Source organism: Paenibacillus sonchi (assembly GCF_016772475.1).
Classification (GTDB): domain Bacteria; phylum Bacillota; class Bacilli; order Paenibacillales; family Paenibacillaceae; genus Paenibacillus_AQ; species Paenibacillus_AQ sonchi.
In genome coordinates this window covers 7,259,458-7,317,128 of record NZ_CP068595.1, presented here as the reverse complement: position 1 = coordinate 7,317,128, position 57,671 = coordinate 7,259,458, and the positions used below count along the sequence as shown (strand labels likewise).

The 57,671-nt window shown below is 51.5% G+C and carries 41 protein-coding genes and 6 pseudogenes (2 of these 47 only partly in view); 41 read left to right on the top strand and 6 right to left on the bottom strand.

What is annotated here, in order from left to right:
- The 20 genes and pseudogenes from JI735_RS32870 to JI735_RS32770 all read left to right on the top strand — a co-directional run.
- On the top strand, positions 1 to 634 hold the 3' portion of the coding sequence (locus tag JI735_RS32870) for an RES family NAD+ phosphorylase (protein WP_157771264.1). 398 nt of this gene lie to the left of the window's left edge; the window shows 634 of its 1,032 coding nt (coding positions 399-1,032); its start codon lies off the left edge, out of view; the stop codon is at positions 632 to 634.
- A gap of 233 nt (positions 635 to 867) precedes the next feature.
- Positions 868 to 1,299: a cupin domain-containing protein gene (locus tag JI735_RS32865; protein WP_202676828.1), complete on the top strand. Its 432-nt coding sequence runs from the start codon at positions 868 to 870 to the stop codon at positions 1,297 to 1,299.
- Positions 1,284 to 2,827: pseudogene (locus JI735_RS38045) on the top strand (GH39 family glycosyl hydrolase). The gene JI735_RS32865 and the pseudogene JI735_RS38045 overlap by 16 nt, the downstream one beginning before the upstream one ends.
- Positions 2,824 to 3,312: a hypothetical protein gene (locus JI735_RS32850; RefSeq protein WP_202676825.1), complete on the top strand. Its 489-nt coding sequence runs from the start codon at positions 2,824 to 2,826 to the stop codon at positions 3,310 to 3,312. Before JI735_RS38045 ends, JI735_RS32850 begins: the two are co-directional and overlap by 4 nt.
- A gap of 194 nt (positions 3,313 to 3,506) precedes the next feature.
- The gene (locus JI735_RS32845) at positions 3,507 to 5,552 is read left to right on the top strand and encodes a beta-glucosidase (protein ID WP_039833146.1); all 2,046 of its coding nucleotides are present in this window, start codon (positions 3,507 to 3,509) and stop codon (positions 5,550 to 5,552) included.
- 38 nt (positions 5,553 to 5,590) lie between these two features.
- The gene (locus JI735_RS32840; RefSeq protein ID WP_039833147.1) at positions 5,591 to 6,949 is read left to right on the top strand and encodes a glycoside-pentoside-hexuronide (GPH):cation symporter; all 1,359 of its coding nucleotides are present in this window, start codon (positions 5,591 to 5,593) and stop codon (positions 6,947 to 6,949) included.
- 291 nt (positions 6,950 to 7,240) lie between these two features.
- Entirely contained in the window at positions 7,241 to 8,197 is a 957-nt protein-coding gene (locus JI735_RS32835; RefSeq protein ID WP_039833148.1) for a carbohydrate kinase family protein, read from the top strand.
- Positions 8,198 to 8,209: 12 nt separating this feature from the next.
- Positions 8,210 to 9,679, top strand: a complete 1,470-nt coding sequence (gene gtfA, locus JI735_RS32830) for a sucrose phosphorylase (RefSeq protein WP_039833149.1) — start codon at positions 8,210 to 8,212, stop codon at positions 9,677 to 9,679.
- Positions 9,680 to 9,705: 26 nt separating this feature from the next.
- A complete protein-coding gene (locus JI735_RS32825) occupies positions 9,706 to 10,512 on the top strand; it encodes an alpha/beta hydrolase (RefSeq protein WP_039833150.1) in 807 nt (268 codons plus the stop codon).
- Between the two features lie 108 nt (positions 10,513 to 10,620).
- On the top strand, positions 10,621 to 12,321 hold the full coding sequence (locus JI735_RS32820; protein ID WP_039833151.1) for a sensor histidine kinase: 1,701 nt from the start codon (positions 10,621 to 10,623) through the stop codon (positions 12,319 to 12,321).
- Positions 12,322 to 12,331: 10 nt separating this feature from the next.
- Positions 12,332 to 13,927, top strand: a complete 1,596-nt coding sequence (locus JI735_RS32815; RefSeq protein ID WP_039833152.1) for a helix-turn-helix domain-containing protein — start codon at positions 12,332 to 12,334, stop codon at positions 13,925 to 13,927.
- Between the two features lie 169 nt (positions 13,928 to 14,096).
- Positions 14,097 to 15,641, top strand: a complete 1,545-nt coding sequence (locus tag JI735_RS32810) for an ABC transporter substrate-binding protein (RefSeq protein ID WP_039833153.1) — start codon at positions 14,097 to 14,099, stop codon at positions 15,639 to 15,641.
- A 69-nt stretch (positions 15,642 to 15,710) separates the two neighbouring features.
- Positions 15,711 to 16,634, top strand: coding sequence for an ABC transporter permease (locus tag JI735_RS32805; protein WP_039833154.1), 924 nt, complete (start codon positions 15,711 to 15,713; stop codon positions 16,632 to 16,634).
- A gap of 12 nt (positions 16,635 to 16,646) precedes the next feature.
- A complete protein-coding gene (locus JI735_RS32800; RefSeq protein WP_039833155.1) occupies positions 16,647 to 17,540 on the top strand; it encodes a carbohydrate ABC transporter permease in 894 nt (297 codons plus the stop codon).
- Between the two features lie 27 nt (positions 17,541 to 17,567).
- Entirely contained in the window at positions 17,568 to 18,374 is an 807-nt protein-coding gene (locus JI735_RS32795) for a Nif3-like dinuclear metal center hexameric protein (protein WP_039833156.1), read from the top strand.
- Positions 18,375 to 19,530: 1,156 nt separating this feature from the next.
- The gene (locus tag JI735_RS32790) at positions 19,531 to 20,505 is read left to right on the top strand and encodes an ABC transporter permease (protein ID WP_039833157.1); all 975 of its coding nucleotides are present in this window, start codon (positions 19,531 to 19,533) and stop codon (positions 20,503 to 20,505) included.
- Between the two features lie 17 nt (positions 20,506 to 20,522).
- A pseudogene (locus tag JI735_RS32785) lies at positions 20,523 to 21,403 on the top strand (carbohydrate ABC transporter permease).
- 63 nt (positions 21,404 to 21,466) lie between these two features.
- Complete coding sequence (locus JI735_RS32780; RefSeq protein ID WP_039833159.1) at positions 21,467 to 23,080, top strand: type 2 periplasmic-binding domain-containing protein; 1,614 nt, start codon at positions 21,467 to 21,469, stop codon at positions 23,078 to 23,080.
- A 100-nt stretch (positions 23,081 to 23,180) separates the two neighbouring features.
- Positions 23,181 to 24,884 carry a sensor histidine kinase gene (locus tag JI735_RS32775; protein ID WP_233476177.1) on the top strand — a complete coding sequence of 568 codons (1,704 nt, stop codon included), beginning with the start codon at positions 23,181 to 23,183 and terminating at the stop codon, positions 24,882 to 24,884.
- 34 nt (positions 24,885 to 24,918) lie between these two features.
- Positions 24,919 to 25,671, top strand: coding sequence for a response regulator transcription factor (locus tag JI735_RS32770; protein ID WP_039833161.1), 753 nt, complete (start codon positions 24,919 to 24,921; stop codon positions 25,669 to 25,671).
- Between the two features lie 234 nt (positions 25,672 to 25,905).
- Here the strand turns inward: JI735_RS32770 and JI735_RS32765 are convergent, their stop codons facing one another.
- Positions 25,906 to 27,051, bottom strand: coding sequence for a family 8 glycosyl hydrolase (locus JI735_RS32765; protein ID WP_039833162.1), 1,146 nt, complete (start codon positions 27,049 to 27,051; stop codon positions 25,906 to 25,908).
- A gap of 243 nt (positions 27,052 to 27,294) precedes the next feature.
- Between JI735_RS32765 and JI735_RS32760 the strand changes: the two are divergent.
- Positions 27,295 to 28,721 (top strand): annotated as a pseudogene (locus JI735_RS32760) (family 43 glycosylhydrolase).
- A gap of 74 nt (positions 28,722 to 28,795) precedes the next feature.
- On the opposite strand, the gene JI735_RS32755 reads toward JI735_RS32760, so the two are convergent.
- Complete coding sequence (locus tag JI735_RS32755) at positions 28,796 to 29,689, bottom strand: AraC family transcriptional regulator (RefSeq protein WP_020432781.1); 894 nt, start codon at positions 29,687 to 29,689, stop codon at positions 28,796 to 28,798.
- Between the two features lie 119 nt (positions 29,690 to 29,808).
- On the opposite strand from JI735_RS32755, the gene JI735_RS32750 reads away from it, so the two are divergent.
- On the top strand, positions 29,809 to 32,235 hold the full coding sequence (locus tag JI735_RS32750) for a glycoside hydrolase family 31 protein (RefSeq protein ID WP_039833177.1): 2,427 nt from the start codon (positions 29,809 to 29,811) through the stop codon (positions 32,233 to 32,235).
- Positions 32,236 to 32,280: 45 nt separating this feature from the next.
- Here the strand turns inward: JI735_RS32750 and JI735_RS32745 are convergent, their stop codons facing one another.
- On the bottom strand, positions 32,281 to 32,610 hold the full coding sequence (locus tag JI735_RS32745; protein WP_202676824.1) for a helix-turn-helix domain-containing protein: 330 nt from the start codon (positions 32,608 to 32,610) through the stop codon (positions 32,281 to 32,283).
- 257 nt (positions 32,611 to 32,867) lie between these two features.
- A complete protein-coding gene (locus JI735_RS32740) occupies positions 32,868 to 33,149 on the bottom strand; it encodes a cupin domain-containing protein (protein ID WP_202676823.1) in 282 nt (93 codons plus the stop codon).
- Between the two features lie 131 nt (positions 33,150 to 33,280).
- Here JI735_RS32740 and JI735_RS37620 point away from each other — a divergent pair, with 131 nt between their 5' ends.
- The 16 genes and pseudogenes from JI735_RS37620 to JI735_RS32670 all read left to right on the top strand — a co-directional run bounded on the left by JI735_RS37620 (position 33,281) and on the right by JI735_RS32670 (position 51,974).
- Positions 33,281 to 33,802 carry an amidohydrolase family protein gene (locus JI735_RS37620; protein WP_325175560.1) on the top strand — a complete coding sequence of 174 codons (522 nt, stop codon included), beginning with the start codon at positions 33,281 to 33,283 and terminating at the stop codon, positions 33,800 to 33,802.
- Positions 33,760 to 34,116 (top strand): amidohydrolase family protein, encoded by a 357-nt coding sequence (locus JI735_RS37615; protein WP_325175647.1) that lies wholly within the window; start codon positions 33,760 to 33,762, stop codon positions 34,114 to 34,116. Before JI735_RS37620 ends, JI735_RS37615 begins: the two co-directional genes overlap by 43 nt.
- A 232-nt stretch (positions 34,117 to 34,348) precedes the next feature.
- The gene (locus tag JI735_RS32730) at positions 34,349 to 35,308 is read left to right on the top strand and encodes an aldo/keto reductase (protein ID WP_039833168.1); all 960 of its coding nucleotides are present in this window, start codon (positions 34,349 to 34,351) and stop codon (positions 35,306 to 35,308) included.
- On the top strand, positions 35,308 to 36,327 hold the full coding sequence (locus JI735_RS32725; RefSeq protein ID WP_039833169.1) for a zinc-binding alcohol dehydrogenase family protein: 1,020 nt from the start codon (positions 35,308 to 35,310) through the stop codon (positions 36,325 to 36,327). Before JI735_RS32730 ends, JI735_RS32725 begins: the two co-directional genes overlap by 1 nt.
- A gap of 21 nt (positions 36,328 to 36,348) precedes the next feature.
- Positions 36,349 to 38,291, top strand: a pseudogene (locus JI735_RS38040) (glycoside hydrolase family 95 protein); the annotation flags it as partial.
- A gap of 54 nt (positions 38,292 to 38,345) precedes the next feature.
- Positions 38,346 to 38,594 carry a glycoside hydrolase family 95-like protein gene (locus tag JI735_RS38035; RefSeq protein ID WP_411830147.1) on the top strand — a complete coding sequence of 83 codons (249 nt, stop codon included), beginning with the start codon at positions 38,346 to 38,348 and terminating at the stop codon, positions 38,592 to 38,594.
- A gap of 512 nt (positions 38,595 to 39,106) precedes the next feature.
- The gene (locus JI735_RS32715; RefSeq protein ID WP_039833171.1) at positions 39,107 to 40,789 is read left to right on the top strand and encodes a type 2 periplasmic-binding domain-containing protein; all 1,683 of its coding nucleotides are present in this window, start codon (positions 39,107 to 39,109) and stop codon (positions 40,787 to 40,789) included.
- Positions 40,790 to 40,900: 111 nt separating this feature from the next.
- Positions 40,901 to 41,887 carry an ABC transporter permease gene (locus tag JI735_RS32710; RefSeq protein WP_039833172.1) on the top strand — a complete coding sequence of 329 codons (987 nt, stop codon included), beginning with the start codon at positions 40,901 to 40,903 and terminating at the stop codon, positions 41,885 to 41,887.
- A gap of 14 nt (positions 41,888 to 41,901) precedes the next feature.
- A pseudogene (locus JI735_RS32705) lies at positions 41,902 to 42,812 on the top strand (carbohydrate ABC transporter permease).
- 80 nt (positions 42,813 to 42,892) lie between these two features.
- Positions 42,893 to 43,852, top strand: coding sequence for a response regulator (locus JI735_RS32700; RefSeq protein ID WP_202676822.1), 960 nt, complete (start codon positions 42,893 to 42,895; stop codon positions 43,850 to 43,852).
- Positions 43,828 to 44,472: a helix-turn-helix transcriptional regulator gene (locus JI735_RS32695; RefSeq protein WP_202677725.1), complete on the top strand. Its 645-nt coding sequence runs from the start codon at positions 43,828 to 43,830 to the stop codon at positions 44,470 to 44,472. The genes JI735_RS32700 and JI735_RS32695 overlap by 25 nt, the downstream gene beginning before the upstream one ends.
- A gap of 23 nt (positions 44,473 to 44,495) precedes the next feature.
- Positions 44,496 to 46,304 carry a sensor histidine kinase gene (locus JI735_RS32690; protein WP_039833175.1) on the top strand — a complete coding sequence of 603 codons (1,809 nt, stop codon included), beginning with the start codon at positions 44,496 to 44,498 and terminating at the stop codon, positions 46,302 to 46,304.
- Entirely contained in the window at positions 46,297 to 47,811 is a 1,515-nt protein-coding gene (locus JI735_RS32685) for a response regulator transcription factor (RefSeq protein ID WP_202676821.1), read from the top strand. Before JI735_RS32690 ends, JI735_RS32685 begins: the two co-directional genes overlap by 8 nt.
- 126 nt (positions 47,812 to 47,937) lie before the next feature.
- Entirely contained in the window at positions 47,938 to 48,954 is a 1,017-nt protein-coding gene (locus tag JI735_RS32680) for an endo-1,4-beta-xylanase (RefSeq protein WP_039833179.1), read from the top strand.
- 49 nt (positions 48,955 to 49,003) lie between these two features.
- The gene (locus tag JI735_RS32675; RefSeq protein WP_039833180.1) at positions 49,004 to 50,431 is read left to right on the top strand and encodes a glycoside hydrolase family 43 protein; all 1,428 of its coding nucleotides are present in this window, start codon (positions 49,004 to 49,006) and stop codon (positions 50,429 to 50,431) included.
- 28 nt (positions 50,432 to 50,459) lie between these two features.
- Complete coding sequence (locus JI735_RS32670; RefSeq protein WP_202676820.1) at positions 50,460 to 51,974, top strand: glycoside hydrolase family 43 protein; 1,515 nt, start codon at positions 50,460 to 50,462, stop codon at positions 51,972 to 51,974.
- Positions 51,975 to 52,067: 93 nt separating this feature from the next.
- Here the strand turns inward: JI735_RS32670 and JI735_RS36650 are convergent.
- Positions 52,068 to 52,250: pseudogene (locus tag JI735_RS36650) on the bottom strand (helix-turn-helix domain-containing protein); the annotation flags it as partial.
- Between the two features lie 761 nt (positions 52,251 to 53,011).
- Here JI735_RS36650 and JI735_RS32660 point away from each other — a divergent pair.
- The 3 genes from JI735_RS32660 (at position 53,012) to JI735_RS32650 (ending at position 56,727) form a co-directional block, all read left to right on the top strand.
- A complete protein-coding gene (locus JI735_RS32660) occupies positions 53,012 to 54,760 on the top strand; it encodes a family 43 glycosylhydrolase (RefSeq protein WP_233476174.1) in 1,749 nt (582 codons plus the stop codon).
- A 29-nt stretch (positions 54,761 to 54,789) separates the two neighbouring features.
- Entirely contained in the window at positions 54,790 to 55,776 is a 987-nt protein-coding gene (locus JI735_RS32655; protein WP_039833185.1) for a glycoside hydrolase family 43 protein, read from the top strand.
- 123 nt (positions 55,777 to 55,899) lie between these two features.
- Entirely contained in the window at positions 55,900 to 56,727 is an 828-nt protein-coding gene (locus JI735_RS32650) for an alpha/beta hydrolase (RefSeq protein WP_233476173.1), read from the top strand.
- A gap of 122 nt (positions 56,728 to 56,849) precedes the next feature.
- Here the strand turns inward: JI735_RS32650 and JI735_RS32645 are convergent, their stop codons facing one another.
- Positions 56,850 to 57,671, bottom strand: partial view of a type 2 periplasmic-binding domain-containing protein gene (locus JI735_RS32645; protein ID WP_051051514.1) — the 3' portion only. It continues 945 nt past the right edge of the window; 822 of the gene's 1,767 nt are visible here — the last part of the coding sequence; the start codon falls outside the window, past its right edge; it ends in the stop codon at positions 56,850 to 56,852.

The following is a 57,671-nucleotide window of genomic DNA, read 5'->3' as shown; positions in this document are numbered from 1 at the left end:
ACATCCTTTTGCACTTGAGGTGTTTCAAGAAATCACTAATATATCTCAAACAATTGATCCTGAGATTTTATCTGATGCAGTATACAGAGCCCGAATATTCAATAATGAAATTGTTTATACTGCAGCTGACTTTTTTACTCCTCCTAAAGAGAAGGTTGCTGAGGGGAGGTATAATCATGCTGGAAAACAAGTATTATACCTTTCTGAGGAGCCGGAAGCATGCTTCCATGAACTACGTTCCCCCCAAGAAGGTGTGATGATTGCAAACATACGTATAAAAAAACCAATCAAAGTTTTAGACTTAACAATGCAAGCTCATGAGTCAAACATCATTAACTTAATAAGATGGTCATCCTTAATGAGTTCCCCAAATGAAGGGGAGGGGTGGCACAAGCCTCACTATGTCTTTACAAGATTTATTGCTGATTGTGCTAAAGCAGCTGGATTCCATGCTATCAAATATCCGAGTGTGCGTTTTGATGAAGGTATGAACCTAGCACTAATTAGTTATTCAGAGCATACAAATGATTTTCAAGTTGATGAAATATTTTTATTTAATGATAGTAATACTAAAATTGAAATATTAAAACAAAGATTAATGGAATCTCTTAGTTCAGAATTTATTAAGTGGTGATTTATACTTTGACGTATTAGTTTCATGCTTCGATCTTGACTTTTCTTGACCCGGCAAAAATTCAAGAAAAGTGTAGATATCGGTGTTGAGAGAAATCTAGTTCAATGAAACAGCGATAGTCTTAGGATTTATCTTCTCATCTTTTGTTGTCGCTGTTTCACTGTTCCAAACTCTAGAGCCAGACTCGGCAACCAACCGGTTGGTTATAATTAATTACTAAAGGGGGTGTTGGTTTGAAGTATTCCGTTATTCAGATTCCGTATCTGCCGGGGTGTCCGATCCATGTCAAGGTCAATGAGACTAATTCCGAAGAGCTGCATCGACACTCGGGGCTGGAGATCCTCTGGCTTTTTACTGGAAAACTGAAGGTGACCATCGGCCAAAATGATTACCATCTGCATGAAAACAATCTGCTTTTAATTAACCATTTCGAATCCCATCGCGTAATTCCGCAAGCCTTAAATACCCGCTTTATTCAGTTGCACGTGGACAGCCTTTATATATATAAACATAATCACGATTTCTACGACTTGAACTACGATCTGAAATCCTTCAAAAATAGTGAAGACAACCAACATCCGTATGATGTTGTTCGTATTTTATTCAGTCAATTGGTTGGGAAGGGGAAGAAAATAAAGAGGTTCTCCGGTTGTTGGGCTACATAACGTCCCGTTTCAGTAAAAAGCTATCCTCGCCGGAACCGGACCATCGTGCTTCGAATAAAGAGTTTAATATTGTCCAGCAAATCTTGAACAGGGTTGAACTGGATTTCAAAGGGAAGGTTACGTTAAATCAAATTGCACAGGAACAGCATTATAATTCATCTTATCTGTCGGACATTTTCCGGAAAAACATCGGGGTTACGTTTAAAGATTATTTGGAAGAAGTCCGGATCAGGTATTCATTGTTTTTGCTGCAAAACCAGGAAACGTCAATTACGAACATAGCCTTATCTTCAGGCTTCAGTGATGAAAAAAGTTACTATAAAGCCATCAAAGATAAATTTTCGTTAACCCCTCTGCAGCTGCGCAAAAAACATCTGGAGGAGAATCACGACGGCCTGGCTTTGACCGGCTCCTCCAAGGAGCAATTGATTCATCACTATGCTTCGCTTCCGCTCGAACTAAAAGCAATAGAGGAAAATACGATCCAATCCACTATTGTCAAGGATATTCAAGCGGATGGTTACGAATTAAAGCAGGTGTGGAACAAAATCATGAACATTGGATCTGCCAATACGCTGCTGAATCAGAATATACGCGATCAAATCAAAGAGATGCGGGAAGAAATCCCAATTGAATATTTGCGTTTTGAAGGCGTTTTCAATCAGGAATTGGACGTGATTCAGAAAGATCGGGACGGGTTAAAATTCAATTGGAAATTTATTAACAATATTCTGGATTATACCCGGGAGCTTGAACTCAAACCATTTATTTGCCTGAGTTATATGCCGCTTTTATTTGCCAGCAAAAGCACCAGTTTTTTTAATTATCAGGGAAATACCTCTCCCCAAAAGAAATGAGCCAGTGGCTGTCCCTGGTTCAATCCTTTATGATGAATTGCATTAACCGTTACGGCCTTGATACGGTTTCCGAATGGTATTTTCAAATATGGACCGAGCTTCCGGCGTATGGGATTCATTGGAGCGGTACACTTGAACAATATTTCGAATTATATAAGCAAACGGCGCTGCTCATTAAGGGAATATCTCCATCGCTCAAGGTGGGACCTGCAGCAGAAAATTTTCATACGGATGAGCAACTTTCCGAGAAACTGCTCGGATTTTGCCGGGAAAACGCGGTGCCCCTTGATTTTTACAGCTGCAATATTTACCATAACCGCGTCAAATTTAAAGATTGGCTGGAGCGATCCCAAACAAGTCCTGTCGATATTAAGCTAATTCCGTTTCAATATGAAGCCAAAAACCATACCAGGCATTTGCTGGAGAAGATGCATCGCTTGCTGGAAACTCACTATAAGGAAGATATTGAATTCATCGTAACGCGCTGGAACTTTAGCTGGGATGTTACGAATTTCCTTCATGATACGGCTTTTATGGCCACCTTTATTATTGATCATATGCTTGATCACTCAGCGGCCCATGCCAAGGCCATCGGTTTTTTATCGGCTTCCGATATTCTCTATGAATGGGATATTAAAAGCAATCCCTTTTTTGGGGGACAGGGCTGGTGAATACGGAAGGGATAAAGAAATCCGCGTATTATGCCTTCGTATTTTTATCTAAGCTGGGAAGCACCGTGTTTGCCAAAGGCAAAAATTATATCATGACCAAACGTGGAGAAAACATCCAAATATTAGCTTACAATCACACCTACCCTGACCAATTGTTCATGAAGGGAGGCCAACCGGATCAACATTCTTATGATATTTTTGAAGAATCCAATGATTTACTATTAAATATTCACCTGCAAAATATCTACGGAACCTATAAATGCAAACAATACAGTCTTAACCGAGACCATGGATCTGCTTATGACGAATGGATTCGCATGGGTGAATATGCTGATCTGAATCATGAAGAGACGGATTACTTGAAAAATATATCCAGACCTTCCCTGCAATTAAAGCAGCTTACCTTAACAGGCGATTTTCATCTTTCGTTGCATGTTCCGGTTCACGGGGTCGAATGCATCATCCTAAATAAGTTTTATAAATAAGCCAAAGAATTCCCCATATCATTTGGGGGTAATTCTTTGGTTTTTTTCTTTTTCTTGCGGATATCCGGGACACTTGCCCTTATCTTCCTATCACTTGCCCAAGAAATAGGAAGGAAACATGGACTGATCTGAACTACAATTTGTTTGAAAGCGGTTTTATAGCGATTTGAAAAACAGACTGGAGGAGATTGTGGATGAAGGCCAATAAACAGGTTCGCTTATCATATACTGCGAAGGCGAAGGAAATTGTAAGCCAAATGAGCTTGGAGGAAAAAGTATATCTCATGAGCGGAAGAGTCTCCATGGAGGAAATGCTGGAAGATTTTAAGGAGAGACATTACAACTGGAGACCTTATCCCGCCGGCGGAAATGACCGCTTGGGGGTGCCGGAACTGAAATTTGTCGACGGCCCCCGCGGAGTCGTATCCGGCAACAGCACCTGCTTTCCGGTAGCCATGTCAAGAGGTGCTGCCTTTGACCCTGAGCTTGAAGAGCGCATTGGACATGCTATAGGCAAAGAGGTTCGCGCGCAAGGCGGCAATTTTTTTGGCGGCGTTTGCATTAACCTCCCGTATAACCCGGGGTGGGGCAGAAGCCAGGAAGTATACGGCGAGGAATCGTTCCACCTGGGCGTCATGGGTTCCTCTTTGGTAAAAGGGGTTCAGGAAGAAAATGTAATCGCTTGCGTGAAGCATTTTGCTTTCAATAGCATGGAGTGGGCCCGGTTTAAGGTGAGCGTCATCGCTGATAAACGAACGGAACGCGAGGTTTTTTTGCCGCACTTTAAGGATTGTGTAGATGCAGGTGCCGGCAGTGTAATGAGTGCCTATAACTTGTACCACGGAGTTCATTGCGGGCATCATGATTATTTGTTGAATCAGGTTTTGAAGGATGAGTGGGATTTTGACGGTTTTGTGATCAGTGATTTTGCCTGGGGCATCAAAGATACGGTTGAAGCTGCAAATGGCGGCATGGACGTTGAAATGTGCCATACGAAATTTTTTGGCGGCAAGCTGGTCGAAGCTGTAAGAAACGGTCAAGTCAGCGAAGAAAAAATCGATGAGTCGGCAGTAAGAATTGTGCGTACCTTACTGGCATTTACAGAAGCGGACAAGGATACGTACGGCAAGGACCTGATCGCAAGCAAAGAGCATATCGAATTGGCGCTGGAAGCTGCCGAGAAATCCATGACCTTGATGAAAAACGATCACCATGTCCTGCCGTTCTCCAAAACAGAGACAAAGCGTATCGCGGTTATTGGCGGACTCGGCAGCAAAGGAAACATTGGCGATCATGGCTCAAGCCGGGTGTTTCCGCCTTACATTGTTACACCGGTGGAGGGAATTAAACGCCTGCTTCCAAATGCCGAGGTGGTCTTCGACAGCGGGGAGGATCTGGAGCAAGCGAAGCAATTGGCGAAATCCGTTGATGCCGTTGTTTTTGTCGCAGGATATGACCACGATGATGAGGGGGAATCCGTCACGAACGAAGATGCAGATTTGAAGTCGGGCGGGGATCGTAAAAACAGTCTTGGTTTGCATACGAAGGATATTGAACTTATTAAAGCGGTTGGCCCCGTTAACCCTAACTCTGCTGCTGTATTGATCGGCGGCAATATGATCATGATTGAAGAATGGAAGCAGTCCGTGTCGTCCATCCTGATGGCCTATTATCCGGGAATGGAAGGCGGCACCGCCATAGCGAAAACGTTGTTCGGGGACGTTAACCCGGGCGGCAAATTGCCTTTTGTTGTACCGGTGAGCGAAAGCCATCTTCCCCAAGTGGATTGGGATGCAGCCGAGATCAAATATGACTATTATCATGGGTATGCCAAATTGGAGAAGGAAGGAATCGAGCCTTCCCTGCCTTACGGATTTGGTTTATCCTACACCAGCTTTGCAATGTCCCATGCCTCCTTCCAAGCAGTGGATGATCACATCATCGCAGCTTGCGAGGTTGAAAATACAGGAGACGTAACGGGTGACGAAGTCGTTCAGCTGTATGTCGGTTTCGGCAACTCCGGGCTGGACCGGCCCGTTAAAGTGCTGCGCGGGTTTAAGCGGATCACGCTGAAGCCGGGGCAAAAGGAGAAGGTTGAGATCGCCTGTCCGGTTGAAAAAATCAAATGGTTTAATCCTGCCGCAAACCGGTGGGAGCTTGAAGAGATGGCCTATGAGGTGTACATCGGAAGCAGCAGCGCAGAAAAGGATTTAATCAAGGGAAGCATTAACTTACATTAATTTTCCCCTTGAAAACGTTCCTAACAGGAGGATGCACAATGGCGATAAGAGAAGAGTCCAATCAAAAGTTATCCTTATTGGAAAAAGTAAGCTACGGTTTGGGAGATACGGCGTCCAACTTGATTTATGCGGTGGTTACCACTTATTTAACCTTCTATTTTACGGATGTCTATGGCATTGGCGCTGCCGCAGTAGGTACACTATTGTTGGTTGCAAGACTTGTGGATATGGTGGACAGTCCTATTTTCGGCATCCTTATCGACAAGACGCATACCAAATGGGGGAAATCAAGACCGTGGATTTTATGGTCCTGCTTTCCGTTTACCATCGTAACGATCCTGTTGTTTATGGGACCTGAGTTAAGCGCGTCCGGTAAACTGGTGTATGCTTACATTTTCTATATTGCTTCCAACATTCTGTATACAGCCGTTAACAATCCGTTAACTACCTTGCTTCCCAGCTTGTCCAGCGAAATTCAGGAACGAACGGTGGCCAACTCTTTTCGGATGTTTGGCGGGCAACTGGGCGGATTGCTGGTCAATCTGACGTTATTGCCGCTTGTCGCATTTTTCGGGAATGGGGATCAGCAAAAGGGCTTCTTCCATACGATGATTCTTTTTGGCGCAGTGGGGCTGGTGATGTTCCTGATCACATTTTTTAATACGAGAGAACGTGTTCAGGATAGATCCGGGGGCAAATCATTGCCTGTCAGGGAGAGCGTCAAAGCGATTAAAGGCAATATGCCATGGGTTGCCGGGGTTTTAATAGGCGTCGTATTTTTTATCTTGTACGTGGTGAAATTGTCGTCGGGCATTTATTACATTACCTACAATCTGAATCAGCCTGACCTCGTCACTACGGCCAATACGCTCGGCTCGTTGACCCTGGTGGGAATTATCTGTGTGCCGTTCTTAACCAAGAAGTATAGTAAAAAAACGTTGATGATCGCCGGAATGGCCGTCAGCCTGCTCGGTCAGCTGATTATTTATCTCGGTGGCGACAGTACGGCTATGGTGCTTACGGGTATAGTCGTTGGTGCCGTTGGTCTGGGATTGCCTGTCGGGTTATTGTTTGCACTTATTGCCGATACGGTGGATTATGGTGAATGGAAATCAGGCGTTCGCGCGCAAGGCTTGCTTGCTTCCACCGCTTCCGGGATCGCCATTAAACTAGGGTCCGGTCTAGGCGGAGCGATTCCGGCCTGGTTGCTTGCGGCAGGGGGATATGTTGCCAATCAAACCCAGACACAGACCGCACTTCGGATGATAGAAATCAGTTTTATCTGGCTGCCGATCCTGTTATGTATAGTGTCGATTCTCATTTTGGTTTTTCTATACCGTTGGGACAAACCCCATCATGAGATTGTTGCGGAATTGGAAGTGAGAAGAGCTCAATAGAATCGCAAAAATCACGCTAGGCTCTCTTTCTGAGGAAAGAGAGCTTTCTTTTTCATCACTCACTTTGGTCATATTTTCTATTATACATGAATATGAGTCGAACGGGATGATTGACAAAGCTATTTCCCTATCCGGCATATACCCATGAATGATGCTGATAATACAATTAGATTCGCCCGTTTTTTTGTAAAAAAAGAACTGATTTTTGCAAGCCATCCTGCCAGGTGTCCGGGTAAACTTATAGGTGTCCAATAGTTGTGACGCTTTGATATAGAGCAAGGGGGCCATAAAATGATTGGTTTTGATGACAGGCTGATTTTTGAAAATAAATCCAATGACCTGCTGGCGGCCGGTGAACTGCTCGTTGACATGATCTCCAATGAGTATGATGACACCTTTCAGTCTGCCGGATATACAAAGTTTCCGGGAGGCTCACCCTCCAATATCGCGATCAACGTGAGGAAGCTTGGGATCAGTTCTATCATGGTTTCTGCAGTGGGAGAGGACGGCTTTGGCAAGTTTCTGGTAGACCGGCTGCGGGGAGAAGGACTGGAGACACAGGGCATTCAGCGTAACTCCAATTCTACGAGCTTGGTGGTGGTATCCAAGAGCAAATCGACTCCGGTTCCGATTTTTTACCGCGGTGCGGACTATCATCTGGCTTATACGCCAATGCTTGATGCCGCTTTGAAGTCTTCTAGTATTGTTCACTTTTCCTGCTGGCCCGTATCCAGAACCCCTTCCCGGCAAACCATCGAACGGATGATTGCAGAGGCGAGAAAACAGGGGATGCTGATCGGCTTCGATCCCAATTATCATTCTGCGATTTGGCAGGAGGGTGAAGACGGCGTACAATACGTGAAAGACTTAATCTCCAAAGTGGATATTATCAAGCCATCGGAGGACGATGCCGAGCGGCTGTTCGGACGTGACACGCCTTACCGTCAACTGGAGAAGTTTCTTGAGCTTGGAGCCAAGCAGGTTATTTTGACGTTAGGGGAGAACGGGGCCATTGTCTCGAATGGGAGAGAAACAAGAATCTTTGAGACCCTGGCCACGGATGTTGTGGATACCACGGGGGCCGGAGATGCGTTCTGGTCCGGGTTTTATACGGCGGCAGTGAAAGGGTATACGCTGCAGGAAGCCTTGAATCTCGGATTTGCTGTAAGTGCCTTCAAATTGAAATATACCGGAGCTGTAGTCGATCTGCCAAAAATTGAGGACATTCAGGCATATTACAATTTGTAGGAGGTTATAGCTGTGGCTATCAAAAATAAAGTACAGTTGATTACATATCCCGATTCCATGGGCGGTAATCTGAAGGTGCTGCATGAGCAGCTTCAGAAGCATTTCACCGATATTTTTCCGGGCGGTATTCATATTCTTCCTCCGTTTCCTTCCTCCGGGGACCGGGGATTTGCTCCGCTCACCTACCTTGAGATCGAGCCGGACTTCGGCACATGGGAGGATATCCGGGCGATAGGCGAACAGTTCGATGTGCTGGTGGACCTGATGGTGAATCACATCTCCAGACAATCGCTGTATTTTCAAGACTTCCTTGAGAAAGGCCGGGCTTCCGGATATGCCGATTTATTTATAACCCTGGACAAGATATGGGAGAACGGAGAGCCTGTCGGGGCGGATATCGAGAAAATGTTCCTGCGGCGGTCTGTCCCGTATTCAAGCTTCTCCACCCTCGGAAACGGCGGGGAAGAAAAGGTGTGGACGACCTTTGGCAAGACGGACCCGTCGGAGCAGATTGATCTGGATATCCATTCTCCGCTCACCCGGCAGCTGCTGCAGTCATTTTTTGAGAATTTCAAGGCGCAGAACGTCAAGATTGTAAGGCTGGATGCTGTCGGGTATGTTATCAAGAAACTGGGGACCAGTTGTTTTTTTGTGGAACCGGAGATTTACGAGTTTCTCGGCTGGATCAGGCAGATGGCGGATTCGCTGGACATGGAGTTGCTGCCTGAGGTACATGCGCACTATAGCACTCAATACAAACTATCGGAATACGGATGCTGGATATACGATTTCATCCTGCCCTACCGGGTGCTTGAGGCGCTTACCGGCAGGTCTAATGCAGAGCTGTATTCCTATCTCAAAACCCGGCCGCATAAGCAGTTCACCATGCTTGATTGCCATGACGGCATTCCTGTTAAGCCGGATCTGGACGATCTCCTCGATACGGATAAAGCCAGAGAATTGGTCGATATCTGCGTAGAAAGGGGGGCGAATCTGAGCCTCATTCTGTCGGAGGAGCACAAAGCTGCAGACGGGTTCGATGTCCATCAGATCCGCTGCACGTATTATAGTGCGCTGAATGAAAACGATGATGCGTATATTGCCGCAAGAGCGATCCAATTCTTCACCCCAGGCATTCCGCAGGTGTATTATGTGGGTTTAATGGCCGGTAGAAATGATATAGAACAGGTAGAAAAGACGGGCGAAGGACGGGAAATCAACCGTCATAACTATACCGTGGAGGAAATCGAGCGGGGACTTGAACAAGATGTCGTGAAGCGGCTCATGAAGCTGATCCGCTTTCGCAATACTTACAGTGCCTTCGATGGGGTGTTTCAGGTGCTGGATGCTGCACCGGATGAGATCCGTTTGCTGTGGGAACAAAACGGGAAATATTGCAGGCTGTTCATCAGCCTGCAGACGTATCAGACTGTTATTGAATTTGTGGATGAAGAAGGAAGGCCTGCCACGTATCAGGTATAGTCTAAATTTTATAGGGAGTGATTATTTTGGCTACGCTGCAAATAAGTTTTCATTCGAAATGCCTGAGAAGAGAGGTGATCTTCAACGCATTATTGCCGGTCGATCTGCCTGAAGGATTTGGACAACCGGTATGGTCGGGGGAACCTCTGAAGGCCATTTATCTCCTGCATGGCTTTTCCGGAAGCCATAACGACTGGATGAATTTCTCGCGGATCAGGGAACTGTCGGACAGGTACCAGATTGCGGTTTTTATGCCTGCCGGCGAAAATCGCTTCTATCTGGATGATGAGAACAGGGGCGAATGGTTCGGAGAATACATCGGTAAGGAGCTGGTGGATTTCACGCGCAAGCTGTTCCCGCTGTCTACAAGACGCGAAGATACCTATATCGGCGGTTTGTCCATGGGAGGTTATGGCGCAATCCGCAACGGTCTGAAGTATGTGGAACAATTTGGACGTATTATTGCCTTGTCCTCAGCACTGATTCCTTATAGAATTGCGAATGTGGCTCCGGATTACGATGACGTTATAGCCGGCTATAATTACTACACAAGCACCTTTGGTGATCTGAGTCAATTGCTTGGCAGTGACAAAGACCCGGAAAGCCTTGTTCTTGATATGAAAAAGAAGGGACTTAAGCAGCCTGAGCTGTATATGGCCTGCGGGACGGATGATTTCCTGCTGGACGTGAACCGCAGGTTCCATGAATTCCTTGAACGGGAACAGGTCGGGCATCTATATGTTGAAGATGCGGGAGCACATACCTGGGACTACTGGAATAAGCACATTGAAGCTGCGCTGAAGTGGGCAGCGGAAGACAGCGCTGCTATTTAATAGCCTGATAAATAATTGAAAGCCGAATACTTGTACGCCCCTGGGCTTCCGGTCAAGCTGGAATTGGTTCAGGGGCTTGCTGAATTCCGGGGAGGAAGAAGTGGTGGTATGATTCGGACAAACAGTATCGTATTCAAGTTTTCGGTGCAGCTGACGGTTATTCTGGCGATTCTGCTGTCCATCCTTGTGCTGAGCAATATTTACTCCCTGGAAGTGGTACGAAGCAATGCGCTTACCAGCTCCAGGAACACACTTGCCATCTACCAGGCGAACATTCATAACAACCTCAATAACTTCTCCAAAGATCTGACCGAAGTGTTCGATAATAATATTGATGCCGCAGTGGGTTTTGCCTACTTGGAGGAGAGCAGCCAGTATTTCAGAGCTATGGAGCTCAAAAATACGCTGCTGGCCAAGATGTCGAACGATTATGCCAGCGACGGCATGTTCATCAGAATTCCCGGCGAGTCTGCGCTTGAGCAGTTCAGCAACCGGATACAATCCGGGGACAAGCTTGCTCTGGTCAATTTTCTTGACACTTACGAGTTCAGCTCCGGGCCATCCGTTGAAGCCAAGCCATGGAAGACGCTGCAGATCGAGGGAGACTACTATCTGTTCAATTATATTACCTACTCGGGAGTCAGCTTTGGAACGTTTGTCAAAGCGGACAACCTGCTGTCGATGGTTAACAGAGGAGGCAACGATCAGAATCGGTATGTGCTGAGCAGTACAGAGGGGAGAATTCTGTCGGCTAACCATATCGTGCTGCAGGCAGTTGCCACTCTGGACAGCCTGACCAGAGAGTACAAGCGCAGCTATATGATTGTGTCTGAGCCAATCACGGAATTCGGACAGATTACAAATATCGTAGCCAAGGGAAGCCTGTTCGCGGGCTTAAAGCTGATTCAATGGAGCATCGTTTTCTTGGCCGTTCTCTCGGTTATTGTAGTCCCGCTCGTGCTGCGGTTCTTGACAAGGGATGTGTTGAAGCCGATTCTGGAGCTGGTGAAGGCGGCCAAAGTGGTGGAGCAGGGGCAGCTGGAGTATTCTGTTCCCAAGGGCACGCCGTATTCCCTGGAGTTCATGAAGCTGTTTCATGCGTTCGAATCCATGGTCAGCGAAATCAGCGGCTTGAAGATTCAATCCTATGAGGAACAGATTGAAACCAGCCGGGCGGAGATCAAATATCTGCAGATGCAAATCAGGCCCCATTTCTTTCTGAATGCCATCTCGACGATCACCAGCCTGACCTATCAGAATAAAAACGAAGAAATCCGGCAGCTGATCCAATGTCTGTCCGAGCATCTTCGGTATATGCTGAAGGGCGGACTCGCAGAGGTCCCTATGGAGGAAGAAATCCGCCATGCTGAAAATTACATTCGGATGCAGGAGATTCGTTATCCTGACCAAGTGTTCTATATGACCGAGATTAATGAGGAGTCCCGGTGCGTCCCTATTCCTCAATTCATGATTCAGACCTTTGTGGAGAATGCGTTCAAGCACGCGATGTTCTATAAAGAGATGTTATCCATATTCATCCGTGTCCGGTCGGAGACAAGGGAGGGAAGCCCGTTTGTCAAAATTGAAATCGAGGACAACGGAGGAGGCTTCTCCGCCGAATGGCTGAATAACCCGGAGGCCGAAGAAGCTGCGGAGGATGGGGGCCGGGTCGGCATTGCCAATATTCGAAAAACGCTCCGGCTGCTCTACAAACGCTCCGATCTGCTTAAGCTGTCCAATGCCGGGCAGGCCGGAGCAAGAGTGGAATTGTGGATACCGGTAGAGGAAGCCCGCCGCGAGCCGATCTAGGAGGAGAAGTATGCGTTGCTTGTTAATTGATGATGATATCCCTACGGTTCATGCTCTGCTCGGTATTGTAAATTGGGAGGAATTTGGAGTGACCGAGGTGCTGACCGCTTATAACATAGAGGAAGCGAAGCAGATCTTCAATGGCGGCAAGCCCGATCTGATTATCTGTGATATTGAAATGCCCAGAGGCTCCGGGATGGATATGATCCAGTGGGCCAGGGAGCATCAATATGAGGGAGGGTTCATATTCCTGACCTGTCATGCGAGCTTCACCTTCGCGTCCCAGGCGATTCTCTACAATGCCGATTCTTATCTGGTCAAACCGCTGGACAAGCAGGAGCTGGAAGCTGCGGTGCAGAAATCCATCGAGACGCTCAAGAAGAAGGCGCTGATGGGCGAATACAGCAAGCTGGGGAAGGCCTGGCTGAAGAATAAAGATTTGGTGGAGCGGGGCTTCTGGAACGATGTGCTGACCGCCGCGATTTCTCCCCGAATCCATCTGATTCAGAGTGAGGCCCAGAAGCGGGAGCTGGACGTGTACGTCGATACCGAATACGTTCTGCTTCTCGTAAGCGTCCCGCGCTCCCAGATTGAACGGGAGTGGGATGATAGCATATTCCATTATGCGCTGACCAACCTGATTTCCGAAATTCTCACCGGCCAGATCAGTGCGGGCCGGATTATTGCTTATCAAGCTGACAATGTATTCTACAATGCCATTCTTGTCGAGAACGGCATGGATATACGGGAGCTTCAGCACAGTGCGGAGCATATCATCCTCATGTGCAGGCAATATTTGAAATGTACGGCTACCTGTTATCTCAGTGAGAAGGCGGCTGTTTCGGGACTCTCGCAGATCAAGACGGAGCTGGAGCAGCTCGATGAGTCCAACATCATTTTCAGAGGTGAGGTGCATCATCAGAATGAGCCTTTCCATTACGATACTACCGAGCGCTTCACGCTGGATATGGAGCTGTTCACCATGCTGTTCATCCAGAAGGAGAAGGTCCAGATTGTAAATCGGCTGAAGAAGGAACTGGAGACGCTGGCGGCTCTGAACAAGCTGAATTCGGCGACACTGCATTCGATCCGCGAGGACTTCCTGCAGGTGGTCTATTCGCTGCTCTCGCGGCACCAGATTGGAGCGCACCGGCTTTTTGCCGGGGAGGCCGCCCAGCAATTGGCTCATAATGCCGACAGCAGCGTGTTTGATTTCATGAAATGGGCCCAGGCGGTCACGGATAAAACGGTAGATTCCATTAAAGAAGTGCTGCAATCCGAAGGTGTGGTTGAAAGAGCCAAGCGCTTTATTCATGAGAACTTCAGACAGGATCTCAGCCGTGAGGATGTCGCGGCAAGCGTCTATCTGACGGGCGATTATCTCGCCAAGGTCTTCAAGAATGAGACGGGGCAGACGGTGAAGGAGTATCTGAATGACTGCCGGATCAAGGAGGCCAAGCAGAGATTGATTGAGAGTACGGCCAGCATAGGCGACATCGCTATGGATACCGGGTTTGATACGATCTCTTACTTCTCCACGGTATTCAAAAAACTGACCGGAGAAACACCGATTGCCTACCGCTCCAAGCATAAATCTGTCCGGTAACCGTTAGCCGGCCAAGCAGCGATTTTCCTGTGAGGGGGAAGTCGCTGTTTTGGTTTATAAGAACGGCATGGCAGCACGGTTTTTCGAAAAAACACACCGTCTTTTTAAAAGCTCCGCATCCCCCAAACAAGTACAATAATAACGAAAGCACAGAACAGGAGGCATGAATATGAAAAGTAAAAAGGGGTTAGGTTCATTATTGTTGTCAACGGTGTTATGCAGTTCACTTCTGGCGGCTTGCAGCAACAATTCAAATACATCCGCAACCGATTCCGGGAATACCCCGGCAAAGGAGAAACTGACGGAGATTGTTTTTGCCCTGCCGTCATTCAACCGGATTCCGGATGATCTGAGCAAAGTAACAGACGCAATCAATGCGATCACCACAGAAAAGATCGGGGTAAAGGTGGATTTCCGTCTGTATGGTCCTTCCGATTATGCCCAGAAGGTCAATCTGGCTCTGCAGAGCGGAGAGAAAATGGATGTCTTCACCACCCTGGGGCAGCTCTCGAATTATGTGTCGAAAAGCCAGGTGTCTCCGCTCGAAGAGCTTCTTCCGAAATACGGAAAGGAAATGACTGCGATCCTGGAAAAGGACTTCGGTCCCGATATTCTCAAAGCTACAACGATGGACGGGCATATCTACGGAATTCCGGTGAATAAAGGGATGGCCTTGCCCACTATTGTGATCTACAACTCCGAAATGTTGAAAGAAGCGGGGTTATCGGCTGACCAGATCCGCACGGCTGAGGATCTGCCCGCCGTCTTCGCGGCCGTGAAGCAGAAGAATCCCGATGTGGTTCCGTTCGGACCGATCAGTGTGAATCCGACAGATACGGGGCTTATCAATATGCTGAAAGGCGCGAACAAGGTCGATTACCTGACGGATACAACCGGAGTCGGCGTTGTCATCGGCGACAGCGGCAAAGTCGTTAATTACTATGAAACCGATATCTTTAAGAACGGAATTCAAATGATGAGAGACTGGTTCAATGCGGGTTATCTGCAAAAGGATACCGCAACGACGACGGTTACAGCCATGGAGCTGATTTCTTCCGGACGCGGTTTCTCCTATATTGGAGGCTACAGCGGCATGGAGGTAGGTAAAACCCTGAGCGCCCTGGCAGGAAAAACGCTGGAAACCAAACGGATCGCTCCTTTTTATTTTGATACAAGCGCCGTGAACTCTGTAACCTGGATGGTGTCCAGCACCTCTAAGGAGCAGGAGGCCGCTGTGAAATTCCTGAACCTGCTCTACACAGACGCCGATCTGATCAATACCATTCTCTTTGGCGTGGAAGGGGAGGATTACCTGAAGGTTGACGAGCATCATGTGAAATTCCCGGAAGGCATGGATGCCAACACGGTGCCTTACACAGCAATGCTGAGCTCCGGGGTTGTAGGCTCGGAATCCCTCCAGTATCAGTTCGAGGGCATCAACTGGTCGGATGTGGAATTGAAGCTGAAGGAAAACAAGGATACGGAAAGATCGCCGTATTTCGGATTTATTTTCGACCAGAGTCAAGTGAAAACACAGATCAGCGCCGTGAACAACGTCGTGAATCAATTCCTGCCGGCGCTGGTCAGCGGCTCGCTTGACCCGGATACGATTATTCCGAAATTCATCAATGCGCTCAAGGATGCAGGGGCCCAGGCCATCATTGACAGCAAGCAGAAGCAGCTGGACGAATGGATTGCCGCGCAGAACAAATAATTCCAAAGAACTGCTGAGAATGGAGCCGTTCACAGGCTCTGTTCCCAGCGGGTGGAGGTGAATTCCGACATGACCGCCAAACGCAAATCCAAACCTCTCAAAAAGACGCTTCCCTTATTAATATTGGCCGCTCCGGGCCTGCTCTATTTTCTGGTCAACAGCTATTTTCCGATGTTCGGGGTGTTTATCGCTTTCAAGGATGTCAATTACGCCAAAGGAATTTTCGGAAGCGATTGGATCGGATTCCAGAACTTTACCTTTCTGTTCCAGACCAGCGATGCCTGGATTATGACGCGGAATACCTTGCTCTACAATATCACTTTTATCGCGCTGGGGACCATTGTTTCCATTATTATTGCCATCCTGATGTCGGAGCTGCTGAGTAAGCTGTACTCGAAGCTTTTTATGACCGGGCTGATTCTGCCCAACCTGATCTCCATGGTTGTTCTTTCCCTGCTGGTCTTTGCTTTCCTTAACGCGGACAGCGGGTTCGTCAATCATTCTATTCTCCGCCCGCTTGGTCTTCCGGAGATCAACTGGTATTCAGAGCCGAAATATTGGCCTTATCTGTTAGTTATGATTCAGATCTGGAAAACGGCAGGCTACGGCTCCATCGTCTATTTCGCTTCCATCGCGGGAATTGACAAGAGTATTTATGAAGCTGCCAAGATTGATGGCGCGGGGAAGCTGAAGCAGATCCGCATGATTACACTGCCGCTTCTGAAGCCGACGGTCATTGTGCTGGTGCTCATGTCGATGGGACGGATATTCAACTCCGATTTCGGCCTGTTCTACCAGGTTCCGATGAATTCGGGTGCACTGTTCAGTGCCACCCAAACCATTGATACGTATGTCTACCGCGCTTTAATGCAGTTGAATGATATCGGAATGTCCGCAGCAGCAGGCTTGTATCAATCCCTGGTCGGATTTGTGCTGGTGCTTACGGTAAATGCCATCGTCAAAAAGGTTAATTCAGAAAACGCTTTGTTCTAGGAGGAAATACTTATGATACAAACCAGAGGGGAACGAACATTTGTTATTTTCTCTGCGATCGTGATGATCTTGCTGACTGTATTTGCATTTTTGCCCTTCCTTCTGATCGTCATTGCCTCGTTCACCGACGAAACGGCCCTGATCCGGAACGGATACAGCTTTTTTCCCGAGCAGACAAGTCTTGACGCGTACTTATACATTAAAGCTTCAGCATACACCTTCGTAAGAGCCTACGGGGTTTCCTTTCTGGTTACGCTGCTGGGTACCGGATTTGGTCTGCTGATTACAAGCATGCTTGCTTATCCCATGTCCCGTACCGATTTCAAATATCACAATACGCTGGCTTTTATCGTGTTTTTTACGATGCTGTTCAGCGGGGGGATTGTCCCTTCCTATATCATGTGGACCCAGTATTTCCATATCAAGGATACGCTATGGGCGCTTATTGTGCCGAACCTGCTGTCGAACGGCTTCAATGTGCTGCTGGTCCGGAACTATTTCAAAAATAATGTGCCCGTGGAAATCATCGAGGCTTCCCAGATTGACGGGGCGTCGGAGCTGCGGACCTTCTTCCGGATTATGCTTCCGTTGTCCATGCCGGTTATGGCCACCGTCGGCCTGTTTATGGGGCTGGCCTACTGGAACGACTGGATCAATGCGCTTTATTTTGTGTCGAAACCGAAATGGTACGGCATTCAGAATCTGCTGATCCAGCTGATGAACAACATTCAATTCCTCAACTCCGGCCAGGCCAGCGGTGTGATCGGAGCAGAAGCGGTGAAGCTGCCGAGCACGGCGGTACGGATGGCTATGGCGGTGCTGGGCATTGTGCCGGTATTGTTCGTTCTGCCCTTTATGCAGAAGTATTTAACCCGCGGGGTTGTCATCGGCGCAGTGAAAGGCTAAAGAAAAGATGAAAAGGAGAATGCAGAGATGAAAGTGCAAGAGGTAATTGACCGGATTCTGCTTGATTGCTGCGGCGGCCGCAAGCTGGAGCAGACCTGCGATGTGCTTGCGAGCGGGCATGAGGACATGGAAGTGACTGGCATCGTTACTACATTTATGGCTACGGTGGATGTCATCCGGGAAGCGGTTGCCATCGGAGCGAACCTGATTATTACCCATGAGCCAACCTATTTCACTGGAATGGATACGCTGGACTGGCTGCAGGAGGACCCTGTGTACCTGGCCAAGCGGACCTTGATCGAGCAGCACGGAATCGCCATCTGGAGATTTCATGACCATATGCATTTGGCGGACACGGACCGCATTTATGACGGCTTGCTCAAGGAGCTGGCGTGGGAGGACAAGAAGCTTGAAGAGAAAAATCCCTGGGGTTATCTCATCGAAGAGACAACGGTCCGGGCGCTGGCTGGCTTCCTGAAGCAAAAACTTGGCATGGATGTCATTCAGATTGTCGGCAATCCCGATTCCGCTTGCTCCCGCATCGGCATATTGGTTGGAGGCGGAAGCCTGGGTCTGGGCCGGGAGCAAATGCCCATGGAGCTGATGCAGGAAAAGAACCTCGATGTGATGATCTGCGGCGATATCACGGAATGGACCTTGTGCGCATATGTCAACGATGCCGCGATGCTCGGCCAGAATAAAGCGATGATAGTGATTGGCCATGAGCGTTCCGAGGAGTGGGGCATGAAGTATATGGCGGAATGGCTGGCGCCGCTGGTGAGCGGCCTTCCGGTAACGTTTGTTGATGCGAAGGAGCCGTTTATTTATCTGTAGGCTGATCCCATCACGGATTCAGCAGGAGAATGTCAGATCTACAATTATAAGCAGCAGTGTTCCGGTAACCGGAGTATTGCTGCTTTTTTGTTGTATAGGAAAATATGCAATGTAAAAAAATGTGGACAACTTGGAAGTTTAGGATAAATAAGAAGCTTGGGTTCTCCTGAGGGGTTAACCCTCGAAAATCTTGCACGGAATACAACAAAGTGTCTCTTCAGCAGGCATGTTGTACAACAAATGCGGACTTTGTAACCTCTAAGACCTTATTCACCCGTCAGGGTGATTTTGTGCTTGCAGAAACTGCAAGCACACGGTGTGGCCTTTTGTTCAAATATAAGCATTTATATGCTTCACGCCATAAATGTTTCTTCTATTTCTCGCTGAAACGGTACCGTCCTTTAAAGGGACGGCGAAGCCGTTCTACTTGTGCGAAAGGTGAAAAGTGCCGCACTTGTTGCAATAGAACCATGCAACAAGCCCATGTAATAGAAGCAACTAATGCTGCCAAGTTGACTCGTGCACCAGTATGTAGCGTCTGTGATTAGTGCGGTTGGCTCGCGCAGCAAAACTTCACGGCTGTGCGGCTGACCCGTGTAGCCGATCACACGACTGATCCATGTGTCCGAGCGGTGCGGTTGAACCACATAGCAGATTTTCACGCCAGATGCGTTGTCAATTCGTGCGCCGACCTACACGACTGATTCCTACGCCTGTCCACACGGCAAATAGTGTGTCAGTCCCCTGACTAGTTGTACTTTCTGCAGTTATTACGAGCTGTGGAGGCCATCTTTATGCTTTAAGTGTAGTTTGTGCAACTAAAATTGATGATAAGCGGCTATTTAGCCAATTTCAGTTTAAATAAATGTACAGAGTACAATTATGTTCTGTTTCTGCTCAAAAGTGAGGTTTTAATTGTACAGAGTGCAATTAACCGGTTGCTGAGGGCATCCGGTGATGGGGGACTCACCTCCGTAGTCACTCACCTCAGTAGTCTTCCCAACTCATCAATCTTCCTAGCTCCCCAGTCACGTAAGACACCAAAGCCAGCTATTTGGTGTTCCCGATATTCAAAAATGACAACGCTTTCTTAAGAATGTTGGCTTATGCCGCCGTTGTCCGGGAGGGTACACTACATATAGAAGGAGGGTCGCATATGCAACTGGAGACACAGCTTACCAGCCCGCAGGCCGGCAGCGGCCGATTATGGAAGCGGTTCAAAAAACAAAAGATGCTTCATTTATTTGTTGGACTCGGCATGGTGTTTTTGGTGATTTTTTCGTACACGCCGATGTTCGGGATTCTGATGGCGTTTAAAGACTACAGCATTTCAAGCGGCATCAAGGGGATTTTTACAAGTGATTGGGTGGGGCTGAAGTATTTCGATGAATTTGTGCATGATTATCAGTTCGGCCAAATTGTCCGCAATACGCTGATCCTGAGCTTTCTGAAGGTCATCTTCGCTTTTCCGGCGCCGATTCTGCTCGCGATTATGCTGAATGAAGTGAAAAACATGGCCTTCAAGCGGTTCGTTCAGACGGTCAGCTATCTGCCGCATTTTATCTCCTGGGTTGTGGTGGTCGGTGTTTCCTATGCCTTTTTGTCCGCAGATGTCGGTGTGGTCAACAAGGCTCTGATGAGCCTCGGCTTCATCCACGAACCGCTCAATATTCTGACAAGCCCGAATTATTTCTGGGGACTGGCAGTCGGAAGCGCCATCTGGAAGGAAATGGGCTGGTGGACGATTATTTTCCTGGCAGCCATTACCGGCATCAATCCGGCACTGTACGAAGCGGCTGAGATCGACGGGGCAGGAAGACTTGCCCGCATCCGTCATATCACGCTGCCGGGGATGAAGGGAACCATTGTGGTCGTGCTGGTGTTGACGATCGGCAGTATTCTTGGAGGCGGACTGGTGGGCTCCAACTTCGAGCAGGCGTACCTGTTCGGCAACAGCATCAACAATCCGACTTCGGAGATTGTGCAGACCTATGCGTTCAAGGTGGGGCTGAGGGACGGCCGTTTCTCATATGCAGCGGCTATTGATTTAATCCAGTCGGTGATCTCGGTAATATTAATCTTTTCCAGTAACTTTATCGCCAAACGGATGTCAGGCTCAAGCTTATTCTAGAGAAAGGAGGAAGAGCCGTGCTCAAGAGTCAAAGACAGAAGGATCTGCTGTTGGACAGCATTATTTATAACGTCCTCTTCATGATCATGCTTACCATGCTGTACCCGTTCTATTATGTTCTGATTGCTTCATTCAACAAAGGATCGGATTCCCTTCTGGGGGCGTCTATCTCTGGCCGCGGAGTTTTACTCTGGAGAATTATAAAATGTTTCTGGACGATCCCAAATGGTATCGTGCCTTCATAGTCACGGTTGTCCGGACGGTTTCGGGTACAGCATTGGGGCTGCTGCTGACAAGTCTGGTAGCTTACGGGCTATCGCACCGTGACCTGCTGTTCAGCAAACTGTATTTTGCAATCATCATTTTTGCAATGTATTTTTCCGGCGGCCTGATCCCTTACTACGTGGTGCTGCGCTCGATCGGTCTGCTGAATTCGTTTGGCGTCTATATCATACCGTCGATGCTCAGTACGTTCTTCCTGCTCATTGCCATCTCGTTCTTCCGGGAAATTCCCGGTGAGCTGAAGGAATCCGCCCATATTGACGGCGCCGGCGAATTCGTCATTTTCTTCCGGATTATCCTGCCGGTATCCATGCCGCTGCTTGCCACAATGGCGCTGTTCATGGGTGTGGGCCAATGGAATTCCTGGCTCGATTCCGCCTATTTCGTCCAATCAGAGAATCTGCGGACGCTTGCCTTCCGCATGATGGAGGTTATTAACAAGAGCAATTCTCCGATGGATGCGATTGCCGCTGCCAACAGTGCTTCGGCAGGCGTGACCAGCTTCTCCTTGCAGGTAACGGCGATGGTAGTCTCCATCGTGCCGATCATCTGTGTGTATCCATTCCTGCAGAAGTATTTTGTGCATGGCATTATGCTTGGTTCCGTAAAAGGCTGAGAAAGCAGTTTCAATATTAAAGCGCTTGCTTTAATATATTTAATTACAAATGGGGGAGTTAATTTGAAAACAATCAGAAGCTACAGGATGCTTACGGCAGTATTGGCGGCTATCATGATGATCTCGCTCCTGTCCGCCTGCGGCAGCGGCGGCGGGAACGGGAACCAGGGAAGCAAACCGGACAATGCGGCGCAGGGGGACAATGCCGGCAGCAAGGATAACACGGGCGCGGCAGGGGATTCAGGCAACGGCGAAGTGAAGGAATTGTCGCTGTTCATCGACGCCCCCTGGTATCCGGTGAAAGAATGGAAAGGACCCGTGGCAGATAAAATCACTGAGAAAACAGGGGTGAAGCTGAAGGTTACCGTCGCAACGGACGACAAGCAGCTTCCGCTGATGATCGCTTCCGGCGACCTGCCGGACCTTGTTTTTACCTATTCGAACGTAGGCCGGATGTCGGACTCGAAGCTCTCCTATCCATGGAATGAGCTGATCGAGAAATATGCGCCGGACTTCAAGATTGACAAGACGAGAATTGCGATTCATACCATGGATGACGGCAACTTCTATACGGTCCGGAATTCCTTCGCCACACAGGAGGAAATGAAACAGAACAAGTATTCAATCGGCAGCGACGGCAATCCGGGGATTGCTGTGCGGGAAGATATTCTGAAAGAGCTGGGCAATCCGCCGATCAACTCGCTGGATGATTTTGTGAAGGTGCTGGGCATGGTCAAAAAGAAATACCCGGACATGGTGCCGCTCATCATGGACAAAGACTGGCTGGAGCAATATTTCCTCCAACAGTTCGGCACGGGGGTCCTGCTGGATGGCTGGTATGAACAGGATGGAAAAGTCGATTATTCCATTAGGCAGCCCAAAATGCTGGAGTTCTTCAAGTTTATGAACAGCCTGTACCGCAACGGATACATTCTGGCCGAAAATTTCGCGCTGGCGAACGATCAGATTGATGACCAGTACGCCACCAACGGCAAAGCGTTCGCCCACAGCCATACAGTGGCTACAGCAGATACGGACAACATAAAGATCAAAAGCAGCGGAAGCGGCTCATACACATTCAAAATGCTGCCCAGCGCCTTGACGAAGGACGCAAAGGTTGTAAGTGCGGGGCTTGGCTTTGCGGGAACGTTCATCACCCAAAAAAATAAAGATCCCGAAACCTCGATCAAATTCCTGCAGTATCTGGCAAGCGATGAGGGCAAGAAGCTGACGATGTTCGGCGTCGAAGGGGAACATTGGACCTGGAACAATGAAGGGCATCCGGATCTGAAATACAACCCTTCCGATGCGGATTTCGTTAACGGCAACGGCATCAAGTGGTGGTACCTGTACAACGACGGGGTTACAGAGGGTATGCTGTCCTATGTTCCGGGCTTACAGAAGACCCAGGCCCTGATGCAAACCAAAGCCATCACTGTCTATAAGCCGCAAATCGGCTTAATCCAGGCACAGCCGGATTCCGAGGAGAAGACGATCAAGACGAAGATTGACGAGATGGTCAAAAACGAGAAGGTCAGAATTTACCTTGCGAACTCTGAAGAGGAAGCAGTGGCAAATTACAACAGCATGGTTAAGAAGGCAGAGGATATGGGACTGCAAAAGCTGGTAGATTGGGCCAATGCAACCTATAACAAAAAGAAGGATTTGTTCAAGTAAGCCACGGACAACCGGTAGAGGCGCCATGCCTCTACCGGATTTTGCTTGTTCATGGTACGTTTAGTGGACATCAATCCGGGATTCAGGAGGATTCGTCACCGTGAGCATCGTTCGTAAAATCACTTTGGGATATGTCATCCTGATTTTTATTCCAGTTGTCGTGTTCGGTTACTACTATTACTCCCAAATCTACGGCAACCTGACCAATCAATTTGTCCAAAGCCGTCAGAAAATACTGGAGCAGGCCCATGCCAATATGAAGATGGACCTGACCCGGATCGACTCCATCCAGCGTATGCTGCAATATAACCCGTATGTCACGGATTATCTGAACGGAGTATATGAATCGGATTCGCACAGCATTTACGCCTACAACCGTTACATCAGTCCGGTTATCACCCAATCGCTGTTTATCAATCCGGAAATTGAGAGCTTCCGGATCTATAAAACCAAACAGCGGGTACTTCCGATTACTGACCGTTTTCTGGACATGTCATCTCTGAATCCGCAGGGCCAGGAGGTCGCGCACACGCTGAAGCCCGGTCAAGGAATATGGATGCTGACCGATCCGGGGGCGGCGGCGCCTTCGCTTATGTTCTACCAGAACATTTACAACTCTGATTTTACCGAGAAAATCGGAATTCTTGAGCTGCGCGTCGGCAGCAGTTTAATCGGGAAGCTGTACGAGGCGGCCGGTGGAAGAGACAATTGGCAAGCCTTCCTGCTTCCCGAGCAGGGGGTGCCGCCGGCGGAAGGCGCCCCGGCAGGCATTGACAAAGCAACCTGGAAGCTGCTCGGTTCCAAGGATGCCCGGCCTTATTTTATCAACAATAAAACTATTGTAAATCAGTTGTACATTGAGGAACTGGACGTCCGGGTCGTCGTGACCGGTAAGGTTGACGATGTGTTCCGCACAATCAAGCGCAAGGAGATTATTCTGGTCTTTACGATCATCGCGCTCCTGGCGGTCTTGTCATTTGTTTATTATGCGCTCGCATCGACAATTACCAAACGCATTCTGCTCCTTGCCAGACATATGCGCAATCTGGACGACGATAATATGAAGCAGTTCATCAGCAAGCACGATAAACCGAACCGCCTGGATGAGATCGGATTTCTGACCTCGACCTACAATTCGATGATCCGGCGCATGGACGAGCTGATCAACAACGTCCACCGGTCCGAGCTGCGGAATAAAGAAGCGGCATATAAAGTGCTTCAGGCCCAGATCAAACCGCATTTTCTCTATAATACCCTTGAGACGATCCGGATGCTGGCTGAGTCCAATAATGACAAGGAAGTAGCGGATATTTCGTTCTGGTTCGGCAAGCTGATGCGTTACAGCCTGTCCTCGGAAGGGGACCGGACCGTTCTGGCCAGAGAAATCGAAACGGTCGTCTTCTATCTGAATATTCACAAGATGCGGCTCCAGCATAGACTGACCTACGAGATTGACGTCGCCATGGATGCGGAGCAGCTGGACTGTCCAAGATTCATGCTCCAGCCTCTGGTCGAGAACAGCATCGTTCACGGGGCGTCCGCCATACTCAGGCCCGTCCATATTAAGCTCCAGGTCCGGGAAACCGGAGATGAAATCCGCATCTCCATTACGGACAACGGAACAGGCATCCAGGAGGACAAGCTGCTGGCGATACGCTCCCGGCTGGCAAGGGGGGCGACAACAGAGCCGCGGAGAACGGGGGAGGCGTGGGGCTGTTCAATGTCAGCGAACGGATCAAATCGTTTTTCGGCGGCTCCTCGCAGCTGGTTATTGACAGTGAGCAGGACCGGGGGACATGCCTAAGCATCATCATCTCAAAAGGAGGGACGGGTCCGACATGAGAGTATTGATTGTAGACGATGAGCCGCTTATCCTTAACGGATTGGTTAAGATCATCGGTGAAGCGGCACCGCTCGGGACAGAGGTATTCAAGGCGAACAACGCTTTTGAGGCACTGGATCTCATGAAGGACCACATGCCGGATGTGACCGTTACGGATCTTCATATGCCGGAGAAAAACGGATTCGAGCTGATCGAGGCAGCCAGGGACAGCGGGCTGTGCGACCGTTTTATTATCCTTACGGGCTACGATGAATTCGAATATGTACGGAAGGCGCTCCGCACGGGAGTGGTGGATTATCTGCTGAAGCCGATCGACAAAAATGAGATTGCCTTACTATTGGCGCGTATTGACCAGGAGCTTCCTTCCGAAGCCGACCCGGAGTGCTCAGGGCATGCGAAACGCATTCTGGCTTATACCAAAACCCATTATATGAACGATCTGTCACTGGACCATCTTGCCGAATTGATGAAGCTTCATCCGAACTACATCAGCAGCCTGTTCAAAAAAGTGACGGGCGACACGTTTGTCAGTTATTTGAATGCATTCCGGATCAAGGAGGCCCAGAAGCTGCTCAGGTCCCAGCGGCAGCTGTCTGTAAACGCCATCGGGAAAAAGGTCGGTTTTGAGAATAAGCATTATTTCACCAAAGTGTTCAAAAAGTATACGGGCATTACGCCGGGCGCCTACCGGGAAGAGGGCGAAGCGGAATGGAATGACGGTGGCGGGGAAGTTTCCGTCAGGAAGTGAACAAAAGAGAGCGGCCAGCGCGATCGACAAGATATGCTCTATATCGAAAAAAATCTCACCCAGGATCTGTTGCTGGTCCGTTTGGCGGATGCGCTCAGCGGGTAATACTAAATTTCTGCTCGCGGCGGCGCAAGGCTGCTTGCTGCTGCCGGGAACAGGTCAAAGACAATCGCTCCTTTGGGGATGGATGGCGGTGCCTCCATTGTATCCAAAAGAGCGATTTTTTGTGTCTGTTTATGAATAAATGCGGTAGTTTCCGCTTAGCGCCAGCAAGCTGAAGAAGTAGAGGCAGTTATCGTAATACCGGCGGACACCGGTGCGCAGCGGGGTATTCCAGAACAGCTTGACGTAATGTCCGGCATCCGGCCCATCGGCAGCGAGCGAGGCCATAGCCAGGGTTGCCAGGAGCCCGACCGGATGCAAGGACAGCTCCTCAAACGGCTGGCCGTCAATGGTGTAGCGCCGGTAATCGGCGGCATCGATGTCGCGGAAAAAGGCCTGAATCCGGTTGGACTGCCCTGTCTGCCAAGGGTCGCAGCGGAACCACTCATAGTCCAGCCCGATGTTGGCCGCGACCCGGTAAGCATCACTGAAGAAGTGGCGGAAGTCTCCATGCGGCTGGGGCTCGGCCGGGGTTCCGTCATAGTTGGCATATTCGGGGGAAAGGCCGGTTACCGGATGACAAGCCTTGTGCAGATAGGCTCTGCTTCTGGCAGCAGCCTCTTTCCAGAAAGCCCTGTCCTGTTCATCTGCCTGCAGGGCAAATAATTCATAGAAATGGGGCAGATGGTAGGAGGGATCGCTGAAAGGGGTCTCAGGAACGAATTTAATCAGCTTGGTCGCCGGGTCCCACATCGGATCGCCATCTTCATTTTCCCCTTTATGCACACAGGCGCGGAGAATAATTCTGGCCTGCTCGGAATAGTTGAACGGTTCGGCGCCGTCGCCCCAGCGCTTGGAGGCAAAGAACAGCGCCATGGCAAAAAATTCTTCCCCGTCCGGCGCCGGACCGGGCGACAGCCGTGTTCCGTCCAGCTTGCAGTGCCAGGCGAAATAATCCTTGTAACGGCCTTCCGTATGCTGCATATATACTTTGGCGAACTTCCAGAGCCGGTCGAATTCTTCCTGCTTGTCCATTTGAACAGCCATCATCATTCCGTAGGACATGCCCTCTGTCCGCACATCGGTATTGCCGGTATCCACGATATAGCCCTTATCATCACCCATGGGATGGTAGATTCGGACATCGGGCGCGCCGTAGAATAATTCGTTCCAGGTGTCATCAAGCCTGTGCCGGACGGCCTCTTCCGATATTCCGTTTTCGCGAAACAGGTTTCTGTATTTTCCCGTATAGAAGGAGCCTTCTGTGAAGATATTCATAACAATCCTCCAATGGATAGAGTTTTGCCCAAAGTATAACATAGGCGGAACTATAGAAATTAAAGCGTTTTCCTTAAAATTTATAGGTGATCCGGGCTGAGCCTAAAATCTTTGAATAGATCAATGTTAAGTGGCTATATGTCATGGACTTCGGTCAAGGCGCATCCCTATACTGTAAGGGACAAACCGTGATGCCAAAAAAATATAAGGGTGATGGTTATGCGCAACAAGGGTGAAATTACGATGGCAAAAAAACAAGGCTTCAATCCGTATCTCCCGTCCCGGGAATATATCCCTGACGGCGAGCCGTATGTTTTTGAAGGCAGAGTATATGTGTATGGCTCGCATGACCGTTTTAACGGGCACGCTTTTTGCTTGAATGACTATGTCTGCTGGTCGGCACCGGAGGACGATCTGGCCGATTGGCGGTATGAGGGTGTAATCTACCGGACTACGGATGACCCGTTGAATCCTGAAGGCAGCATGTGCCTGTATGCCCCCGATGTCACCGTGGGACCGGACGGGCGGTATTATCTCTACTATGTGCTGGACAAGGTTTCCGTCGTTTCGGTGGCGGTCTGCGACAAGCCGGGCGGCAAGTATAAGTTCTACGGTTATGTCAGATATGCCGATGGAACACGCCTTGGCGAGCGGGAAGGCGACGAGCCGCAGTTTGACCCGGGGGTATTGACCGAAGGCGACACCACCTACCTGTACACCGGATTCTGCGCGTATGGTGATCAATCGAGACATGGCGCAATGGCAACGGTGCTTGGCCCGGATATGCTCACAATTGCCGAAGAGCCTGTATTTGTTGCGCCGAGCCAGCCCTACAGCAAGGGGAGCGGATTTGAAGGCTATGAGTTCTTTGAAGCGCCTTCCATCCGCAAAAGGGGAGATACCTACTACCTCATCTATTCCTCGATCTCCATGCATGAGCTGTGTTATGCGACCAGCAAGCATCCGACCAGAGGCTTCACCTATCAGGGAGTCATTGTCAGCAATTGCGATCTTCATATAGATACGTACAAGCCGGCGGATCAGCCGATGTATTACGGCGGCAATAACCATGGCAGCATCGTAGAAATCAGCGGTGCATGGTACATTTTTTATCACCGGCACACGAATGGGACGGCGTTCTGCCGGCAGGGCTGCATCGAAAGGATTGAATTCCGCGGGGATGGCACTATTCCCCAGGTGGAGATAACCTCCTGCGGTCCGAACGGCGGGCCGCTTGAGGGCCGGGGGAATATCCGGCATACCTGGCCTGCCATTTGTTCTGCAAGGATCAGGAAATGTACACCGGAGGCTTTGGCCCTATGGGAGCATGGATGGACAGCCGGTTTCCGAAGATTACCCAGGACGGCAGGGATGGCGATGAGGAGATTGGTTATATCGCCAATATGACCGACTCAGCCACAGCCGGATTCAAGTACTTCGATTGTCAAGGGGTTACCCGGGTCTCCATCAAGGTGCGCGGTTACTGCCATGGAGAATTCCAGGTAAAGACCGCCTGGGATGGACCGGTGTTGGCCTCAATCCCGGTAGGCTTCACCAATGTGTGGACCGAATATACAACAGACGTGGCTATTCCTGACGGGGTACAGTCCTTGTACTTCACTTATACCGGCGGCGGCGGAGCGCAACTGGGTTCCTTTACACTGGCATAAGCCTGGTTGAAAAATATAGACAGCAGGACCGCAGCATTCGCTGACGGTGCTGCTGTCTTGCTGTTTAGAGGCCATCACAGGCCGGAGGCGTACCGGGCCTTATACTCTGAGGGCGTCATGTCCATATAATGCTTGAACCATTTGGTGAAGTAGCTGACATGCTGGAACCCGGACTCCAGAGCAGCCTCCAGCACATTGTAAGCGCCGCTGCGCAGCAGGCTGGCCGCCTGGCTGATACGGATATAGTTGAGATATTCCATTGGCCTCATGCCGGTCCGGTCCTTGAAAAACTTGCAGAAATGCGAGCGGCTCAGCGACACCACCGCAGCGAGCTGGTCCAGCTCCAGCTTCTCGCGCGAATGCTCCTCCATATAGCTCAGAACCTGCCGGATCTGCCGGTTGTCCTCGCGCGCGCGGCGGGCTCCCGGATCAGGCTCCATCCCCGTCTGTGCGAGCGGGTAACTGTCGGCAATGAACAGCAGCAGGAGCGCCTTCAGACTCATCTCATAGGCCGCAGCCTTCTGGTCATAACGTTCCAGCAACTCTCTGACCAGCCGGAGCAACGGTAGGTGGGCGCTATCCGCCGCAGATAACAGGACCGGCAGCCGGGCCGTCTCCTGCAGGAGCGGGTCCAGGTACTGCACCTGTACCCGGTCGGGATGGGGCGAGGACAGCCAGGAGATGCGGAAGACAATCGAATAGTAGCAGGTGCCCCCGGAGCCGGTGTCCATGCCGGAATGGAGCTCCCCGGGATGGACGATCAGGGCATCTCCGGCATGAAGGGCGTATTCGCGGCCCTCGATATAGAACATAGCCTGGCCGGAAGCCAGAGTGATAATCTCCATCTCATTATGCCAATGCACCGGAAGGATGGTATGCACGCCGGCCGGATGCTCCACCTTGTAGATATGCAGCGGGAATTCCGGCTGGCCATGCAGCTTATGCTCCCGGTAACGGTGTTCGTACATGTCGCCCTCCTATGAATCGAAATATTGTGCTGATGAACCGCAAATATATGCTAGAGAATCCGCTATCAATAATAATATCATTATAGTTATGGGAAGTCATAATGAAAGGTGGATGCATTGTGGAATTGAAGCATGTACATTCCGGCGAGGACGGGATCAGGCTGGAAACGATAGAGGGGCTTATGCAGATTGACTGGTGTACGCCGGACATTGCCAGAATCCGGTATACATTAAATGCGGAGCTAAGTGGCAAAGAGAGCCTGATGGTAGTGAGCCGCCCGGAAGCGGAGGCGGTTGAATATAAGGTGACCGACCTTCCGGGCCATCTGGAAATCGCAACCGCAGAGCTAACCATCCAGGTGGACAAAGCGACCTGTGCCTTCAGCTACAGAGCTGCGGACGGCACACTGCTCACACGGGAGCCGGCCAGAGGCGGCAAAACCCTGGAGCGCACAGAGGTCTATCATACGGTTTTCGATGCTTCAGCAGACACGGTAGAGACTGGACAGGGTGCTGATGGGTTGCGTGCAAGAGCGGAAGGAGTGAACCGGAGGCTGGAGCGGGAGGCTTTTCATACGAAGCTGGAATTTGAATGGCAGGAGGGTGAAGCCCTGTATGGGCTGGGCTCCCATGAAGAGGGAATGATGAACCTCCGGGGCAAGCATCAGTACCTGTATCAGCAGAATATGAAAGCGGTTGTCCCGGTCCTGGTCTCTACGCGCGGATACGGGGTTCTCGTTGATTCGGGTTCGTACATGACCTTCCACGATGATGCCTTCGGCTCGTATCTCTGGACCGATGCGGATGAGGAGATGGATTACTACTTCATTCACGGACCGGAATTCGACCAGATTACAGCGGGCATCCGCTATCTGACCGGAGAAGCTCCGATGCTGCCGAAGTGGTCCTTCGGGTATGTACAGTCCAAGGAAAGGTACGTCTCCCAGGCGGAATTGATTGCCATCGTGCAAGAGTATCGTGAACGTTCGCTTCCCCTCGACTGTATCGTGCTTGACTGGCAGTCCTGGACGGGGAATCTGTGGGGGCAAAAGACCTTCGATCCTGAACGCTTCCCTGATCCCTCGCAAATGATGAACAGCCTGCACGCCATGAACGCCAAGCTGATGGTATCGATCTGGCCGATTATGGGCGCAGGCGGGGCTAATCATGAGGAGATGAACGAACGCGGCTTCCTGCTAGGTAATCAGGCTACCTATGATGCCTTCCGGGAGGAAGCGCGAGAATTGTACTGGGAGCAGGCCAATGAAGGAATGTTCGCGCATGGAGTCGATGCCTGGTGGTGCGATTGCACCGAGCCGTTCGAAGCGGACTGGAAGGGTGCGGTGAAGCCGGAGCCGGAGCAGCGGCTGCTGATTAATACGGCAGAGTCGAAGCGGTATCTCGATCCGGGCATGATTAATGCCTATTCCATGCAGCACTCCAAAGGGATCTATGAAGGCCAGCGCGCAGAGACCTCAGCGAAGCGGGTGATCAATCTGACACGCTCCGCTTATGCCGGGCAGCACCGGTATGCCACGATCACCTGGTCCGGTGACACCGCCGCCAACTGGGAGACGCTGCGCAGGCAGATTGCCGACGGTCTCAACTTCTGTGTGACCGGCTCGCCTTACTGGACGCTGGATATCGGGGCCTTCTTCGTGAAGAATCACAAGGAGCAGTGGTTCTGGAGCGGGGATTATGACGATGGTGTCGCCGATCTGGGCTACCGGGAGCTGTACGTCCGCTGGTTCCAGCTCGGAGCCTTCCTGCCGATGTTCCGTTCGCATGGCACGGATACACCAAGAGAGATATGGCAGTTCGGTGAAAAGGGCGAGCTGATGTATGATACGCTCGTGAACTATCTGAAGCTCCGTTACAGGCTGATGCCATATATCTACTCCCTGGCGGGAGCTGTGGCACACCGAAGCTATACTATGTTCCGCGCGCTGGCCTTCGACTACCGGGAGGATGTGCGGGTTCATGCCATCGGCGACCAGTTCATGTTCGGTCCGGCCTTCATGGTGGCTCCCGTGACAGAGGCTATGTATTACGGTCCCGGCTCCCGTGAGCTTGAGGGTATTCTTAAGCAGCGCAGGGTCTACCTTCCTGAAGGGGAATGGTATGATTACTGGAGCGATGAACGGCTGGAGGGCGGCGTGACGATTGAAGCCAAGGCGGATCTGGAGACGCTTCCCCTGTATGTCCATGCCGGGTCCATTGTTCCGCTCGGACCCGATGTTCAATATACGGATGAACAGCCGGAAGCTGTGACCCGGCTCAAGGTATACGGAGGCAAGGATGCAGCCTTCACCCTGTATGAAGATGAAGGCGATAATTATAATTATGAGACCGGATCGTATTCGATGATTGAGCTGAGCTGGTGTGAAGCGGACCGCAGCCTGACTATCGGGAAGCGGACGGGAGAATATGCCGGAATGCAGGCGGTAAGACAATTTGCCGTAGAGCTGGCCGGTCGTGCCGGAAGCTGTATTGTTACTTATGAAGGGGAAGCTGTAACCGTCCGCGAAGAGGACTTGCACTGCTGAGGCCTAATTGGATTTTTGACCAATTATACGCTGGATAGAGAAGCTCTAGTAAGCTCTGTTACTCTTGCGGTAGGCGGCGGGTGTCATGCTGGTGATTCTTTTGAACGTACGGTAAAAATGGGGCAGGCTCTCGAAGCCGCAGGCCATGGCAATCTGCTCGATGGTATAGCTTGATTGCAGCAGGCTGTCCTTGGCGGCAAAGATCCGCTTGGTCGCAATATAATCCGTCACATTCATGCCCAGACGCTGCTTGAAGACCCGGCTGAAATGGGCTGGTGAGATCGCCGCCCGTCCGGCCAGGGTGCCTAGCTCCAGCGGCTGATCCAGATGATCGTTGATGTAGCTGAGCGCCTCACGGAACCACTCCGGCAGCAAGGGACTTGAAGCAACAGGCTCGGCGGCTTGCGGCAGGCAGTAGCGGTTCAGATGCAGCAGTGTAAGATGAAGCAGCAGCGTAAGCGCCTGCCCGCCATCCTGTTGATTCTGCTCGCGCTCCCGGTGGATCGCCTCGATATCGTTTTGCAGAATTTCAGCATGTTCAGGAGACAGGGTATACTTATACTGCTTGTTTGTCTTGGCAGCGTCGAACAGCTTCAGATAGGGATAAGACTCACTGTAGGTATGGTTATGAATCAGAGCCGGGCTGAAAAAAGGGCGGAGGAAGTCACCGGCTCCTCATTGTCGGGAAATCCCCGGTGCACCGTATTCCCGGGAACGACAATTATGTCGCCCGGATGCATCTCATAAAAGGTCTGATCGATGAAAAAGCTTCCTTTGCCGCCATATACGTAGATGAATTCGTACCAGTCATGCTGGTGGTCGGGCAGCTCGCGCTGCGGGCTTTTCGTTTCCTTATAGTCCAGCAGCAGCGTAAACGGCAATTGATGGTCAAAATGCCTGCGGATCGGTTCCATGACGTCGCCCCCTGAGTCAAATCTGAACATTCTTACCCACATCATATCAAAATAAGGTATAGATTTGTTTGTTTTAGCTATTTTTATTCCTTTATCGGATGTTTACAATAAGGTGGAATGGAGGCGTTATCATGTATATTGATGCTCATCAGCATTACTGGAAGATAGACAGGGATGATTATGGATGGATTACGCCGGAGATTCCGGTGCTGTTCCGGGATTATCTGCCTTCAGACCTGGAACCGCATTTGCACAGGCACGGCATCAGCCGCACGATTGTGGTACAGGCTGCGCCGACCGTGGAGGAGACGGAATACATTTTGGGACTCAGCAGGCAAGCGGAGTCCATCGCCGGCGTGATCGGCTGGCTGGACCTGGCAAGCCCGACCTTCAAGGAGCAGCTCCGGCAGCTTCGCGGGCACCGGAAGTTCACCGGGCTTCGCGTCATGATTCAGGAGATGGAGGACCCCGGCCAGCTTTTGACCCGGCCATATATAGAAGCGCTCTCATATCTTGCGGACGAGGATCTGCCCGTTGACCTGCTCGTTCTGGCGGACCAGCTTCCGCAGCTGATTGAGATGCTGGAACGGGTTCCGGGACTGCGGGGGTCATTGACCATCTGGCTAAGCCGCCGATTGCTTCGGGCCAATTAGAGCCGTGGCGAAGCCGGATGGCGCAGATTGCGAAGCACCCGGGGATTTATTGCAAGCTGTCCGGGATGGTCACCGAAGCCGATCCCCAGGGCTGGACGCAGGAGGATTTCACTGCTTATGTTCATGCCGTGCTGGAGCTGTTCGGACCGGAGCGGGTGATGTTCGGCAGCGACTGGCCCGTGTGCCTGATGGCGGCAACCTATGACGAGGTTGTGGAGATTCTGCGCAGCGCACTACAGGGCCGTATGTCAGCGGAAGAGATGGAGCCGGTGTTTGGAGCGAATGCGGCGGGATTTTATAAGCTGTTAGATTGAACTTGAAAACATGCTGAAAGGGAAAAGTGGCGGAGGAGAATTTTGGAACTGTAGGAGCGAATGCGTCCGCCTTTGTCACCGGATTTCTACCGATAATAGCGGTTTAATCAAGAAATCCGGGGACAACAGTGGCCGGAAGTCCAAACAATCTTTGGAGTCACGTCAATCCCCGTAAGAGAAAAAATGCAAGTACAGTCTATAAAGATTCACTAATTATAGGAGGTAGTGCAATATGAAATACAGAAAGCTGGGCAATACGGGACTGGAGGTCTCGGCATTAAGCTTCGGGGCCTCTTCGCTGGGCAGCGTGTTCCGGGAGGTTCCGAGGGATGAGGCCATCCTTACGGTTCATACGGCGATTGATCTGGGGATTAACCTCATTGACGTTTCCCCGTATTACGGTCTGATGAAGGCGGAAACGGTGCTGGGCGAGGCGCTGCAGACGGTACCGCGCGACAAGTATATCCTGTGCACGAAGGCCGGGCGTTACGGCGAGGGGGAATTCGATTTCTCCAGGGAGCGGATCATCCGCAGCGCGGAAGAGAGTATGGGCCGCCTGGGCACGGATTATCTGGATATTCTGCTGCTGCATGATGTTGAATTCGGCCCGGTGGAGCAGGTGATGGAGGAGGGAATTCCGGCGCTGGAAGAGCTGAAGCAGGCGGGCAAAATCCGTTACTACGGCGTCAGCGGCCTGCCTCTGAGCGTGTTCGAGAAGGTGCTGCCGCAGACCAGGCTGGATGTCATTCTGTCCTATTGCCATTATTCGCTCAACGATACCACGCTGCTCCGGCTCCTTCCGCTGCTGGAGAAGAGCGGCACAGGGCTAATGAATGCGTCGCCCATTTCGATGGGGCTGCTCAGCAACCGCAAGGTGCCGGACTGGCATCCGGCGGGAGCAGAGATTCAGGCCGCGTGTCAGCGCGCTGCTGAATACTGCAGAGACAAGGGAGAAGACATTGCCAAGCTGGCGGTCCAGTTCTCCACCGCGAACGAGCAGATTCCAACCACCTTGGTCAGCACGGCAACACCGGCTAATATCCGCAACAATATTAAGTGGACCGAAGAGCCAATGAACGAACAATTACTGACTGAAGTGCGCGACATTCTGAAGCCGATTGACGGGGCGACCTGGCCGAGCGGCCGGGCAGAATGGAACGAAGCACCAGGCCGGAACGGGGAGCGCTTATAATGAAGGGAATTATTTGTGAGGAGGTCGGAAAGTTCGTATTCCGCGAGGATCTGCCGGAGCCGGAGCTGCGGGACGGGGAAGCCATTATCAGCATCCGCCGCATCGGGATCTGTGGAACAGACCTGCACGCCTACCGGGGCAACCAGCCTTATTTCACTTATCCGCGTGTGCTGGGGCATGAGGTGTCCGGGATCATTGAGCGCATTGGCGACAATCCGCAAGGGCTGCGGGCCGGGGATCAGGTCAGTGTCATTCCCTATCTGCATTGCGGAGAGTGCCGGGCCTGTCTGAGCGGCAAAACGAATTGCTGCCAGAAAATGAGAGTGTTCGGTGTTCATCTGGACGGCGGGATGCGGGAGCGGGTATCCTTGCCTGTCCGCAATCTGCTGAAGACAGACGGGCTGACGCTGGATCAGGCTGCCATGCTGGAGCCACTGGCGATCGGTGCCCATGCGGTGCGGCGCTCCGGCATCAGCGCCGGGGATCAGGTGCTGGTGATCGGAGCAGGCCCGATCGGGCTAGGCGTGATGGCAATGGCCCGGTACTCCGGGGCGAAGGTCATTGCGATGGATGTCAACGATGAACGTCTGGTCTTCTGCAAGGGCTGGGCGCAGGCGGAACATACGGTAAGCGCTTTGAAAGAGCCGAAGGAACAGCTATCGGCGCTGACGGACGGCAATTTCCTGCCGCATGTCATTGATTCCACCGGCAACATCTCTTCTATGGAAGGCGCCTTCGGACTGGCCGGTCATGGAGGAACATTAACCTATGTCGGTCTGGTCAAAGGCAATATTACCTTTAGTGATCCCGATTTTCATGCCCGCGAGATGACGGTGCAGGGCAGCAGAAATGCGACCCGTGAGGATTTCGAGCGGGTAATCAGCGCCATTAGGGACGGTTACATTGATGTGGACAGCTATATTTCCCACCGCTGCTCATTCGGGGAGATGATTGGGCAGTTCGAGAGCTGGCTGAAGCCTGAATCCAGGGTAATCAAGGCCCTGGTTGAGCTGAATTAACTGCGAAGGAGCGGAAAAGCGATGACAAGCAAGGAACACAGCCAGCGGTTATGGTACAGTGAACCGGCACAGAATTGGAATGAGGCGCTGCCGATCGGCAACGGGCGGCTTGGAGCCATGATCTTCGGCCGGGCGGCCGAGGAGAAGCTCCAGCTCAATGAGGATTCCGTCTGGTACGGAGGTCCGCGTGACCGCAACAATGAAGATGCGTTGCCCAACCTGCCGAAGCTCCGCCAGCTGATTCTTGAAGGCAAGCTGCGGGAGGCGGAGGAGCTGGCGGCCATGACGATGGTGGGTCTGCCGGAAGCGCAGCGCCATTATCTGCCGCTTGGCGACCTGCTGCTGTCGTTCGGCGGACATGAGCAGCCAGTGGAAGATTATAGCCGGGAGCTGGATCTGGAACGCGGCGTATCGCGGGTGAGCTATGTGACCGGCGGGGTACGATATACCCGTGAGCTGTTTGCCAGCTACCCGGATCAGGCCATCGTGGTGCGGATTACCTCTGATCAGAAGAACGCAATCTCCCTGAAGGCCAGGTTCAACCGCCAGAACTGGAGAATGCTGGAGAAGACCGAGAAATGGAATGACAGCGGACTGGTGATGGGCGGAGAATGCGGCGGGCGCGGGGGCAGCTCCTTCGCTGCCGTATTGAAGGCCGTCACAGAAGACGGCACCTGCCGCAACATCGGCGAATATGTACTGGTGGAAGGGGCAAGCTCTGTCACGCTGCTGCTTGCCGCAGGAACCACGTTCCGCCATCCCGATCCGGCACTTCATGCCAAGCGGCAGCTTGAAGAGCTGAGTAGGGTTCCTTATGACAAGCTGCTTGCCCGTCATGTCGCGGATTACCGCAGCCTGTATGGCCGGGTTACGCTCACGCTCCCGGAGAACCCCGAGCTGAACGCATTGCCCACCGGCGAACGGCTGAACCGCTTCCGGCAGGGGAAGAGGATCACGGGCTAATCACAACCTACTTCCAATATGGCCGGTATTTGCTGATCGCCTCCAGCCGCCCAGGCTCCTTGCCTGCGAATCTGCAGGGCATCTGGAATGACAGCTTCACCCCGGCCTGGGACAGCAAATTCACGATAAACATTAATGCGCAAATGAATTACTGGCCGGCTGAAATCTGCAATCTGGCGGAATGTCATGAGCCGCTGTTCGATCTGATCGAACGGATGCGTGAGCCGGGACGGGTGACCGCCAGGGTGATGTATGGCTGCGGCGGCTTCACGGCACACCACAATACGGACATCTGGGCAGATACTGCTCCGCAGGATACGTACCTGCCCGCATCGTTCTGGCCGCTGGGCGCAGCTTGGCTATGCCTGCACATGTGGGAGCATTACCGGTTCAGCCAGGACCGCCATTATCTGGCGAATGCCTACGATACCATGAAGGAATCTGCGCAATTCCTGCTGGATTACCTGATAGAGGATGAGTCGGGCCGGCTGATTACCTGCCCGTCCGTCTCGCCGGAGAACACGTACCAGCTTCCCGGCGGGGAATCGGGTGTGCTGTGCGCCGGAGCCTCGATGGACTTCCAGATTATTGAGGCGCTGTTCAAGGCCTGTGTCCAGAGCTCGGAGATTATCGGGCGGGATGAGGTATTCCGCGAAGAGCTTCGCGCGGCGCTGGACCGGCTGCCGGGACCGCAGATCGGCAAATATGGGCAGATTCAGGAGTGGATGGAGGATTATGACGAGATCGAGCCGGGTCACCGCCATATCTCCCATCTCTTCGCCTTGTATCCCGGGGACGCCTTCACGGTCCCGGGGACGCCTGAACTGGCAGCAGCCGCCCAGACAACGCTAGAGCGCAGACTGGCCGGCGGCGGCGGACACACTGGCTGGAGCCGGGCTTGGATCATTAACTTCTGGGCGCGGCTCCAGGATGAGGGCAAGGCCTATACCAATGTGCGGGCGTTGCTGGAGCATTCGACCCTGCCTAACCTGTTCGACAATCATCCGCCGTTCCAGATTGACGGGAATTTCGGAGGAACAGCGGGCATCGCGGAGATGCTATTGCAGAGTCATACAGATAGTATCAGACTACTGCCTGCATTGCCTGCGGGCTGGAGCGAGGGCAGTGTCAAGGGTCTGCGGGCAAGAGGCGGTTATACCCTCGATTTCACCTGGAGCGGTGGACTCGTTGCGGAAGCAGTGGTAACATGTACCGTATCCGGCCCTTGCCGGCTCGAAGGTCCGGGACTTGATTCCGTATCGTTCACAGGAGAAGCGGGAAGCACGTATACATTCACCCGCTGAAGCCGGGCAGCAGGCTGCCGGATTGACGAATACAATAAGGATAGTACACTGGGATTGGCGCATTTGCGTCAATCCCTTTCTGCTGTGGTTGGCTAGAAAGCCAATGTGCTGAGATGGCGGCGCGTGGGACAAATGTATGCGAAAAACCGAACATAATTTGCTGGGGACGGCACGTGGGCCGAATGTATGCGAAAACCCGAACACAACAATCTACTGGGTGGCGGCACGTGGGCCAAATGATGAGCATTAGTGCCCCTGAATTCGCCTGAATTTGTCAAAATCCGGCCAACCCGAGGAGGCCGCAAGCAGGCTCAGGCGCCAGGCGCAGCCAGCTCAGGAAGAACGGCAATTCCGCTGCCGCGCTGCAAGCAATCGCTTTCTTTTTATGAATTTTCAGGGGGAAGACCTATATTCTATGAATTGTAAGCGCATTCTGAAAACGTATAATTAAAGTTGTCACCAGGAGAAATTAGAAGCATAAGCGATTAGCCAAAAAGGGGAGGCATAACAACATGCACAAAACGGCAAAACGTTCAGCAGCAGCCGCTGCAGCCGGTGTATTAGCACTCACACTGGCACTGACAGGCTGTGGATCAAGCAATAACACCAGCAACACCGGCACCAAGGATGCCGCTACTGGAGGAAATGCCAGCCCGGCAGCAGCCGGAGACGACACGGCTCCGGTAACCTTCTCGGTATTCATGAACGGTCCCGGACAACAGCCAACGCCTGACAATAAGATTCTGAAACTGATTAAGGACGAGACCGGGATCAGCTTCAACATGGAATTCCTGGTCGGCGACCTGCAGCAGAAGCTGGGTGTCATGATTGCCGGAGGCGACTACCCGGACATCCTGTCGGGCGACGACAAATTAATCAACGCCAAGGCGTACATTCCGCTTGAGGATCTGATTGAGAAATACGCTCCCAACCTGAAGAAGCATTATGGTGCTGTCTGGAACCAGATCAAGGATGAGAGTGACGGGCACATTTACGTACTGCCAAGCTATGGCGTCTATCAAGGTAAAATTACCGAGCCTACTTACCAGGGGCCAGGCTTCTGGCTGCAAAAGGGCGTGCTTGAGGAAATGGGCTACCCTACTCCCAAGACCCTGGATGAGTATTTCGATATCATTGCCAAATATAAAGAAAAACACCCGGACATGATCGGGTTCGAATCACTCAACTTCGACTGGCGCGTGTTCCCGCTGCAGAATCCCCCAGAGCATCTGTCGGGGCATCCGAATGACGGGGCCGTTATTGTAGATAACAATGTAGCACAGATTTTTGCCGACAAGGATATCTCCAAGACCTATTACAAGAAGCTAAATGAGATTAACGCTCAAGGCTTGATGGATAAAGAAGCCTTCGTTCAGAACTATGACCAGTATCTGGCCAAGATTGCAAGCGGCAAGGTAATCGGGATGTTCGACCAGCACTGGAACTTCCAGGACGGCGAGAAATCCCTGATCTCCCAAGGCAAGCTGGAAAATACGTATATCGGCTTCCCTCTGCTCTATCCGGGCGCAGAAGAATGGTACCGTGACCGCGGAGCGGTCGGCACTAACCGCGGATTCGGAATTTCGATCAATGCCAAGGACCCTGTCCGCATTATCAAATTCTGGGATAAGATGATTACCGAGGATTGGCAGAAGACGCTTCAATGGGGCGTGAAAGGCGAAGATTATGAAGTGAACGCAGACGGCTCCTTCTACCGTACGCCTGAGCAACGGGCGAATGCGGATCAGACCAGCTGGCAGGTTGCCAACAAAATCTCAGGGATGTTCGGTTACATGCCCAAGATTCAAGGTACGTACAGCGACGGTAACGCAGCAGATGCCGGTACACAGCCTCAGGAATTCTTCGACAGCCTGAAGCCTTACGACCAGAAGATTCTGAAGGCGTACAACAAGAAATCCTGGTCTGAATTCTTCAAGGAACCAAAAGAGAACAATATCTACTTCCCTGCGTATTCCATCGTGCTTAAGGATGGTTCACCAGCCCAGCTCGCACAGTCCAAACTGAATGACCTCCAGATCAAATATTTGCCGAAAGCCATTATGGCCAGCCCTGCAGAGTTCGACAGCGTGTGGCAGGATTATGTGGACAGAATCCACAAGCTGGACATCAAGGCCTATGAAGACCGGATGAATGAAGGCATTCAGCAGCGTATCGAAAAATGGAGTGTCAAGTAAGTCATTCAGTACAGAAAAAGGAGCGGGAAATGCTATTTCCCGCTCTTCCTAAATAGGACTGCGTGAATAGGACTGCGTGGAGAGAATGATTTTTACAGGAGGGAATACAACATGTCTGATGCCGTACTGGACAAACAGGTCAAAAAACAGAAGACCCGAAAAAGCAAAATCGATCCGGAAATCGGTGTGAGTCTCAGCTGGAAAACACTGAAAACACAGAAACAGCTTATTTTTATGTCTGTGCCCATTGCACTGTATCTGATTATCTTCAACTATGTTCCCATTTGGGGCTGGCTTATGGCCTTTCAGAATTACCGCCCGGCGGTGTCCTTTGGCCAGCAGGAATGGGTAGGCCTGCAGCAGTTCAAGTTTTTATTCTCCGATGATACCTTTATGCTGGTACTGCGCAACACCATTGCCATGAGTTTTATTAACCTGGTATTGGGTACGGTTACGGCTATCGGCCTGGCTCTGCTGCTGAATGAGATCAAGCTCAAGTTCTTCAAGCGTGCAGTTCAGTCGATTTCCTATTTGCCGCACTTTCTGTCCATGGTTATCGCTGCGGGGATTGTGTCCACTTCACTCTCCATCGATGGCGGGATTGTCAATGTCGTTCTAATGAAGCTTCACCTGATTAAAGATCCGATTATGTGGCTCAGTGAGGGGAAATACTTCTGGGGCATTATCGGGGCGGCGAATGTGTGGAAAGAGGTGGGCTGGGGTACGATCATCTATCTGGCTGCCATCACCTCCATCGATCCTTCCCTGTACGAGGCAGCATCCATTGACGGCGCGAAACGTTTTCAAAAGATGCGTTATATCACGCTTCCGGGAATTAAAGCTACATTCGTTATTTTGCTGATTATGAACATTGGACATATTCTGGATGCCGGCTTCGAGCTTCAATATCTGCTGGGCAACGGACTTACTGTGGACTATTCGCAAACCATTGATATCTTTGTAGTGAAGTATGGTCTGGCTATGGGGAACTACTCGCTGGCTACGGCGGCAGGGATCTTCAAAACGATTGTCAGTGTCATTCTCGTATTCATCGCAAACAATGTCGCAAAACGCCTCGGCGAAGAGCGATTACTATAGAGGAGGAAGCCCATATGAAAGCCGGGACCAAAGGTTCAAGCCGGATTGAGCCGGTTGTATTTCATACGATCAACACGATATTTATGCTCTTTGTGGTTACTGTCACGCTCTATCCGTTCCTCCAGACGCTGGCGGTATCCTTCAATGACGGCAGCGACACGCTGGCCGGGGGATCTATCTCTGGCCCCGCGCATGGACGCTGGAGAATTACCGGGCGGTCTTTATATCAGGCACGATCTATCATGCCGCATTTATCTCGGTATCCCGTACGATCATCTCAACGGTGCTGGGTGTATTCCTTACTACGATGCTGGCGTATGCACTGGCGCAGCCGCAATATATTTTTCGCAAAAAGATCGGCCTGCTGTTCATCCTGACGATGTATTTCAATGCCGGGCTGATTCCGAACTACTTCCTGATCAAGAATATGGGCCTGCTGCATAACTTCATGGTCTATATCCTGCCGAGTCTGGTCAGCGCGTTCAACCTGATTATCATGCGGACGTATATCCGCGGGCTTCCGTTCAGTCTTACCGAATCGGCGAAGATTGACGGGGCGGGAGAATTCAGAATTTTCTGGAAAATCATCTTCCCGCTCTGTACGCCTGTACTGGCAACCGTTGCCCTGTTCATCGCGGTAGGCTCCTGGAATGCCTGGTTCGATACGTTCCTCTATGCCTCCTCGGATCTCAAGCTTAGCACGCTGCAATATGAAATGATGAAGATGCTGGGCTCTATCATGAGTGCGAACAATGATCCTTCGATGCTTGCCGGAAACCAGAACAATCAGGTCCAGTCACTGGTTACGCCAGCCTCCATGCGTTCAGCAATTACGATCGTTACAGCGGTTCCGATTCTGTTCGTCTATCCTTTTTTGCAGAAGTATTTCGTGGTAGGATTGAACCTGGGAAGCGTGAAAGAGTAATTGTCACTATGTATTATATAAGGAAAATATGTATACTATAACCGTTTCGGGTGCGGCCGAAGCGGTTTCTCCTGTTCAACATGGGGAGTCCTGCGGGCTCCAACTACTTATATAAAGATGGTGATCCCATGCTTAAGGTACTGTTTGCCGACGATGAGCCGATTATGCTGGAAGGACTCCGCTTCCTGGTCGACTGGGAGGCACTAAATTATGAAGTATGCGGCGAGGCGCTGGACGGGGAGGATGCGCTTGAGCTAATCGGCAGCACCCGCCCTGACCTGGTTATCACCGATGTGCGTATGCCGGTCATCGACGGCCTTGAGCTCATCCGAAGAACCTCTGAAAGCGATTTCCAGCCGAAATTTATTATTTTTAGCGGCTATGCTGACTTTGAGTATGCCAAGCGGGCCCTTAAATACGGAGTATCCAATTATTTGACCAAGCCTCTGGATGAAACGGAGCTGACGGAGGCGCTGCAGACGGTAACGGAACAGATCCTCAAAGAACGTAAGGCGTCCTCACGGCGTGATGCGCTCTCGGCTCTGATGCAGGAGGATATGGTATCCCGGCTCCTGATGCGGGAGAATACGGAGGAGGAGCGGGAGAAGGGGCTGAAGACGCTGGGGATCTCCCCCGCCTCGCGGCTATGCTGTGTTCTGGTCCATGGAGCAGCGCCGGACAGCCTGCATATGCGTGAGCAGGTCGCTGCCATGAGCGGCAAGGAGCCGCTGCGCAGCATTAGGGTCTATCCGTTCACCGCAGGCAGCGGGAAGCACGGGTATCTGCTGGTGTCCCCGCAGGAAGGGCCGGCGCTTGACCGGGCATTGCTTACCCGGTGGATGGAGGAGATGCGGCCGCTGTACAGCACGCCGGTCTTTTTCTCGGCAAGTCTTCAGCATCAGGGCCCGGAGACTCTGAATTCGGCATACCATGAGGCGCTGGCAGCTGAACTGTGCAGGCCGGATGGCCCGGGGGCGGGGTGGCCGGCTTCTTCGAGAAGCAGGATAAGACGCAGATGGCCATGCTTCCGGCAGAGCTGAGACGGTCGTTGCTGCAATCCGTCACCGAAGGGAAGGTCGATCACCTCACGGATCAGCTTGGCGAGGTGTTCAGGATTTTCTCGGCGGAGGTGGCTTCCAGCTCCTGGATCGACGCTTTTCTGGCCAACGTCAAAGCTGAGCTGCTACGTGAAATTACCGCCAGAGGGGGAGACTATGCGCAGTGGGTGCAGAAATGGTTCCCGTCCCGGCATACGGCCAGCTGTCTTCCGCTGCTTGAGCGTCAGATAGAGGAGGAACTGTGCGAGGCAGCAGAGTGGTTCGCAGCGGCTGCGGACGGCAGGGCGGAGGATCAGATCGTGGCCGCAGCGATCGAGTATGTCCGCGGGCATTATCAGGAGAAGCTGAAGCTGCAGGATATTGCCAAGCACCTGCATGTAAATTCCGCCTACCTGGGACAACGGTTCAAGAAATATTACGGCAGCTCCTTCAACGATTATCTCCATGAATTCCGTATTGAAGAAGCGAAGAAGCTGCTGCGCCGGACCGATATGGGAATATCAGATATTGCAAGCAGAGTGGGCTATTCAGACGCCGATGTGTTCGCCGCCAAGTTCAAGGCGCTTAACGGAGTGACGCCTTCTGTATACAAGAAGAGTTAATTCAACAGGGAGGAGGGGCCTGCATGAAGGATAACCGGAAGCCATCTGCCTTCATCAATGATATTCCGCTCAAATACAAGTTTTTGTTTATCTACTTACTGTGTGTGCTCGTCCCCATACTTAGCATCAATGCCCTCTTTTATGTACAGATCAGCCGCAATGTGGAGGCACGGGAGAGGGAGAATCTGGAGATATCAGTAGACCGGGTGGTCTATGACCTGATGCAGATCGTGAACGAATGCGTGGCGATCAGCAACACGGTGGCTGCGGACCGGCCCTATATGGAGATGATGGATTCCGCCTACCCGGATAATGAGGCTTATTATGATGCCTATAATGATTCTCTGAAGGATAAGCTGCGGCAGTACAGCAATCTTCACTCCTATATTTCCTGGATGGGCATATACACCACTAATCCGACGATCCAGAACGGCAACAGCTACTTCATTCTGTCGGACGCGGATAAGAGAAGTGAATGGTACCGCAAAATCTCAAGCAGCACAGACAAAGTGCTGTTGACTTCTTATCAGGGAACCAACCCGCTGAATCCGCCGCAGCAGGAGGTGCTGGTCAGCCTGATCCGCAAACTGGATAACTTCACGGGCCAGCCCTACACGAAATATCTGAGGATCGATCTGCGGCTGAACAATATGCAGGAGCTGTTCCAGAAGGAGCGTGACTATCTGGATTTCAAGCTGCTGGATGAGAAGAACCGGGTCGTGCTGGCCTCGGACCGTTCCTTCTCCTCGCTGGATGCGAGTGCCTTGCTGAATGTGGACACCAGCCTTGACCAGCCGTCCAAGCAGATTGTCCGGGCGCTCAGCAGTGCGGCTTACACTAAGGGCTGGCGGCTGGTCGGAACTCCGGAAGGGCGTAAGATCAACCATGAGATGGACCGCGCACTCAGGAACTCGCTGATTCTGGTCCTGCTGACGATCATCATTCCCACCCTGCTTATGATTGTTATTATTCGCTCCTACAATCTGCGGGTAAGGCTGCTCTACAAACATATGAAGCTTGTCAAATACGAACAATTCGAGAGCATTGATATGTATGAAGGGAAGGATGAGATCGGCGGTCTGATCCGCAGCTTCAATCTGATGACCGACAAAATCCGCAATCTGATCAATGATGTCTATAAGCTGGAGATCCAGAAGAAGGATCTGGAGCTGGAACGGGTGCGGGCGGAGCTGAAATATCTGGAGAGCCAGGTGGACCCTCATTTTCTGTTCAATACGCTGAATGCGATCCTGGTCATCTGTAAGAAGTATAAATATGAACAAGTTACCGATGTCATCCGGAATCTGGCCCTGATAATGCGCAGGCTGCTGAGCTGGAAGGATGATCTGATTACGGTGGAGGAGGAAGTATCCTTCATTGAGATGTATCTGCAGATTGAGAAGTTCCGCTTTCAGAACCGGTTCTCTTATGTGCTGGATATCGAGCCTGAGGTGCTGAACTGCCGGATTCCCAAGATGAGTATTCAGGCGCTGGTGGAGAATTCCTGCAAGCATGGCCTGCAGTCGGTCAAATGGGCAAGGGAAGTCCACGTGTCCGCTTCGCGGAATGGGACGGGGCTGCTGATTATGGTGACCGACAATGGCAAAGGAATTGAGAAGGAGAAGCTGGAATGGATCAAGTCCCATCTGGAAACAGAGGAGGATACGGGTCAGAATGTCGGGCTCCGCAATGTGTATAAACGCCTGATGCTGTATTACAACGGCAAAGCTACATTCAGCATTGAGAGCACCGAGTCCGAACGGACGGTCATTACCATCCAGATTCCGGGGGAATTGAGTCTGGTTCCGGTAAAGGAGGGATCTCATGTATAAAGTAGTGCTCGCAGATGATGAGACCATTGCATTAGAGGGGCTGCGGACGCTGACCGACTGGGAGGAGCTGGGCTTCGAGGTATGCGGCGCCTGCGAGAACGGGGAGGAGGCGCTGGCCGCCATTATCCGCAGCTCGCCCGATCTTGTGATTACGGATATCCGCATGCCCGAGATTGACGGACTTGAGCTGATCCGGCGCGTACGCAGCCTTGACATGGAGCAGCCGATCTTCATCGTGCTCAGCGGCTACGGCGAATTTGAATACGCCAGAACAGCTATTCGTTACGGGGTGAGACATTATCTGCTGAAGCCGGTCGTCGATGCGGAATGGGATAAGGTGCTTACCGATATTACGGACGAACTGGAGCTGCGCCTTAAGCAGACCATGCAGCAGAGTATGCTGGCCAGCCGGCTGCTGCCGCTCGCCATTGCGCGCATGCTTGAGGGGCACTGGGCGGAGCCGGATGAAGAGACTGCCGAGCAGATGGACCGTCTGGATGAGGCGGCCGCTGGCTGGACGTATGTGCATGTGGAAGGCCACAGCAGCAATATTACGGAGCTCTGCCGGGAGCTGGCCGGACCGGCAGGCGCCATGTTCATTGATCTGCCCGGAGATCAGGCCGGGCTGGTCGTGGAGAGCTCGTCACCGGCGGCGGGGTTGGCGGAGGAGCTGTACGCCGGGCTGACCCGCAGCGGAGTAAAGGGTTCGGTCAGCATTGGGCCAAGTGTGCGGTCCCTCCGCGAGCTGCCGGTCTCCTACCGCGAAGCGGCAGGCGCTGCGGCCCGCCATTACTTCTATTCGGACGGGTGCGGTCCGGTCGATTCGGCCAGTGAAGCCGAGGGCCAGGTGAACTACACGCTCCCATCCGCAGAGCTGATTGAAGAGATCATCAGCGCAGTGGAGCGGCTGCATGAACAGAAGGCCGCGGAGAAGCTGGGCGAGTTGTTCAGCGTGTTCAGGGAGAACCGGACCGATCCGGGAGTCGTCCAGATGATGGGCATGGATATCATGCTGCGGAGCATGGAGCTGCTGAAGGAATTCGGAGGTGCGGACGATCAGTGGATCGGCATGCTTGATTTTTTCAGAACCGAGCCCAAATCCCTGGAAGACCTGCAGATCACTCTGGAGACGGCGCTAGGAACCAGTATGAATTATATCCGGCAGCACAAGGAGCGTAACTCCGAGCATCCGCTGATCCGCGTTGAATGCTTCTTAAGAGAACATTATTCAGAGCATCTGACGGTAAAAGAGATTGCGGAGCATTTCTATATCAATCCGGTGTATCTGGGCCAGGCCTTTATCAAAAAGCACGGCATCAGCATTCTTGAGTACATTCATAATTTGCGGATCGAAGCAGCCAAGAAGCGGCTGATCGACACTCATGATACAGTCAGAAGCATTGTGGAGAGTGTCGGTTATGTACACTATCATCATTTCTTAAGAGAGTTCGAGAAACGGACGGCGCTGAAGCCTGTTCAGTTCCGGGCACAGGCTCAGGGCAGATAAGAAATAGGGTGCAATTATTTATTTGGGGTCCATCTATTTACTTTGGTAATGGTAAACGCATACAAATGCGTTAAGATAGAGAGAGTTGTCCCAAAAAATGTTGTCAAATACAGGAGGTTAGCAAAAATGAAGCAAGCCAACAGCGAAATTCCTGCATTACATGAAATGTTCCGGGAGGCCTTTAAAATAGGGGCTGCCGTCAGTACTGGCATTATAGCTGCCCAGGGTCCTTTCATCGCGAGGCATTACAACAGCATCACCGCCGAGAATGAGATGAAGCCGGCTCTGGTTCAGCCGGAGGAAGGCGAATTCACCTTCGAGGCTGCGGACGGTATCTTCGAATTCGCAGAGTCGCACGGGATCGGCGTCCGGGGGCATACGCTTCTGTGGCATAACCAGACCGGAGACTGGATGTTCCGGGATGCGGAAGGCGGAACCTGCAGCAGAGAGCAATTGCTTGCCCGCCTGCAGACCCATATCAACACGGTAGTGGGCCGTTACCGGGGACGGGCGTATGCCTGGGATGTAGTGAATGAAGCGATTGAGGATAAAACAGACCAGTACCTGCGGGATACCCGGTGGCTTGAGATCATCGGCGAGGATTATCTCCGCCAGGCCTTTGAAATGGCGCACCAGGCTGACCCTGACGCTCTGCTGTTCTACAACGACTATAATGAGACCGATCCTGTCAAGAGCGGCAAAATCTACAAGCTGGTGCGCAGCCTGCTCGACCAGAATACGCCGATTCACGGAATAGGCATGCAGGCGCACTGGAATATCTATGGTCCTTCAATCGGTGAAATCCGTAGCGCCCTTGAGCTGTACGCTTCTCTTGGCGTTAGAATCCACATTACCGAGCTGGACCTCTCGATGTTCCGGTTCGAAGACAAGCGGACGGATTTGAAAGCGCCAACAGATGAGATGCTGAAGCTCCAAGAGGAGCGTTATGCGGAGATTTTTGCCCTGCTCCTGGAATATCGAAACGCCATAGATTCCGTTACCTTCTGGGGTGTAGCTGACGACTATACGTGGCTGGACGGGTTCCCGGTGCGCGGACGTAAAAACTGGCCGTTCCTGTTTGACGAACACCGGCAGCCCAAAGCCTCATTCGGACGCCTTGCCGATCTGGCGGCTTCGAAATGATAACACTGAATAGAAGCCCGGAAAACTTAAGAAAAGTGGAGGAAATCCAATGACAAGTCCATTGAATCAAGCCATCGGAAAGGTTCCGCCGAACGGTAATCCGCTCGTAGCGCATAGATACGGGGCCGATCCGTATGCCCTGGTGTTCGGCGACAGGGTCTATCTGTACATGACCAATGACGCGCTGGAGTATGACGGGAACGGCGTGGTGAAAGAGAACACTTACAGCAGTATCAATAAGATTGCGGTCATATCCTCCAGCGATTTGGTTAACTGGACCGATCATGGCGAGATTGCGGTGGCAGGGCAGGAAGGGGCAGCCAAGTGGGCTACCCAGTCATGGGCGCCTGCAGCGGTCCATAAGGTGATCGGCGGCAAAGATAAGTTCTTCCTGTACTTCGCCAATAATGCCAGCGGCATTGGTGTTCTGTCGGGTGACAGTCCGTTGGGACCGTGGACCGACCCCATCGGCGAGGCGCTGATTCTGCGTTCCACCCCGGGAGTCGAGGACGTAACCTGGCTGTTTGACCCGGCGGTTCTGGTTGATGATGACGGCAAGGGCTATATCTATTTCGGAGGGGGTGTACCCGAAGGACAGTTTGCGGAGCCTGGCACAGCACGGGTCATGAAGCTTGGAGATGACATGATCAGCGTAGAGGGGACTGCTGAGGTTATTCCAGCACCATTTATGTTTGAGGATGCCGGTATACATAAGCGGGAAGGCGTCTACTATTATACCTACTGTTCTAATTTCTATGATAGGGAACGTCCGGAGGGCAGTCCTCCTGCGGGAGAGATTGCGTATATGACTAGCAGCAGCCCGATGGGTCCCTGGACATATCATAAGACGATATTGAAGAATCCGGGACATTTTTTCGGAGTGTCGGGCAATAACCATCATGCGATTTTTCAATATCATGACGAATGGTATATCGCTTATCACGCACAAACCTTGTCCAAGGCAGAGGGGATTGCGAACGGCTACCGTTCGACGCATCTGGGGCGCCTCTCCCATAAGGAGGATGGCTCCATTCAGAATATTGAAGCCGACTACAAGGGGGTGCAGCAGATTGGATGCTTCAACCCGTATCACCGCGTGTTGGCTGCAACGATGGGGTGGAGTGCGGGCGTCAAAACGGAATTTATGGCATCGGCGGGGAAACGGCTTGTAACGGATATTGACAATGGCGATTGGATCGGGTTATCCGGGGTCGACTTCGGAAGCACAGGGGCAGGAGCATTCAGTGCTTCGGTCATATGCCTTGAGGGCGGCGGAAACATCGAGCTGCATCTGGATGACCCGGCAGGCGTATTGGTTGGCGAGCTGTCCGTTCCTGCTGCGAATGGGCCGGAGAAAGTGATGGAGTTTAAGACGGAGGTTAGCGGAGCAGAGGGAGTCCACGACCTGTATCTGGTGTTTAAGGGTACAACCGGGACCGGATTGTTCAAGCTGGAATCATGGCAGTTTATGGAGTAATGGATTTCATTCCAAGGAGGGCAAAGAAATGAATACTGCGGTTATAACCAATCCTATTATGTGGGCGGATGTCCCGGATGTTGACGTAATCCGCGTGGGGCCTGTGTTCTATATGATCAGCACCAGTATGCATTCCATGCCGGGCTGTCCGATTATGAAATCGGTTAACTTGAAAGATTGGGAAATTGTAAATTATGTATATGATACCTTCGAGGATAACGCTGCCCACCGGCTGCTGGACGGTGCAGGCATTTATGGCAAAGGCTCCTGGGCGGCATCCCTTCGTTACAAGGAAGGGGTGTACTACGTTTGTTTTTCCTCCAATGATATGGACCAATTCTATATTTACCGGACAGAGGATATTGAGCAAGGAACATGGGAGCGTTCGGTGATCCCCGGGCTTCACCATGACCCTGGCCTGCTGCTGGATGACGATGGGCGCAACTATGTGATCTACGGCAATGGCGATATCCGGATCAAGGAGCTGACGGAGGATCTGACGGCGGTGAAGCCCGGCGGAACCGCCCAACTGCTGCTTGAGGGCGAACGGGAAAACATCGGGCTGCGGATCGAAGGCTGTCATGCATACAAGCTGAACGGCTATTACTATCTGTTCTTTATTGAATGGCCGAGAACGGGCAACCAGCGCAGACGCCAGTTATGCTACCGCTCACACGAGCTTCGGGGTCCCTATGAACGGACAATAATTCTGGACGATGATCTCGGCTACCATAATAAAGGCGTAGCGCAAGGCGGCATTGTTGATACTCCGGATGGCGATTGGTACGCGGTACTGTTCCAGGATCATGACGCTGTCGGGCGGATTCCCTGCGTGCTTCCCGTGAGCTGGGAGAACGGCTGGCCGGTCATCGGGGAGAACGGCAGGGCGCCTCAAGCTTTTGCGACGAAGCTGCCTGCTTCGGAGCCGAAGCCGCTGGTCATCAGCGATGAGTTCGACTATGCGGGCAACCGGCTGGCCCTGAACTGGCAGTGGAACCATAATCCCGACAACGGATTATGGTCGGTCACTGAGCGGCCGGGCTATCTGCGGCTGCGCACCGGTCAGGCAGCGGACAGCATCCTGCGGGCGCGCAATACGCTGACACAGCGGACGGAAGGCCCGGCCTGCAGCGCGGCAGCGGTGCTGGACCTTGCCGGCCTGCAGCCCGGCGACCGGGCAGGCCTGGTAGCCCTGCAGAACGGGTTCGGCACGGTTGGGATTGTGGCCGGGGAGGACGGCCGGTTCAGCGTGTGCATGTGTGTCAACGGCGGGGACGGCCGTGAGGAGATAGTGGAACGTGTAGCGTTCACCGGCGGCCGGGTGCACCTTCGAATAGATTTCAATTATGAGGATAGCCTGGATCAGGCCAGTTTCTTCTATTCGGAGGACGGAACCGGCTGGAAGCCGATTGGCCGGACGCTGCACATGAGATATACGCTGGATCATTTCATGGGGTACCGGATTGGCCTGTTCAACTATGCGACCCAATCGTCCGGCGGTTATGCGGATTTCGATTATTTCCATTATATTAGGCGGAAATAGGCCTGCCCGCCCAGTCTCTTTATAATCTGGAGGCATGCTTATCCCGGTAGGCTCGGGGGAGCAGCCGGTATGCTGCCGGAACTGCCTGCAGAAATGCTCCACATTTGCATAACCGCAGAGTGAGGCAATCTCGGCAATTTTGTGCGGGCCGAAGACAAGCTTTTCTTTGGCCAGCCGAATCCGGCAATGAATGACATCCTCCATGCAGGAAATACCGAAGGTTGATTTGTATATCGTTTGCAGATAGCCTGCACTTATGTGCAGGTATTCTGCCATTGAAGAAACGGTCCAGGGATGGCCCGGGTTATTGTACAGAGCCTTGCGCAATTCCAGAAGTTTATAATATTGCGGGCTCAGCTTGTCCTGGGACGCTTCGTGAAGCTTATTAAATATGATTCTAAACAAGTAGTCGATGGAAAGCTCCCGGTAGTCATTGTGAAAAGTGTTCTCCAACGTCAGCAGCTGAAACAATTGGTGGCAATAACCGGGGTCCGGCAGCGAGAAAGGAACACCGGTAGGCAAGGCGGACTCTGTAATATAGGACTCGTCCGCATCAAAACGGACCCAGTCGTTAACATACTTTGCGGAGCAGGCACGGTAATGGATGGCATGGTTAGGCGGATATAGAACCGCAGAGTGGGCCGGGAACTCCTTCAATTCCCCGGCAACTTCAAACAGCGCTGGGGTCTGTGTGAGCACCAGAAGCCAGGCATCCAGGCCATCGGGTATACTGTACACAAAATCGTCAGGATGAGCAGCGTCAAATTCTACGTAGCGGATCTTGGGCATTGGCTTCCCCTTTCTTTGGATACATCAATTAATGAACAGGATATATCATTGTTAGGAATTCAGTATTTTTCTATAATTTATATGTGAGATAAGGGTGTTTGGAAAAATTCCTGAATTCAATTTCTGAGATACAGGGTTCTGGTTATTAGAAATTATCAATATGAAGGAAGGTCATTGGTTTCATGATACCACAACGAAACGAAGATCGGAATTATATCCTATGCTATACCCGGTTACCGCAGGAGGACATGGTATACGCTCCGAAGCTGGCGCACAGCATGCATTTGGCTTACAGCAATGACGGGCTTCTATTTCAGGAGTTGAACCATAATTCAGGAGTTCTATTCGCCAAGGCGACGGAGAACGAGGATGGTACACTCCGGGCCAAAAGCTTAAAGAATCCGTATCTGTTCCGCACCTCTGAAGGGAACTTCGGGGTGATCGCCGTTCGTACGGAGGCAGAAGGCGAAGCCGATGCTGAGAGCAAGGGAAAAGTGCTGCTGTTCTCATCCGGTGATTTGCTGCAGTATAGCGAAGTTGGATTGCTGGAGCTTAAGGCAGATACCTATGTAAGCGATGTCTCCTGCGAATACGATACCGGCCGGAAGGGCTACCTGATCCGCTGGACCGATGAGCTGGGGAACGGTTATCAGAATTTTATAGCCGATATTATGAGCTTGAAGGGGATCTCGGCACCGGAAGCGGCCCAGCCTTTTACTCTGGAACCAGTGCTTGCCGATATCGAGGGGATTCTGCCGCGCAACTATATCCCGGTACCCAAGGAAATAGCCCGCAGGCTCTGCTGCAAGCTTACAGTTCCTACCAACATCGCGATTGAAGTCCCGGACCGGGTGACAGCGGCATCGGAAGAGGATGTTACAGCCATCCGGGCCACTGCTCTGTACAGCGACGGCACCCAAGCGCTGAAAAGGGTGGATTGGAATACGGACGAAATCAATTGGAATGAGGCGGGAACCTACAGCATTACCGGTGAAGTCCATCAGGATCATTACCCGTTTCCGGTTGCGTTCGACCGTGCGGACCCTTGCATTGCGAAATGGAAAGGGAAGTATTATTTCATTGCCACCAACGATGCGGACCAAAACCATACATTATATATGCGGGAAGCCGACACCATTCCCGGTCTGGTGGATGCCGAGGAAGCCTTGATTCTGGATTCAAATACCTATGAGCAGATCGGCGGACTGCTGTGGGCGCCGGAATTTCATATCATTGAGGATGAATTGTATATCTTTCATGCGGCAACACCGGGAGAATTTCTGTATGAAGAGTCACAGGTCATGAAGCTGCAGGCAGGCGGCAATCCGATGTGTGCTGCCGATTGGTCGATGCCCCGGCGTGTAGTGAAGAAGGACGGAACGTATTTGTGCGAAGCAGGGAAGACCATTTCCCTCGATATGACCGTAATTCAATGGAACGGGAAGCATTACGCCGCATGGTCAGAGCGCCAGTTCGTGCCTGTCGATCTTGGAGCCTGGATCTATATCGCCACAATCGACCCGCAGGAGCCGTGGAAGCTGACCAGTGATCCCGTGCTTCTGACCAGACCCGATTATGGCTGGGCTAATAATCATACCTTTGTGGATGAAGGGCCGTTTGCCCTCTACACCGATGACAAATTATTTTTGACCTTTGCCAGCGCAGCGGTGGATGCAACCTATGTTGTGGGTCTGCTGACAGCCGGCAAAGGGGCGGATTTGCTCGATATCCGCAGCTGGACCAAAGGGAATTATCCGCTGCTGACCTCCAGAAGCGTGCCGGGGGAATATGGGCCGGGCCACAATTCTTACGTGACAGACGAGGATGGAGTCATTTGGAACGCCTACCACGCAAGACCGGGCATTGACGGACCGAGAAGCTCCGGCCTGCGCCGCGTGCATTTTGACATTGACGGTAATCCGGTCCTGGATCTGACAGAGGATAAGGATCTGAACCGGGAGCTGAAGAAGGTATCCATCGAAGTGACCGTGGGCTAAATTATGCGATAACAAAAAGGAGAGGCAACATGAATTCAATTCCAAAACCTAATCAACCGCTCGTCACCCATATCTATACCGCAGACCCGTCTGCACATGTGTTTGAAGACAAAATTTATATCTATCCTTCCCATGATCTGGATCATGACGGACCGAGCAATGACAACGGGGATCAATATGCTATGGAAGACTATCATATTTTATCGATGGATAATCTGGTTTCACCGGTGGTGGATCATGGGGAGGCGCTTCATCTGAGAGACATTCCCTGGGCCTCGCAGCAGTTGTGGGCGCCGGATGCGGCTTACAAGAACAATACCTATTATTTATTTTTTCCGGCCCGTGATAAGGAAGGCATTTTCCGTATTGGCGTAGCGACTTCTCCTTCTCCGGCAGGTCCGTTTCAGGCACAGCCTGATTATATTCCGGGGAGCTACAGCATAGACCCTGCCGTCTTTGTCGATGAAGACAACCGGGCCTATATGTATTTCGGCGGTCTTTGGGGAGGGCAGCTGGAGAAGTGGCAGACCGGGGAATTCAATCCCGGACAAGAGGGGCCTGCCTTGGACCAGCCGGCGATCGGGCCGCGTGTGGCGGTGCTGAGCGAAGATATGCTCTCATTTGCGGGGCAGCCGCAGGAAATTTCCATTGTGGACGCGGAAGGAAAACCAATTCTTGCCGGCGACGAGGACCGGAGATATTTTGAAGGGCCATGGGTCCATAAATATAACGGGCTGTACTATCTGTCGTACTCAACAGGCACAACACATACGCTGGTATATGCCGTCAGTGAGCAGCCTATGGGCCCGTTCACCTTCAAGGGAGAAATTCTGTCGCCTGTGATCGGCTGGACCACGCATCACTCCATTGTACAGTTTGAAGAGAAATGGTATCTGTTCTATCATGACTGCTCGTTATCTGACGGCGTCAACCACAAGCGGTGCGTCAAATATACAGAGCTGAAGTATAACCCGGACGGCACTATTCAGCCCATCAATCCCTATCCGTCCAATTAAGCAGAGGGAGCGCTTCCTTGGCTGTTGAACCATGCAAACCGGGACTACATTAAATAGCAATTGAACCCTTGGCGCTCACACAGACCGGGGGTTCCTTCATAAACAGGAGAGGAATGAGCGGGAATGAACGACAGCAATCCGAATTATAAAATGCAGACGGCTCCGGCCGGGTATGACAAGGAGAGGGAGAATATTGCCCGGGGAATGATCGGGACTATAGAATATCCCTCATCAACGGTAGGCAACACCCGGAAGGCAATGGTCTATACGCCGCCCGGTTACTCCGCCGGGCAGGAATACAGCGTCTTGTATCTGCTGCATGGGATTGGCGGAGATGAGACAGAATGGTACAATCACGGGCAGCCCCAGATCATTCTGGACAACCTGTATGCCGATGAAATGCTGAAGCCCATGATTGTCGTTCTTCCCAACGGCCGGGCGATGCTGAATGACCGGGCGGAAGGAGATATATTTGCGCCCGACAAGGTGCAGGCGTTCACAACCTTTGAAGCGGATTTGCTCCATGATCTCATCCCTTATATTGAAGCGAATTATCCCGTCCTGACAGACCGGACGCACCGCGCCCTTGCCGGGTTATCGATGGGCGGAGGGCAATCCCTGAATATCGGTCTGAATAACCTGGACCGGTTTGCCTGGATCGGGGCCTTCTCCCGGCGCCCAATACGAAGCTGCCGGAGCTGCTGGTGCCGGAACCGCAGAAGACCGCAGAAATGCTCAGCCTGCTCTGGCTGTCGTGCGGTGATCTGGACAGCCTCAAACAGGTCAGCGACCGGACCCATGCCTATTTGTCTCAGCATTCCGTGCCGCATATCTGGGTGGAGGAAAACGGCGATCACGATTGGCCGGTCTGGAAGAACGGCCTGTATCAGTTCTCCAGGCTTATTTTTTAGCAGCCCTAACAACCGTCCGTCCGCAGAGCGTCCACGGTAATCGTACAACGTATATCTTGCTATAAAAATAATGGGGTTGACCCAGGCCATTTCATGACATTGAGTCAACCCCTTATCTTTGATTATAGCAGGATATCTGCATGCGCCTTTTACAGCGGCGGTTTATTTATTGGCGACCGCATCAGCACGCAGTTTAACGATTTTTTGAGCTCTTTCTGTATCCACGGCAAGGACATCATTCCAACCGAGACCGACCACATCGCTCTTCAACCTGGTCCAGAGCTGATCGAATTCGGCCTGATCCTTGGCGAAGATCATCTTCCAGGAAGTGTTCTTGACATAATCCGAGATCTGGCTGCGTTTATTCTTGATATCCGACGAATCCGACCCGAGACTTGTATTGATATTGGGCACGATATCGATCATATTGTTTTTCTGATAGTATTCTGTCGGGGTGGTTGCGTTATACGCTTTCTGCCACTCCGTAGTCAGCACTGTTTTGTTCGCTTCTATGGTTGAGCTCCAATAAGTGCTGTTGTAGAATTCCTTCGTTTCCGGGTCTATTACAAAGTCACTCATAATCATCGTGTTGAGCTTGCTCTGCCCGTCTTGATAGCCACCGCCACCGTACTCTTCAGGAACTGGAGTATTCTCCTGGAAGGCGGTTTGCCCTACTTCAGTCAGCTTAAACTTGCCGTCGGGAGTCTTTTCATAGTTGAAGCCTTCGAATCCATTGGTGTAGTAGCGCAGACCTTCAGGAGAGGACATCCAATCCATGAATTCCATGATTCTTTCCGGACTTTTCGCTTTTGAACCGATAGCAAACACTCTTCCGTTGCCGAAGTAGGCATCACTATTCTGGATAATATGGGTGTCGGCGATTGGAATGGCTACATTGCCGTCGCCTTGATTGCCTCTTTCAATGGTATTATAGAAACCTCTTTGCCAGGAATACCATAAGAGAAGAACCTGTTTGTTGGTCAG

Bases quoted from the DNA above. Each gene is read 5' to 3' on its own strand.
- JI735_RS32655 (WP_039833185.1), top strand. From the start codon at position 54,790: ATGAATTCAATTCCAAAACCTAATCAACCGCTCGTCACCCATATCTAT.
- JI735_RS32715 (WP_039833171.1), top strand. From the start codon at position 39,107: ATGCACAAAACGGCAAAACGTTCAGCAGCAGCCGCTGCAGCCGGTGTA.
- JI735_RS32680 (WP_039833179.1), top strand. From the start codon at position 47,938: ATGAAGCAAGCCAACAGCGAAATTCCTGCATTACATGAAATGTTCCGG.
- JI735_RS32755 (WP_020432781.1), bottom strand. From the start codon at position 29,689: ATGTACGAACACCGTTACCGGGAGCATAAGCTGCATGGCCAGCCGGAA.
- JI735_RS32770 (WP_039833161.1), top strand. From the start codon at position 24,919: ATGAGAGTATTGATTGTAGACGATGAGCCGCTTATCCTTAACGGATTG.
- JI735_RS32675 (WP_039833180.1), top strand. From the start codon at position 49,004: ATGACAAGTCCATTGAATCAAGCCATCGGAAAGGTTCCGCCGAACGGT.
- JI735_RS37620 (WP_325175560.1), top strand. From the start codon at position 33,281: ATGTATATTGATGCTCATCAGCATTACTGGAAGATAGACAGGGATGAT.
- JI735_RS32810 (WP_039833153.1), top strand. From the start codon at position 14,097: ATGAAAAGTAAAAAGGGGTTAGGTTCATTATTGTTGTCAACGGTGTTA.
- JI735_RS32710 (WP_039833172.1), top strand. From the start codon at position 40,901: ATGTCTGATGCCGTACTGGACAAACAGGTCAAAAAACAGAAGACCCGA.
- JI735_RS32820 (WP_039833151.1), top strand. From the start codon at position 10,621: ATGATTCGGACAAACAGTATCGTATTCAAGTTTTCGGTGCAGCTGACG.
- JI735_RS32845 (WP_039833146.1), top strand. From the start codon at position 3,507: ATGAAGGCCAATAAACAGGTTCGCTTATCATATACTGCGAAGGCGAAG.
- JI735_RS32725 (WP_039833169.1), top strand. From the start codon at position 35,308: ATGAAGGGAATTATTTGTGAGGAGGTCGGAAAGTTCGTATTCCGCGAG.
- JI735_RS38035 (WP_411830147.1), top strand. From the start codon at position 38,346: ATGCTATTGCAGAGTCATACAGATAGTATCAGACTACTGCCTGCATTG.
- JI735_RS32690 (WP_039833175.1), top strand. From the start codon at position 44,496: ATGAAGGATAACCGGAAGCCATCTGCCTTCATCAATGATATTCCGCTC.
- JI735_RS32815 (WP_039833152.1), top strand. From the start codon at position 12,332: ATGCGTTGCTTGTTAATTGATGATGATATCCCTACGGTTCATGCTCTG.
- JI735_RS32795 (WP_039833156.1), top strand. From the start codon at position 17,568: ATGAAAGTGCAAGAGGTAATTGACCGGATTCTGCTTGATTGCTGCGGC.
- JI735_RS32695 (WP_202677725.1), top strand. From the start codon at position 43,828: ATGGCCATGCTTCCGGCAGAGCTGAGACGGTCGTTGCTGCAATCCGTC.
- JI735_RS32805 (WP_039833154.1), top strand. From the start codon at position 15,711: ATGACCGCCAAACGCAAATCCAAACCTCTCAAAAAGACGCTTCCCTTA.
- JI735_RS32740 (WP_202676823.1), bottom strand. From the start codon at position 33,149: ATGGAACCGATCCGCAGGCATTTTGACCATCAATTGCCGTTTACGCTG.
- JI735_RS32840 (WP_039833147.1), top strand. From the start codon at position 5,591: ATGGCGATAAGAGAAGAGTCCAATCAAAAGTTATCCTTATTGGAAAAA.
- JI735_RS32650 (WP_233476173.1), top strand. From the start codon at position 55,900: ATGAACGACAGCAATCCGAATTATAAAATGCAGACGGCTCCGGCCGGG.
- JI735_RS32765 (WP_039833162.1), bottom strand. From the start codon at position 27,051: ATGAATATCTTCACAGAAGGCTCCTTCTATACGGGAAAATACAGAAAC.
- JI735_RS32700 (WP_202676822.1), top strand. From the start codon at position 42,893: ATGGGGAGTCCTGCGGGCTCCAACTACTTATATAAAGATGGTGATCCC.
- JI735_RS32660 (WP_233476174.1), top strand. From the start codon at position 53,012: ATGGTATACGCTCCGAAGCTGGCGCACAGCATGCATTTGGCTTACAGC.
- JI735_RS32730 (WP_039833168.1), top strand. From the start codon at position 34,349: ATGAAATACAGAAAGCTGGGCAATACGGGACTGGAGGTCTCGGCATTA.
- JI735_RS32835 (WP_039833148.1), top strand. From the start codon at position 7,241: ATGATTGGTTTTGATGACAGGCTGATTTTTGAAAATAAATCCAATGAC.
- JI735_RS32790 (WP_039833157.1), top strand. From the start codon at position 19,531: ATGCAACTGGAGACACAGCTTACCAGCCCGCAGGCCGGCAGCGGCCGA.
- JI735_RS32685 (WP_202676821.1), top strand. From the start codon at position 46,297: ATGTATAAAGTAGTGCTCGCAGATGATGAGACCATTGCATTAGAGGGG.
- JI735_RS32670 (WP_202676820.1), top strand. From the start codon at position 50,460: ATGAATACTGCGGTTATAACCAATCCTATTATGTGGGCGGATGTCCCG.
- JI735_RS32800 (WP_039833155.1), top strand. From the start codon at position 16,647: ATGATACAAACCAGAGGGGAACGAACATTTGTTATTTTCTCTGCGATC.